Raw genomic sequence first — 57038 nt, 5'->3', positions numbered from 1 at the left:
GTACCGCAGCCAGCTGCGGCTGTTCGAGGAGGAGTACGAGGTGGCGCCGGGAGTGGTCGTCACTCGCACCGGCGGCCACACCCCCGGGCACAGCGTGGTCCGCGTGGCGTCCGGCGGCGACCGGCTGACGTTCGCCGGAGACCTCGTGTTCGCGGTCGGGTTCGAGCACCCCGAATGGTACAACGGCTTCGAACACGACCCCGAGGAGTCGGCCCGCGTTCGTATCCGTCTTTTGCGGGAACTGGCTGAGACCGGTGGGATGCTGGTGGCCACCCACCTGCCTTTCCCGTCCGTCGGCCATGTGGCAGTCGACGGCGACGTCTTTCGTTGGGTGCCGGTCTTCTGGGACTACTGACCGCTTGTTGAGTTAGGCGCCGAACCAGGGCGCGTAGCGTTAATGCGTGCGCGCCCTGGATAACGGCGGGAGACTGCCAGCTGACGAGTCTCAACTCTTGGTTCATTGGAAAATTCGCCAGGGCTAGCCGGACCGCAATCTCCGTCGATGGCGGCTGGACCGCGCAATAGGCAACGCAAATGAGTATGTTCTCGAAGAGGAAAAAGAAGGTCGGCCTGCTGCTGTGTCTCAGCTCGGTGGCGGTCTTGGCTGCCGGATGGACCTGGGCCCGTTCGCACGGCGAAGCGTCGACGGACAATGCTTACGTCCGCGGAGACGTCACCTCGCTCGCGCCAAAGGTCGCGGGCTACGTCACGGCCGTGGAGATTGAAGACAACCAGACCATCCGGGTGGGTGACGTCTTGTTCCGGATCGACGATCGGGACTACCGCGCACGGTTCGCGCAAGCCGTGGCCAATGTCCAGGCTGCCCAGGCTCGCCTCACCAATGTCGATGCGGATACCCAGCTTCAGCATGCTCTAATTCGGCAGGCCGAAGCCCAGAAACGTTCGAGCGAAGCCGAGATGGTACTGGCGACCAAGGCCTCCGATCGCCGCCGTGAGCTGATCCGCACCAGCGCCGTCAGCCAGGCCCAGGTCGATGAAAGCGACGCGGCGCGATCGAGAGCGGAGGCAAACGTGTCGGCGGCATCGGCAACCGTAGAGGCTCAGCAGCAACGCATCGCCGTTCTTGCTACGCAGCGCGAAGCTGCCGTCGCTGCGCTGGCGCAGGCCACGGCTGCGCGCGACCTTGCTCAAATCGATCTCGACAACACCGTGGTCCATGCACCGGTCGGCGGCGTTATCGGCAACCGCCAGGTTCGTATCGGTCGGCTTGTGGCGCCGGGCGCCTCCCTGCTCGACCTTGTTCCGGTGAACGATGTGTGGGTGGTCGCGAATTTCAAGGAAACCCAGATCGAACATATCCGGCCCGGTCAGCGCGCTCGCATCACGATCGACGGCTTCCCGAGCGACACGCTTGAAGGCGTGGTGGACAGCTTTGCGCCCGGCAGCGGGTCCGCCTTCAGTCTGCTGCCGGTGGACAATGCGACCGGAAATTTCATTCGCGTGGTTCAGCGTGTACCGGTGAAGATCCGGTTTGTCGGCAATCCACTGCCCGGCCGCCTCGTGCCCGGCTTGTCCGCCCGTGTCGAGATCGATCTGGGAAGTGGCTCATGAACACGGCCATTGCCATCTCGCCAGATCGCGACAGAGCTGCGACGGGGCCGCTTCTGGTCGCAGGCATCGTGCTTGCCACGCTGACGGAGGCAATCGCCAGCACCGTCCTGTCGCTCGGACGCAACGATATCATCGGCGATACCTATGCAACTCCCGATGAGTTCGCCTGGCTGGATATCGGCTACACCGCTTTAAAGCTTATCGGCTTCATGCTCGCACCCTGGCTGATGACCCGTGTCGATCCGCGCCGCCTCGTCATCGACGCGACGCTGGTCATGGGCGCGGCATGCGGCATTGCCGCCGTCACAGCTCGGCTGGACCTGCTGGTCGCGCTGCGTGTCATACAAGGCATCTCCGGGGGCACCTTGCTTGTCGCCGGCCAAGCGATCATTTTCCGCGCCTATCCGCTTTCTCGCCAGCCGATCCTTCAAGCTCTGTTTGCGATGGGGTCGGTTGTCGCTCCCGCCACCATCGCCCCGGCTCTCCAGGGGTGGCTGGTCGACAGCCAGTCCTGGACATGGATTTTCTTCAGCGTTGTTCCACTGGCCCTGGCGGCTGCCGGGCTCCTGTTGATCGCCGACGGCCCGAGGCCCGCCGCGACCATGCGCCGTCCGTTTGACTGGATCGGCTTCTCCCTGATCGCCGTCACATTTTTCTGCTTCACATATGTCTTCAGCCAAGGCAGCCGCTGGCGCTGGTTCGAGGAATCTCGCATCCTGTGGCTGACGGTGATTGGTGCAGCCACCCTGCTCGCTTTTCTGGGCCAGCAAATGATGGCCAAGGACAAGGGCCTGCTCGATTACACTTTGTTCCGGTCAGACGATTTTTGCTTCGCCTTCATCGTCAGCTTTGTCGCCGGCGCCGCATTGTTCGGGAGCGCTTTCCTGATCCCGTCCTTTGCCGTGTCGGTTCTCGCGTTCACGCCCACCGACGCCGGAACGCTCCTGTTGCCAAGCGGGGCGCTTTTCGTCGGCGCGCTCTTCATCGCCGCCTACCTCATGCAGGTCCGCGGCATCCCTCCGGTCGCCACCGTGCCCTTTGGCATCCTGACGATCATGGTCGCGATGTGGATGCTGTCCGGCTCGACCAGCGAAAGCGGTGCGGACGACATGATGGCGGCCATCCTGCTGCGCGGCCTGGGCCTCGGATTCCTGTTTCTGTCGATCACGCTGATCGCTTTCAGTAACCTCGACGATCGCAACCGCGCGTCCGGCATAGGTCTGTTCAATGCGGGTCGCCAGCTTGGCGGTCTGATGGGAGTGGCCGGGCTTCAGACGCTGATCGACCATAACGTTACCGCCAATGTTGCGGTGCTCGGCGCCCACGTCACCGCAGGCGTTCCAGCGGTCAGCGAGCGGTTGGCGACAACGGCTGCCATGCTCGCTGCAAGAGGAATGGACGGTGTGGCTGCAGGCCGGACTGCGGTTGGCCTGCTGGGCCGAACCATTACCGGTCAGTCCACGGTGATCGCATTCGACACCGCGTTCGCTGCAATCGCACTGCTGTTCGTCGTCGCCGCGCCCGTGCTGGTCACCATCAAGATCGCCTTCGCCCTGCACGCAAAGATGCGTGCGGCGCAGTTAATCCGGACCGAGGAGCTGCATATGATTCACCCTGCGCCGAAACCCGCTCGACAAGACACGGCTGCATCGAGCCCAGAGGCTCGCGCCGACATTGTTCTGGCAGTCAGCGAGGCTCTCGCCCGTTCGATCGGCGCGCCAGCTGATCTCGACAGTATCCTGGATCGAAGCGGATACTCAAAGAAGGACATTCTATCTGCATTCGAGAGCATCGACGATCTCATCGTCACGATCGCCGAACACAAGGCGTCCCTCATATCGCAACCATTGGTGAGGAGCGCGCGCCCAGGCACCGTGGACGACGCATGCGAAACCCTCGTCGCCTTCGGACGCGTCGCCTGGAAGGAATATTCGACCACACTGGTCGGGTTCATTCGGATGATCATGACCGAAGGTGCACGCAATCCTGCCCTCAAGAAGCGGGTACATGAGGCGGGTCAGGTAATGGTCACCCTCAAGCTGCAGGAGTTTCTGTCAGCAGCGAACGAACGTGGGATCCTGTCGGTATCGGACGCTCAGCTGTACGCAGAGCAATTGCTGGGACTGCTGCGAGAACCGCTCTACCAAGCACTCATGCTGAGTCCTGCATTGCGCCGGGAAGAAGCAGCAGCCGACCGCGTGAGAGCCAGCGTCGAAAGCTTCATTCATGGATGCGGGAGCACGAGGAGTAACACCCGATGAGCGCAGCTAACGATATTGTCGAGTCGAGACGATCCTGGCTCAGGCGCGACAGCGCGAATCCTTCAGGGCTGAACGTCGTCGGCGATGTCCCGCCCGACCTCGCGAATAACCTCGACGAGGATGGATCACTGGTGACGGTCGATCCCGCCGATTGGATCGTCTGTTTCGTACCTGGCCTTCGATGGCAGTGGTGGCATCGATTCGTTCATCATAGGCATAAGCACGTCTTTGCCATGCGACCTACAGGCACGGGCAGCTGGTTACTCGTGGAGCCGTGGTGGTCGCGTATGATGGTGACGATCTTGCCGCCGGCCGATGCTGTCAGATTTCTCCGGTGGGGTGCGACGGGCGATATCCTCCGAGTCCGCGAAGCGGTCCCGGGGAAGGCGAGCCAGATTCGTGGCTGGTCCAACTGCGCGGTTCTCTCGGCGTTCTTGCTGGGAAGACCGAGCTGGGCTTGGACGCCGCACGGTCTCTACCGGCAATTGCGTCGAGAAAAGTCAACAAGGTGCGAGAATGTTCAGCGACTTCTCGTCGACCAATTCACCAAAGTCGTCAGCCAGTACTCGTCCAACGCACTGAGTGTCGGTGCCGACCAGCTTTCCCTCCCGCTAAGGGAATTGCTCATCATCATTGGACGCAATCTTCTCGAAACGATGATGACACCGTCGCTGCTGGAGGTCTGTTACACAGCTATTCTCGAAGCGGACCGCTATCCCGATGCGACACGGGCCTACGCGCAACATGGCCCTTCGCCGGCCATCGCGGTTCTTACGAAGATTCTTGCAAGAGCTAAGCAGGCCGGTGAAGTCAACTTCGCGGATTGCGAAGCCGGCGCTCGCCGGTTTCTTGGAATGCTCCACGGAAACGTTCATCTGGAAGCAGTGCTTCAGCTCAGCGAAATACGAACGCTTTCCGAGATCGATCTGCGCGCCCGCACTGCGGTGAAAGTCTTTCTCGACGGCGCCGGGTCTAACGAGACGCCATGCCGGCGCGAGGGGCCCTGACGGCATGAGGATCATCGATCGAGGTTCAATGAGCATTTTCACGGGTCCGGTCGGTCGCGATCGCACTGGTTATGCCTGCGACTGCCTTCGCCATGGCGCTCCGACGGATGACTGGCGAACCTCGAGCGGTTGACCGCCGCGGGCCGTTGGCAGCAATCGCGCTTCACGTACAGCAAACGCTCTGGCGCAGCGGCGGACCCGGTTCGGTAGATTTAGGCAGGGGTCAACGGCAAACGGACGCTGATGATAAATGGACGACCCTCTTGTCGGCTTCGACACTTCTCAACTGAGGGATTAGACATGCGCGAGGATGAACGCTGCAGACCGCAACGACGGTCATTCCTAACAGCCCTGGCCGGCATCACGGCGCCGACGGCATTCACAGCAACAAGTGCGGGTGCCACCCACGCCGCGCCGGCGGATGCATATGCCGATCCGACTAGGCCGGCGCTTCAGAACGGGAGCAAGAAGTTAGATCCCTCCCGAGCTGCCTTGGTTGTCATCGATCTACAGACGCCCGCCGGCATTCGGCCTAATGAACCGTCGGAAGTTATGCGCGAACTTGCCGCGGAATTCTTTAAGTTTCGATAGTCGGCATATCCGCACCAAGCACTTCTGTTCCGCAGCCTTGCGCACACGCGTAGCGACCCTCAGCAAGACTTTACGTCCATCCAGGGTGACGGCCCGAAGACCGTGCTCATTCGGCGCGTTCAAGGGGCCGCCGCCGCCCTAGTCCGTTGTCAAAAAGCCGGATGTCACGACGGAGCCGAATGAGGACGCAACTGTTCCGGAACTCGCCCGCATCCTGTTTCGGATTCACCATCTCGCAGCCAGATCGCCTCACCAATTGGTCATTCCATATCCATCATTCCGCGAAGACCGCTTTGCGCCACAAGCGGCCTTCACGACTGATAAGGTTTGTCTGCTTTCCTTATCAGTGATCGAACTGCCTCCATTGTGCCAAAACCTTATAAGTCAGCGGATTGATTTCATCCGAAAGACGACGCTCCCCGGAGACCATAACAATCGGGCTCGAAAGGTTGACCTTCACTCGTCCAACAGCTCAAGGAAGTCGTTTATTCGCTCGAAGGGCTTCGCACTGCGATTGCCGATATAGACCACACGATCGCCATCGCGCTCCAGCGACTTCGCTCTCGACTTACGAAGCCGACCAGGGAGGAGCGTCGCCGCAACAGCCTCGGGGCCGACGTCGAGCCTCATAATGCCGCGCCGCTTGCAATCGAGCCTGAGTCTTGCGGCCGCGAAAAACTCGCGCGCTTCCGGCGGCAGCCTGCCGAAACGACGTGCGGTTTCGCCCTCCAAATCCTCGAGATCATCCTCGGTGCGACATCTGGCAATACGGCCATAGATTTCCAGGCGAACAGAGTCCGACTGTACGTAGCCCGCGGGCAGCATATCGGCGATCGGCAGGTTCAGATCAGGCACCCACAGATCGGCGCCACCGTCGACGCCCTTCTCCGACGCCCGCTTGAGAAGATGGCTATAGAGCATCGGCCCGAATACCTGCAGATGGCCAGACTGCTGTTGGGAGAACAGGTCTCCGGCACCCCGGAGATCCAGATCACGCTCGCTGATGACAAAGCCGGCGCCGGGCTTGCTGAACTCTTCCAGCACGGCCAAACGCTTCTCGGATTGTTCGGAGTTCGACTCGTTTAACAAATACGCGAAAGCACGCGTGCCGCCCCGTCCGACGCGGCCCCTTAGCTGATGAAGCTGCGACAGACCAAACTTCTCCGGCCAGCAGATGACGATGGTGTTCGCCCGGGGTATGTCGAGGCCGCTCTCCACGATATTGGTCGCGAGGAGCACGTCCGCTTCACCTTCGACGAAGCTCATCATTCGATCGTCGATATCTGCGGCTGGCAACCGACCATGGAGACAAACGATGCGAAGGTCCGGAGCAATCAATTTTATCCTTGCCAGCATCGGCTCCAAATCCTGGATACGGGGGCAAATCAGGAAGCTCTGCCCGTGGCGCCTCTGCTCACGCAGCAAAGCCGCGGCGATCGCGGCGTCCGATAGCGGAGCAACCTTGGTGACGATAGGCAGCCGATGGCCTGGTGGCGTAGCAATAACGCTCAGATCCCTGAACCCCGCAAGACCCGCCGCCAGCGTGCGCGGTATCGGCGTGGCGCTCATCCAAAGAGTATGAACGCCCTTCGCAAGGCTCGAAAGTTTCGCCTTCTCCGCCGCACCAAAGTGCTGCTCCTCATCGATGATGACAAGGCCGAGGTCGGCAACTCTCGAAGAAAAAGTGAGCGATTCCATTCGAAGGTCTGTCGCTGACGAATGTGCCTCTCATTTCCTTCGCGAGCCGGGCCGCAAGGTCCGGCGAGCGCCAGCGCGGGCACGCGTCGCCGCCGCCGATCCGCTTGCCGGATCGGCGGCGGCGCACCTGGCCCCTGTATGGAAACAGAAAGTAGCCGCGCAATTTTCTCAAACTGCGCGGCTCACGTCCTAGATGGCACGTTCCATCAAGCGCTTGGCCTTACCTTCCAGCTCCAGCCGCGCATCCTGATGGGACTTGGTCCGGGCCAGCGCGGTGATCCCTTGGACGAAGTCGAAGACGCTTTCGGGTTTCCGATTTTCTTCACCAAGCACGGTTTCGATAATCTTCGCGGTCTCCGCTTTGGAAAACCCGCCTTTGCGCAAGAAACTCTCGCGATCCTCATCGGTCCGGGCAACAATCCGACCGCGCGCGGCCTTGATACCAGCAACGAATGGCGCCGGCGAAGAATTGGCAAAGCTGGTCAAGGCTGGCGCCGCCTCATGCGCGAAACGCTGGGCGGCGAATTTGGAGTGCCGGATCGTGATTTCCTGGAAGTTTTCGACGCCCCAGAGATTGCGGTTCATGCAGACGGCGCGAAGATAGAAACTGGCAATTCCGAGCGTCTTGCTGCCGACTTCGCTATTCCAGCAGTAAAATCCCCGAAAATACAAATCCGGCGTGCCATCCGCCAACCGCCCTACTTCGATCGGATTTGTGTCGTCGACCAGAAACAGAAACACGTCGCGGTCGCTGGCGTAAAGGGTTGTCGTATCCTTGGTTACGTCCACAAACGGATTGTGGGTCATCGTGCTCCAATCCATCACGCCCGGCACCTTCCAACGCGTATCGCCAGTGCCATTGCCTGCGATTCTCATGACGGCGGCGACCATTTCATGGTCCCAAATGCGCCCATAGTCCGGCCCGGTGACAGCGCGGAGTTCGACGCGGCCGTTGTCCGCTTCCAGAGTTTTGATGAGTTCGGCGCGATGGGAAAGCAAGCCGTGTTGCAGGTTGATGGCGGACAAGGCCGCGGGAAGCTGCCGCAAATAAGAGGTTGGAGCGCCGACCAGCGTGCACAACTGGCCAAAACTCCAATGCGTCGGCATGACCTGTTCGTCACGTCCCGGCACCATCAAGGCTAGCCGTTCTGAACTATCCCTATTGGCTTCTAGCCGAATGGCCCGGCTTTCCACCGTCCGCGCCTGCGCGCGTTCCGCCCTGCCCCGCACTGCTTCATAGAGATCAGCGAGGTTCAAGAAGCGTTCGTCATCGGGGCGCGTAAACCACTCCGAGGAAACACGGCCATTCCGCTGGCCACGCGATATATCCACGCGGAAGCCGCTGGAAACCGTCTGCTCGCTTTGGGCTGGTGTCATCATGTTCATGGTCTTTCTCCTTTGGGCTGAGGTTGAAGCGCAGCGCTGCGCTGCAACCCTGCCCGTCGGCGAGACCTGGGGTAGCAAGGGCAAGGGCGGCTGGACGTGGAGGGGGATCACCCGCCTGACAAGGGCGCGCGATTACGCGCGCGTCTGCACGCGCCTGATGACCGCATCGTCCGTGAAGATCCTTCTTTAGGCGCGGAAGACCGGGGAAACCCGTCCGGCCGGCACGCATGGCGTGCTTCACCCTTGCCCGCGCGAGGGCGGAGCCCTTAGCACCCTTCAAACAAGAAATGCACTTCTTCTTCCACGCAAGGGCGGTGCCAGAAACGCAAAAAAGCCCCGCCTCCAAGGAGGCGGGGCGTGATCGCCGAATGGATCAGTCGCCGCTGCGGCGCGACCAGATCAGGGTGTAGCCCTCGTCGCCGTCGACCTTCACCAGCGAAGCGTAGATCGGTGCCGGGAAGCTCGGATCGTCGAGCTTGACCGAGAGATATTCGCGATCGCTGTCGCGGGCGGTCTTCTTCCAGGCAGCGCCGAATTCAGTGGCGCCCGCGAAGATGCGATAGTCGGGGGCCTTGTCGTTGTCCTTATCGCTCGGGGAGAATTTTGCCTTGATGTTGAGCGTCAGCGTCTTGATCGAACCGATGTAACCGTTGTCCGACGCGGTGAAGGTGCCGATGGTAGCCATGGTAATCTCCGTTGGTTTTCTCGGGCCGCGCCCATCGCGGCCTCGATGGCGATCTTCGGCCCGGGGGGAGCGATCGGCCCGCAGCCCTTGGGCCCGCAGCGTCAGCGGAGGACGGCGTGAGCCTGCTTTTTTGACTTCCCGCGAGGAATGCCGCGTCTTTCGCGGCAGGGGAAAAAAGCAGGCGGAGCCGTTGCGGGAAGGCGATCGAGGCCTTTTGGCCGCCCCTCGGGCCTGATCAGCCATTCGAGGTTGCGGTGGACGCGAACCATGAACGAACTGACGGAGACAACCATGGCTGCCGGTATCGCCACAGCACAAGGTCACGGCCTGATCGGTCGAGCACATGCTGACAGACGCGCATTAACGGCCACGACGACGCGCTGGGGCAAACGCAAGCAAACACCTTCGCATTCTATCGCACGGCGCCGACGACGCTGCCCCCGGGGGAGGTTCCGTCGAAAGACAATCGAATCTTGCGACAACGGAACGCCTGGCAAAACCTCGCCTCGCGGATGAGAGGCCTGCGACAGGGCCATCCCCACTTCCGCGGCAAACGGCGTCGAAGAGGAATCGCGCACACTTGCTCGGATGGTCCTAGCCGGTGATAGCTTTGCAATCAGTTGTTTCGGCCGCGCGCCGACAAGGCGCGCGGCCGAATCTTCTGGCAATCAGCCGGGGCCGCTAATGCGGCCCCGGCCGGAATTCACTCGGCGGCCTCCGAGTAGGCTTCGCCGCTTCCAATATCGGTCCGCGTTTCGACCTGCTCTGCGGCGGGTTTGGCCGTCCTCAGCAACGCAGGCAGCCAATCCGTTGGGACCAGCAATTGCTCGGCCGCTTCCGCCATGTCGAACTTCTTCATGTCGGCCATCCGCTCGGCCGCCTCTTCACTCACGCCTTCCCGCACGGCTTCCAGAATGCGTGCCTTGGTGACGCGTCCGAGATAGCTCCGCACGGTCGGCCGCCAATAGCCAGTCATGTCGAGCGATACGGCTTCCGCCAGAAGGTCCGCGGGCGCAATCGCCCGGGGCCTGCGGTCCCACGGCAATCTGACGGCATTGACGGTCAGCGCGACGCAATGCGCGAACAGTGCCATTCGGCTGTCGTGATCAAGTTCGGCCACAAACGTCCAGAGGCCGGTCACATCGCGCGGCATCTGCCTGGCCCAATTGGCGTGACGATCTGCCCATGCCTTGCCGGTGAGGGTATCCTCGATGCCGTCGGCATGCGCCGCCAAATCCGACTTGACCGGCTGGATACCGACGACATGCGCGTCCGCGCCGAGATAGAAGATTTGAGCGGACAACGCATGGGTCGCCGCGACAATGGCGACTTCCGGCTGCTTACTCAGATTGAGCCGAAGCCCTAAGGTGCGATGTGCGGTGAGATCGCGGACCAGCGTGTCCGACAAGGGACGGTCTGCGCCCCTTAGACTCTAAGTGAAGGACTCGCACGCACAGTGCGAGCGAATTCGCCTGAGGGCGAAAAAACTAAAAGAGGCAGCCGCAGGAGCGTCAGCATAGCGCCGACGCGGGAACCGCGGCGGGACGCGGGACCGACTGCAGTCGCGAGACCGGTTAAGAAGGCACCCGCAGAGGGGCAGTGATAGCGACGCCGGAATGAAATGACGGCGGGACCCGAAGGCGAGTGCCTCCGGCGAGCGACTCATGATCGCGCGAGGGATCGAAGCCGGATGGCCGAGACGCTGCGCGGCTCGGTTCACGAGAGCCCGGTGCGGCACTTGCCGCGCGCGCTAAGGCACGTGCCCCGTTGCCAATATCGTAATTGTGGAACGCTGTTCGTGTGTGAGGACTGGCTGGAGTCGCCCGTAGGCAAGTGAATGCTTTCTGAACGGACCATCGGGGGAACTGGTTTGCCGATCCGTGCTTTAGCTCCCTACAAGGAGGATCAAATGGCACAACCAGCATGGAAGCGGCCCGGCTCGCCAATGGGCAAGAAGGGTCCGCGAAAGACAAATCCGAAGTACAAGCGCCGCTCGCGCCAGCCGTGGAGTGACAAGGAAGTCAAGCAGCTTCGCTCGCTTGAAGGCGAACACGCCGACCGGCGTCATCAGCCTTAAGATGGAACGGCCGCCAGCGTCGATTGTCAGCAAGGCACAACGTGAGGGCATCTCGCTAAGGCCAACCAATCGCTCACCCTACAATCGTCGCAAGTCAGCAAAGAAGGCACGGCGCTAAATTCCGGGCTGGCGGCCTCTCTTCAAGGACTCGACTTGCGTCGGATTCTTCTAGGCTGTCAGCAGCTAATTGATCGGCAGCTGGCATACTCGCAATTTCGGAAAATCAGAAATTCACTTGACTGATCGGGCAAATCAGTGCTCTATGGGGCACCTGGGGTGTTTCCAGGAGAATGTAATGTCCGACCAGGGTTCCGAGCTCATCGAGATTTCGAAGCTCAATGTCGATTTCAGGAGAAACTACGGCAAGGTTTTGGGCGCAATTCTCTATCTGCGCTCCGTCAGTGCCGCGCGCGGACGTTCTTGGTTTTGGGCCGGCTTGGTTTCCTTCGCTTGTTCTTTCGTCCTGGCCTGGTTAGCGCGGCACGGCTGGCCGATATAAATCTCATTTTGATGTCCCGAATAAGTTCGCTGACCGTGTCCACGCGAACGGCCTTGTGGCGGGCCAAAGCGCCATCTGAAAGCGTTAGATAAGGCTTCGCAGTGTCTGCTGCGGGCAATAGCACATAGTCTTGAACCACCTTGTTGCAATCCTTCAGCCGCAAGAAAACACACAGTTCGGTTCGTTCCTTCCTCAGGTGGGCTCTCCACAGAGCAACATGGTTTGGGGTCCTCTGCGCCATTCGCCGGACCACCTGAAACGAGATGATCTTGCTGCTTCCGTGCCGTGCCAGCCCTGCACCATCGTCGGTAAGATTCAAAGGAATCCCGAGATCGGTCCTCAGCGGCTCCGCAACCTGCGCTGCCAGCTTTGACAAAACCTCGGACCAATGATCTCGCTCATCAAACCAGTTGCAGTCACGGGATCCTTGATAGCCGATGAGCGCGTAGGCTTGTCGGAGCGAGCCAAAATGCTTGATGTAGCATGCGACAGAAGGGAGTCCGGGCGCGTTTTTGATGATGCGGGTCGTGAGTTTTCCTTTGCGACCGAGCGTCAGGCGGAGTCTGCGCAACATCTGGTCTTCCGGAATCGAGATGTACCGCTCGGCCATGATCTTCTGAGCGCGTGCAAAGAGGTCCTGGTCGATCGCCGGCGGAACCACTCCTGGGCTCCGAATCCACAGATGATCAGGATTGTTTACTTGCGTCTGTCCAAGACGGCGGGACGTTCGGTTGTAGACAAGATTGCCGATATAGTTCTCATTTCTGAGAACAGAGTGGATCATGATGTAGGTCCAAGGACGCCCATGGTGATTGGCTATGTTTGCGCGATTGAGCTGCCGTGCGATTTCAACGTCGGTCTTTCGCTCCACAACGAACTGCTGGAATATCCATTTGACGACCGCTATCTCTTCGTCAGACCCGAGCCGAAGCCGTACTCGGTCCGTTTTCAGGGCCTTGCATTCACCCTTCGCCAAGTGGCCTTTCGACCGTTGCTTCTCATCGATCATCTCCCTGCCGAGCCCAAACGTCAGCGATCCACCAACGCGATAGCCAAGGCTCGCTATTCGGCAGTGGCCGGCGTGCACCTTGACGCCAAGCTCCCGGCTGAACTCAGCCGCCATTACACGCTTGATGTTCTTTAAAATGCTCGACAGAAGGCTTCCGTCGTTTTCGAATTGTTCAGCGCAATAGGCGACCTTGACGCCGCTTCGTTTGCAGACAAACTCATAATGCGCGCTTTCATCGACATCCTGGAAGCGTCCCCATCGGCTGACGTCGTAAACCAGAACGTGCTCAAAGTCCGTGTTTCCTGATTGAACATCCTTGATGAGTTCGGCGAGGGCCGGCCGCCGGTTGATCCTCACTCCGCTGCGCCCTTCGTCGACATAAGTCCGAACGATAGTAAGGTTTCGTTGCTGCGCGTATGCCGCGATGGCGGCCGCCTGGTTCTGGGTTGAATAGCGCTGAAGGTCGGTGGACATTCGAACATATTGCGCCGCGCGAAGCGCCTTCTGGGCTTTTGCCAGTTGGGTATTGCGGCGAATGACGAGCGCATTGACCATGGATCAACGCTCCGGGAGGAAAACGCAATGAGGAACGACCGGTTCCTCTAGGGGCCAGGGACAGCATTGCTCCGCCCGAAAGCGCTGGATGCGCTAATAGCTCCGTTGGAGAGAAAATAGGCTGCGGCGCTCACCCTGCTTCACCAGAGTATCAATCGTATCGAGCAAGTGACGGGCCGCGGTGTCATGGTTATCCACTCACCGGTCGCTTCCAGGTAGTGGCTGCTTACCCTCGCGCCCGTCGCAACGCAGCTTCCAGTCGCGTCCTCTCTTTCTCCCAACGCGCCTCTTCGGCCCGCGACTCGTCCTCGAGAGCCTCTAGCTCGGCTCGAATGCCTGCTGTTTTCTCTTCGTGCTTCCGACGGGCTGCATCCAAGGTGCCTTGTGCCTTGTCGATGGCATGCTGCCGTCGCTCGCGCTCCTTCTCCCGGGCAGCTTCTTCCTTCGCGCGTTCTCGCTCGCGACGATTGTGCTCCTTCTCGAAAGCGAGTGCGGCCTTCCGATCGGCCGCCTGGTCGTTGCCTCGCTTCGGGGGCTTCTGTGCGCTGCGGCCCTGCGACTTGCGAATCTTCGAGCCGCGGTCGCCGGCGAGATCGGTAGGCAGTTCGGCGTGCTCCTTGAAGGGCCCGCCGGACCCGACAGCGCGTTTCAGAACGACGCCCGGCGCCGCCATGGTCGCTGCGATAACGTCAGGATCCTCACTTTGCTTCGCCACACCCTGATGAAAAAGATTGCTGTCCGCGCCCCAGGCTTCCAAAGCCGCCTTCATCGAAGGCGCCGCTATTGCCAGGTCGAAAAAGCCCAATGATGTCTCGTAGGTCTTCAGCTTCTTCGCCATGCCTGTACTCCGCAGCGGCCGGCTAGATCACAATATGATCGAAATCGATGGCAATCCGGCTGTTTGGAAACGTCTTCTTCGCCTCCGCCAGTAGATCCTCATCGGTATAGCGGCCGGAAATGTGAGTCAGGACGAGCTGCTTCACGTCGCACATAGCCGCAAGCGCCGCCGCCTCACGGGCGGTGAGATGTCCGTAGTCGCGCGCAATCGCTGCGTCGCGATCCAGAAACGTGGCCTCGATCACGAGCACGTCCGCGCCGCGAACCGGTTCGGCCAATCCATCGGTGGTTTCGGTATCGCCGACGATGACGAGCTTCCTGCGCCGCTCTGGCGGACCGAGGACGCCTTCGGGATCAATTGTCCTACCGTCCGCAAGTGTCGCCGGTCGTCCTTCCGCCAGCTCCTTGCGCACCGGACCGTCGGGCACACCGAGGGCGGCGAGGCGGTCCGGCCGAAGGTGACGGCGAGCCCGACTTTCAAAGGAGAAGCCGAAGCTGTCGGTATCGCGGTGACGGACCGGGAAGCAGGCAATTGTGAACTCGCCTCGGTCGATGACCTGACCTGCCGTCAGCGGAACAAGCTCGAGTGGAATGGGTGCTGTTCCCTCGCCCCAGAGGCCGGCGAGCATCCCGACGACGACTTCAAGCGTGGCCGGGCTTGCGTGAATCGTCATGACGTCAGCGCTCTGTCGCAGCCGCAGGCTCGAAAAGAGACCGGGAATCCCGAGTACGTGGTCGAGATGGCCGTGGGTCAACAAGAGCCGATCGAGCCTTCGAAAGCCCGCGCCGCTGCGTAGCAGCTGGCGCTGCGTCCCCTCTCCGCAATCCACCAGAATGCGGTAACTTTCGGCCTCGACGAGGAGACCGGGATGATTCCGTTCGGCCGACGGAACGCTTGCCGAGGTCCCTAGGAATGTGAGCGCGAACATCGTAGGCCGGCTTTCCCCTCTTTCCGGATTTGACAGCCGAGAACGCTCACGCACTGATTTTCGCCGATCACACGGTCTCCCAATCAGGCAGACTTGCGCTGCGGCCTGGCTGCCGGCTTCTTCGCCGCCGTCTCCTTCGGCTTTTTGCCGGCGATCGGCATTAACATTTCTTTCTGCCCAACTGCCGCCTTGCGCGGCTTTTTCACCGGCTTCTTCGTGGCCTTCGCTTCGCCCGCAGCCCCGCCTACGCTTCGTCGCAATGCCTCCATCAGATCGACCACGTTCTCGCCGCGCGGCCGCTCCTTTGGCGTGATCGGCTTACCGGCACGCTTCTGGTTGATGAGGTCGATCAGAGCCGTTTCGTACTGATCCTCGAACTTGTCAGGTTCGAACCGACCTGATTTCTGGTCCACAATATGCCTGGCCAGGTCCAGCATGTCCTTCGTGACTTTGACGTCCTGGATCTCGTCGAAATACTCCTGTTCGGAGCGCACTTCGTAGGGATACCGCAGGAGCGTCCCGACCAACCCTTTTTCCAGCGGCTCAAGTGCGATGATGTGCTCGCGATTGGTGAGCACGACCCGGCCGATCGCGACCTTGTTCATCTCGCGGATGGTCTCGCGGATGACCGCGAAGGCGTCGTGGCCGACCTTCCCATCCGGACGCAGATAGTAGGGACGGATCAGGTAACGTGGATCGATCTCGGACTTCTCGACGAACTCGTCAATCTCGATGGTACGTGTGGACTCCAGCGCGATCTCTTCGAGCTCTTCCTTCGTCACCTCGATGAACTGGTCTTTCTCGAGTTGGTAACCCTTGACGATGTCCTCGTTCGGCACCTCGTCACCAGTATCCGCGTCGACCTTGAGGTATTTGATGCGGTGACCGGTCTGCCGATTGAGTTGGTTGAACGAGATTTTCTCGGACTCGGAGGTGGCTGGATACAGCGCGACCGGGCAAGTGACGAGGGACAGACGCAGAAAGCCTTTCCAATTGGCGCGGGGGGCCATGTACGCAGAACTCCGTTTTCGGGGCAGCTCGGATTCAAGACGATCGAAAGGGGCTGGTTCCGACACGCCGTCCTGTTTTGAGGTCAATTTGGACGTGGCCAATCGCGACTAGAAAAAATCCGTCCCTGCACTCCGTTCGTCGGACTCGACATTTGTTCTTGATATGTTCTAATTATGCCATGAGCGATCGACCCGCGAGTTGGCGGATGCCTACACCGAAACAAATGGAAAAGCTGGCCGCTTCGATCGGCAGAAAGACGGCGGTGACACCGCCTCTCGGTCCGCAGGACGAGATGCCGGACGAGTATTGGCATGCCGTCCTGAACGATGCCAAAGTCGAAACCAGATCTTCGGAACGATCGAGCGCAGGGCAGCGCCTCTCCGAAATCCCGCAGCATGTCCTGCGGGTATCCTGTCGCAGGTGCGAGCGCATTGTCGAGATCCAGAAGGCCGACGCCATCCGCCTGTACGGGCAGCAAGCCAGCTGGAGCGAGGTCGGGCAGCGGTTGCTAGACAACACCTGCCAGAACCGGACTGGCCGCCACGAGGAAGACGGCTGCTGGCCGGCCTTCGAGTCCCGTTGATCACAGCCCGGCGTCGTTCCGGATGGCCCCCAAACATCACCCGACGCCTCTGTCTGGCGGAGACCGTAAGGCCTTGAAGAGGGAGCTCGGCGAGGCGCGGGCGATGACAGGCATTTTGGCCGCGCAGTCGGACGAGCTGCGCGCCAAGGGGGACGTCCTGATACGCCAAGCCGATCAGCTCCTGGCTGAAAGCTGGAACGAGCGGATGTGGGCGGACGGAGAACCGATCGATCCGTCTCCGACCGTCGACCAGGCGATAAACGGCGGCTATCCTTGGCTTCTGATCGAGTGCTCGCGCTGCAAAGCACCGAGCCAGGTCGATCTCGCTGCCCTGCCCCATCCACCGACAACTTTCGTTCATGATCTCGCCGGCAGGCTGCGCTGTCGGAAATGCGCCAAGGCAGGCCGGCGCCCCTCGGCGACGCTGCTGCAACTAACTCAGCGGCCGCGCAACGTGCCTCTGGAGGACTGAACGTGTGCAATCTCTTGTCTGATTGCGGTTGCTGGCACAAGGGTTCAGCTCGTTACCGACAGCCTGCGAGGCTCGCTCTTGTCTACGAGGTCGACGTTCATAGCCGCCTCACGATGGTAGTCCGAAGATCGGGAGCTGCTATCTATTAGGCGCGTGCTGCAGGCACAGAGGTTGCAGCGCAGTCACCCCGACCTCGTCCTCGCAGGACGTCGTTCCGCCTTTTCGGCGGATCCGCTGAATTGCTAATCGATCATGCGGTCGCCTCCTCGCGGGTCCATCGGAACTCGCTTCCATCTGCCCAGATCCGATGCAATCACGATCGCTAATTTTCGCGCGACCGCCACGACTGCTCGGCGAAGACCGCGTCGCTTGGCCACCCTTACACCCCAGGCTTTCAATGCAGACCAACGCTGGGTGCGGGTTAGAAGTGCAAGCGCTGCCTGATAAAGTATGGTCCTGAGCATCACATCGCCGCACCTCGAAATAGCGCCATTCCGATCGGTTTCGCCAGATGCGTATTTGCGTGGCGTAAGGCCAAGATGCGCGCCAACATCGCGGGAGCGTTGAAAGCGATCCGGGTCATCAATAGTTGTTAGAAAAGTGATTGCCGTCAGTGCGCCTACGCCTGGTATCGTCATGAGCCGCTGGCATGTCGGTTCGCGGCGTACTATTTCAAGTACCATCTTGTGTAGGACGCCGTACTGTTCACGCAGCGCGGCTCGAGCCACAAGCATTGGGCGCAGCATCGCCGCGAGTCGTGGATGGCCATCTGTGAGTTCATTCGTTTGCTGCTCAAACGTTACTTGAGATATACGACCAGACAGCTTTAAGCCGAAGACGCGTAAGACGCCCCGAATTTCATTCTCGATATCGATCTGCTTAATCAAAAGCGTCTTGCGATTATTGAGAAGCATTCGTAGCTCCTGGCTCACGTCACCCTTGATATGAACAACGGTGTACCAGCCGACCCGCATTACCTGCGCAATAGCGCGAGCGTCGTTTCGATCGGTCTTAATCGGCATTGTCCTAGTCACGCCGCGCAGTCTTCGGGGATCGATGCAGACTGCGTGTAAGCCGGCAGCACGCAGTTCGCCGTACAGCCAACGAGCGAGACCACCAATCTCAATCCCGACCTTGGCAAGGGGCAATCCGCTTTCGTTGAGCCAGGCAACAATAGCCTCCGGTTCCGAAAATGTTTTGCCCTCGCGAATGACGACGCCATTCTCGTCCACAACACAGATAGCCGTCTCCTTTAGCGAAACATCCAGACCGACATAGTGCTTCATGTTCCCGCTCCTGCTGCCGCCGGCTCGCCGGCTTCCCTTCCAGGCTGAGCCTTTCGAGCAGCAACTGCAATCACCCCATCTATTCGATGACCAAGAACGTTGACGCGATCCGTCGCCTGTTCAGCGCACTCAACAGTCGCGTTGGCAACCTGCCTTCAATGCCCGGCATCTTTCCGGACTACCCAGCGCCGATAGTTCGCAACGCGCCCGACGGTCGCGAGATCGCCATGGCTCGGTGGGGCATGCCGTCCTCGCAGCAGGCGCTCCTGGACGCCACCAAGAAGCGAGCCCAGAAGCTCGAGGCTAAGGGAAAGCCGGTCGATTTCAAGGAATTGCTTCGGATGGAGCCGGACAGTGGCACCACCAACATCCGAAACGTGGGCAGCGCGCATTGGAAGCGGTGGCTCGGGACCGAGCACCGTTGCCTGGTCCCCTTCACGTCGTTCAGCGAGTACGACACGATCGATGGCAACAAGGTGCCGGTATGGTTCGCGCCGGACGAAAGCCGCCCGCTGCTGTCGTTCGCCGGCCTCTGGACGAACTGGACCAGCGTCCGGAAGGCCAAGGAAGGAGAAGTCACGATCGATGTGTACGCCTTCCTGACCTGCAAGCCGAACGTCGAGGTGGAACGTGTCCATCCGAAGGCGATGCCGGTGATCCTGACGACAACCGAAGAGTACGATGTCTGGCTGCGCGCCCCCTGGGACGAGGCCAAGGCGCTCCAACGGCCGTTGCCGGACGGGGCGCTGAAGATCGTCGCGACCGGCGAAAAGGAAGATCCCGCGCTGGCCGCCTGACCTTTTGCACAGGCGGACGGAACACGTGGAAAAGCAATAGGCCATGCAATTCGGAATCCCTGACCTGTGTTAGCAGCCCGGAACGGACGGCGAGGCGTGAGGATTCGCCCGGTAGGAGCGATTTCGAATGCTGATGACGAAGGAGAGGCAACCAGCGATCCGGACGCTTCGCGGCTGGGCGATTTCGGTGCTCAGCGAGGCCGGCGCCATTCGCGAATGCGAGGAGCACGGGTGGATGCAGGACCGCGCCGATCCGCATGCCCGCGACCGCGCATTCCAGATCGCTCGGACGGATCCGCCGGCCGGCGTTTCATCCCAAGTAACTGCCGTCGCGATCGCCGAGGTACTGGACTCGATCGGCGACACCTGCCCTGAATGCCCCTCTGCGGATTGACGCTGACTCGGCCGCGACTTGGCCTACGGTGCCCTGTACAATCCGCCTATGGTCCCTCCCGATCCGGAACATAGCGCTTCGACAGCGCCTCACCGCAAGATCATCCATATCGACATGGATGCCTTCTACGCATCGGTGGAGCAGCGCGATAATCCGGACTTGCGTGGCAAGCCGGTGGCTGTGGGCGGTTCGGCCGAGCGCGGCGTCGTCGCCGCCGCGAGCTACGAAGCCCGCCAGTACGGCGTTCGCTCGGCCATGCCGTCGGTCACCGCGAAGCGGCAGTGTCCGGACCTGATCTTCGTCAAGCCACGGTTCGAAGTTTACAAGGCGATCAGCCGACAGATTCGCGAGATCTTCGCCGAGCACACGCCGATTATCGAGCCACTTTCGCTCGACGAGGCCTATCTCGATGTCACTGAAAACCTGCAAGGTATCCTGCTGGCCAGAGACATCGCGATGAGGATCCGCGAGAAGATCAAAGCCGAGATCGGCTTAAACGCGTCGGCGGGCATCTCTTACAACAAATTCCTGGCGAAGCTCGCCTCCGATCATCGCAAACCCAATGGGCAGTATGTCATCTCGCCGGAGATGGGACCGGCCTTCGTCGAGACGCTGCCGGTCGGGAAGTTTCACGGCATCGGGCCGGCAACCGCCACGAAATTCAACGCGTTCGGGATTTGGACCGGCCTCGACATCCGCAACCAGTCCCTCGCGTTCCTGCAGGAGAACTTTGGCAAGTCCGGCACCTACTACTACTGGATTTCGCGCGGCATCGACGAGAGGCCTGTACGGGCCAATCGTATCCGCAAATCGGTCGGCGCCGAGAACACGTTCTTCACCGATTTCACGGAATTCGACGCGATGCTCGCGGAGCTCCGGCCGTTGATCGACAAGGTCTGGCGGCACTGCGAGTCGACGGGCACCCGGGGGCGAACGGTGACACTTAAAGTGAAGCTCGCCGACTTCGAAATCATCACGCGCAGCCGATCCGTGTCTGCGGCTGTCGCGAACCGCGACGATCTCGCGCGTCTGGCGATCGGCCTGCTGGAGGACGCCATGCCCCTTCCAAAGGCGGTGCGCCTCCTGGGAGTGTCGCTGTCTTCTCTGCAAGGTGAGAACGACACGGAGCCGCAACTGGATTTCGGGATTTGAACTGGAATAGGGCAACGCGGTAAGCATCCAGCCAGTCTACGCGATGGGCATCGGTCAAACGGTGTGATCAGTCTCAGGGTACAGGCCACTCCTTTCGTTGAATCTTGGTTCCAAACTATTGGAACTGCACGCCAGAGGCGCGGGTTGTGTCGGAAGCGCCTACGTGCGCAAGCATGGTCGTTCCGACGGCGGACACGTCTGTCTCAAAAGTTGCGTCGATAAGCTCAAGGAGACAAAGGGACAGCCGACGCGTTAGCATCGCTGGACCTTCTCGGCGTTTGAGAGCTGGCAAGCGGAGAGACCATGCGGGTTGTGATTTGCGGCGGCGGCGTCGTGGGCGCCTGCACAGCCTACTTCCTCAGCCGACGCGGCGCCCAAGTGATCGTGGTTGAGAGCACCGAGGTTGCCGCCGCAGCATCTGGAAAGGCCGGCGGATTTCTGGCACTCGACTGGTGTGCCGGCACGCCGGTAGACGCGCTGGCCCGACGCAGTTTCCAGCTGCACGCGGCTTTGCCGCAGGAGCTCGCCGACGATTGGGGCTATCGTCCCATGACCGCTTACAGCGGCTTCGTCGCTTCCGAGCGCGATCCGCGCCGCCAGAAACCTTCGGAGCTCGATTGGCTCTCCAACGGCGTTGTTATTGCGTCGCGGTTGAGCACCACTGAGACGACGGCAATTGTTCATCCCCGCATGTTCACCTCCGCTATGATGCGCGCCGCCCAAGCGCGAGGCGCCGAACTGCGCCGCGGGCGCGCGACCGGCGTGGTGAGGCATACCCACGCCACGACTGTGCGGGGCGTCAAAGTTGACGGCGACATCATTGAGGCAGACGCCGTCGTTGTCGCCATGGGACCGTGGTCATTGCTGGCGGCGGAATGGATGAGCTTGCCGGCCGTTTTCGGGCAGCGTAGTCCGAGTCTTGTCTACGACACCGGCGCAGACGTTCCCCCACACGCACTATTTCTAGACTATCACGATGAGACCGACGAGATGGTAAGCGTCGAGGTGTTTCCGCGCGCAGATGGCAGCACCCATATTGCGGCTCTATCCGACGTGGTCCCGCTGCCGATCGACCCCGCCGCGGTAAAGCCGGATTCAGAGGCCATCGGTCGCCTGCACGCCATCGCCGAACGATTGTCGCCGATCTTCCGCCAAGAAAGGATCCTTGCGCGGCAAGCCTGTTTCCGACCGGTCACACATGACGGCTTGCCGCTGATAGGCAAAGTCCCACGCAGCGAGGGGCTCTATGTTGCTACCGGGCACAATGTCTGGGGTATCCTCAACTCACCAGCGACAGGCGAAGCCATTGCCGAATTGATCGTTGACGGCGCAGCACAAAGCGTCGACCTGGCGCCGTTCGACCCGATAAGGCTGCCTGCGCTCGACCCGTCGCTCCTGCGTACGAGATGAATGTCGGCCGGCATGATGATCCGAATCCGGCGTCATGGTACATGTAGTGGACTGGATCGAGATTGGCATCGCGAGTAGCAGGACAGTTGCAAACTCGGCGGCATTTGGTGAAAGTCACAGGGCTAGGAGATGCCGTGGAGGGCGTCACGTTTCGTACGCGAACTGCCGTCGTTGGGGGAGCTCTCGGCTACCAGATGCGTCGCGCGGCGGCAGCCCGGGCTAACGAGTGCGGCCTTCAGATCCTAAACCTACCGCAGCTTGCGGCGAGACTCGCGGGTGGCTTCGTTACGCCGGTTACCGTCGAGCAGCTCGATCTCGCCGTCCAACGCGCCCTCGATGAAGGAGGATTCGTCGAACTGGAGGGCGTACGACACCTTCCGGGCATGACCCGGGCAGTCTCACGAACCTTGCGCAAGCTCTGGGACGCGGATTTTCGTATCGAGACGGGTGCAGCCGGAGGCGTCCGCATCCGCGAGTTAGCACTTATCGAAGAGCGAGTGCGGCGTCATCTGCCCACCAGCATGATGCCGCCGCGTGATTTACGGGATGCGGCCTTGGCGAGAACTCGCCACGCAGCACGGCTCGTCGGCCGTGTCACTATCGAGCGTCTCTCGTTCATCGCTCCCAATTGGCGCCCCCTGATCGAAGGTCTCGTCGAAAGAGTGCCGGTAGAGTGGCACGCTCCGATCCAAGCCGAGACCGATTGGTTTTCGGGTTCGGTTGTCCGGCTCGAGGCATCGGGTCATGAACCAGTCACCACCGCGGTCTCTTGCGCTGATCCGCGGCACGAGGTGGTCGAGAGCCTTCGTTGGGCTCGCCAACTGATCGCATCGGGCAAGGCACACCCTCAGGAGATCGCCATCGCATCCGCCGGTACCACGGCTTGGGACGATCATTTCTATGCATCGACGGCGGATGCCGGATTGCGATTGCATTTCGTGCATGGCATTCCCGCCCTCGCTACCCGAGACGGTCAACGAGCGGCGGCGCTGGCGGATGTCCTTCTGCACGGCCTAAGCCAGTTGCGTGTGCGACGCCTCGTCTCCTTGTGCCGGGGCGAGGGCGGCGCCCTTGACGAACTTCCTCAGGGATGGCTGTCGTCGATCCCGCGCGGAGCAGGGTTGGCCCAGCTCGAGGACTGGCGCCGCGCGATCTCGAACACCATTCTAGGCAATGCGTCCTTGGCAGCGCTGCAAGGCGCCATCCCCATATTGGAAACGTTGGCAAGAGGGATTGCGGCCGCCCAAGAGGCATCCGACCTCCTTCTGCGTGGCCGTTCGGCCCAGCTTTGGCAAGCTGCCCTGCGTGCGGGGCCGCCCGACGCTGTCGAATTCGCCCTGCAAAACGCGCGTTTCCCGTCGGAGAACGACGCGGCTGATTCGATCGCTTGGTGCGCTGCGCGGGATCTCGCAAGCGCGCCCCGCCCTTACACGCGGCTGCTTGGGCTCACGAACCGGGGCTGGCCGCGGCGCTCAGCGGAAGATTCCATCTTTCCCAACCATGTGCTGTCCGCGAGTGAATTTGACGTCGATCCGACGGCCAAGGCGGACCGGCGGCATTTCGAAGCCATCATCGCTGGTGCTACCTGCGAGGTGGTGTTGTCGCGTAGCCGTCGGAGCGCGCAAGGTAGCCGTGTCGGACGAAGCCCGTTGCTGCAGGACCGGCCGGAGGTTCCGCTGTCGCGAGCGCGCGTCCCCGAGCACGCCTGGAACGAAGCCGACCGCTTGATGGCTCGCCCGGCGGACGCAGCGACGGTTGGTCGGATCAGATCGGCGAACACATGCTGGACGAGCTGGCACGAAGAAGGCCTTACGACGTACGACGCGCAGTTTTCCGCAGACCATCCCGCGATACGACGAGCGATCGACCGCGTGCAGTCGGCTACTTCGCTTCGGCGCATGCTGCAGGATCCCATGGGGTTCGTTTGGCGTTATGCGCTTGGTTGGCGAACCCCGCAGGAACGCGAACAGCCCCTCTCGATTGCGCCCGACGCCTTTGGCAAGTTGGTCCACGAGTTGCTGCGGCGTGCGGTCGACTCGCTCGAACCTCGGCCTGGTTATGCGCGAGCATCGGATCATGAGATCGAAGACGCGCTCAAGGACGCTGCTCGAGTGGTGCGAGAAGCATGGCCACTCGAAGGTCCGGTGCCACCAAGTTTGCTTTGGAAGAATACGGTTGACTATGCCGCGTCCTTGGCGCTCGTCGGATTGCTGCGCAAGGAGATCACGGAAACTACCACGCGAAGCTGGACCGAAGTTCCGTTCGGTCAGCCCGAAAGCTTCGTCGCCGAACGGGAGCTCCCTTGGGACGCCACCGTGCCAGTTTCAGTGCCGAACACGCCCATTCGTCTCCGAGGCACCATCGACCGCCTGGACTTGCGGACCGCACCCGCCGCCGTCCGCGTGACGGACTACAAGACGAGCGAGCCCCCGAGGAACGCCGCGCGCATCACCATCGGTAGAGGCTCCGAGCTGCAGCGTGCGCTCTATGGTCTGGCGTGCCGTCAGCTCCTGCCGGGAGACCCGCAGATCGTCGCCAGACTCCTCTACCTGCGGGGGGAGCAATCGGCGCACAGCCTCCAAGATCTCGACGGCGCCATCGAACAGATTGGAGCCTTCGTCAACGTTGTGGTTGCCATGCTGATGCGGGGCACCGCCGTACCTGGCCCGAACTCCTTCGAACGGACCAACGATCTGCGATTGGCGCTGCCCGCTTCTCCCGGCTATCAGCGGCGCAAGCGACTGGCATTCGGCAAGGCGAGCGAAAGCATTGCACGACTCTGGAGTTCGGAATGACGTCTGTGGTCGATGATGCCGAGCGCAGGCGGGCTCTGACGGATCTGGATTCCACGCTGCTGGTGGAAGCCGGCGCCGGAACGGGGAAGACTTCTCTTCTCGCCGGCCGCGTCGTGATGCTGCTGGCGTCCGCCATATCCCCGGGCTCGATCGTCGCCATCACGTTCACCGAGCTTGCGGCCGGCGAACTGCGCCATCGGATTTCGGCCTATCTGGACGCCCTACTCGGCGGCAGCGTTCCGCGCGAACTTCGGCTTTGCCTGCCCAACGGCCCGACGCCTGAGCAAAGACGATCGTTGATGGCAGCGTCCGAGCGGCTCGACGAGCTGACTTGCGGAACGATCCATTCCTTTTGTCACGACCTCCTACTTTCCTATTCGGTGGAAGCTGGAATCGATCCGGGCGCGGAGGTGCTAGACGCGGACCAGGCCGATTTCGCGTTCGATTCGAATTTCGACCGATGGTGGCGAGACCGGCTCGATCGACCTCTTCCGGCGACGGACGACCCGATCGCATCGGTGGCCCGCAGAAATCCTACGGGCGCCGAAGAGCTCTTGCGGGGCTTTGCGAAGTTTCGTCGGCGCTATCGTTCGGCCAGGCCCCTGCCCTCGGACCTGGACGCCGCGGCGGATCTGGAATTCGTGGAGAGCGTTCGTGAATTCCGTCGCTGGTGCGATCACGTCGACGTTCCGCCCGAAGCCGATCCGGATATCGTCGCTCTCGAAACGCTGGCTTCTCACTTCGAGGGAGCTTTCGATCCCTTTCCCGGCTTCGAGCGGCTCTGGGAATTGGCCCATCCACCGAGCTTGGCCATTATGCGCAAAGACGCGTTCGCCTTGCGCGATTACAGGCGTCGCTCCTTGTGGCGGAGGGCGGCCGGGAGAGAAGACGGCGATCGCCTGGCCGATCGGGCGGAGGAATACTACGCCCGATGTCGGACGGCATACGGGACGCTGATGGGTCGGATCGCCACCGCGGTTATCGGCAACTTATCGATCGAGCTCGACGGTGTGCTGCAAGACTACGAGGCCTTCAAACGACGTGCCGCCGTTTTGGACTTCGATGATCTTCTGTACACCTGCCGCCAGGTGCTGCGCGACTTTCCGGTCGTGCGGAATACGGCGGGCGAACGGTTCTCGCGAGTTCTCGTCGACGAATTTCAGGATACCGACCCCGTCCAGGCGGAGATTATCTTTCTGCTGTGCTCCGGCGCCGAGGATGGGACGGCGTGGCACAGGAGACCTCTAAGACCGGGACAGCTTTTCGTTGTCGGCGATCCCAAGCAGGCGATCTACCGATTCCGGGGCGCCGATCTCGCAACCTATCTGACGGTGCGGCAGGCCATCGAGGATCAATTTCCAGGCAACGTAATCAGGGTATCGGCGAACTTCCGCTCGCGCGATCCGATCCTTCATCACATCAACGACTGTTTCTCGCTGCATCTGTCGCGGCAGGAAGCCGGTTACGTCGCGTTGCAAGGCACTCGCAGCGTGTCCGACCAAGTTTTGCCTGGCGTCGCGAAGGTATCCGTCAAGCTCCCTCCCGAAACGCGGGTCGCCAGCGCGCGCGATGAAGAAGCGCGCGTCGTCGCCGAACTCTGCGCTCGGCTGATCGGGAACGTCGAATTGAGGCTCAACGACGGCAAGGTCCGAAGACTGACCGCCGGCGACATAGCGCTATTGGCTCCTGTCTCGACGGATCTGTGGCGATACGAACGCGCCCTGGAGGAGGCTGGCCTGCCCTTCGCCTCGCAGGCCGGCAAAAACCTTTTCAAGAGACAGGAAGCCCAGGACTTGGTGGCGCTGGTCAGGGCCCTGGCCGACGCCCGAGATACCCTCGCCCTCGGGGCCCTGTTGCGCGGACCATTGGTTGGCCTGACCGAGCGCGAACTTCTGGACATCACGGCCGGCCTGCCGCCGTCGGAGGACACTGATCAAATCACAGGACTGACGCTCCTGACCGAACCGGCGACTGTTCAACATGACACCGCACGCGAAGTCCTTGGCGTTCTCCGCGATCTTCGCAGACGCGTGAACGGCACTAGTCCGGCGCTGATCCTCGCGGAAGCGATCGAGCGACTGCACGTCCGCACGATCGTCGCGGCACGGAGCGCGGACCAGGCCGTCAGATCCCTTGCAAACATCGACGGACTGCTCGAGCGCGCCCGTAGCTACAGCGTACGCGGATTCGCGCAGTTCGCAAGGGACATCGACGAAGAGTGGTCCGGCGGATCGAGCTCCGCTGAGGGCATGGTCGAGGCCGACGGACAATCGATCGAGATCGTCACAGTTCATTCTTCGAAGGGCCTCGAGTGGCCGGTGGTCATTCCGATCAACCGCGCATCCATGCCGCGGCGCGCCGAAACCTTCGTGTATCGACGAAGCGACGAGAGTCTTCATTGGGCGCTCGGTCAAATAATCCCACCAAGCTTGGGTGACGCTCTTCTGACGGAGGAGGCCGAAAAGCGGGCCGAAAACTTACGGCTTCTCTATGTCGCGTGCACTCGGGCGATGGAGTCCTTGATCATACCGGACTTCACCTGGAGCAACGACGAGTCGTGGGCAAAGCTGTTGAGCTTCCGACTGGACACAATACCGGAGCTGGATGTCTCGCGCTTTCCCCGAGCCAGCATTTCTCCGCCGAGCGCGGCCGAAAACCTGCAGAGCGCGGAAGTATTCGCTGAGGAGCGGTCGCGGCTCGAGGCTTCGCCAAAGGTTCGATGGATCACACCGAGCGACGGCGATCCGGACGTGATCACGGAACAGCTCGCATCGGAAGCGAGCGACGAAGAACCGCTCCGTCCCCTGTCGGCTCTGGAGGGCGGGCGCATCCGCGGCATCCTTCTGCACAAACTGATGGAAGAGCTGGTGACCGGCGAACTGGAGGAGCGCCTGGAGACGGCGACTTCGAGAGCCGAGCAGCTGCGCGATCAACTGTTTTCCGTGTCGTCGGCCACCGCGCCCGTGGACGCGGCCGAGCTTGCGAGTACGGCCCTCGACACCTTTCGGCTACCCGACATTAAGCCCTTTCGCAATCGACTCAAGGCGGAGGTGCCGATCTACGCGATCGCCCCCGCGGGCCCCGATCATTTGATCGCCGGCCGGGCGGACGCGATCGCAGAAGCCGCCGACGGCAGTACGGTCGTGTTCGACTGGAAGAGCGACATCGCTCCCAAGGAAGCCGACCGTGCGGCTTACAGGCAGCAGCTTGCCCAGTATCTCCATGCAACCGGGGCACAACGCGGAGCGATTGTCTACATGACGTCCGGTCGCGTCGATTGGGTAGTCAATTCCCGATCACAAGTGTAGGCGAAAGTCGGCAAGGCCACCGGCGCGCGCGCCGGCAAGCGCGAGGTACCGGTACTCGCCAAGGATGGCGCTGTTTCCGCGCTTCAAGGTGCCCCCGCGCTCTCCAGACGTTGATTAAAGAATGATCGACACGCAGTAGCGGTTCATAGCGCCTCAGAGCCGAATGGAATGGCAAGTGCCCAGTAGGACACCTGGGCGCGGAGAGGTCGCATCGAATGACTCGCTTCCATGGCGAGGTTATGGACGCTGCAGGACGAGAGGGATTGTTACCCGAAAGGCCGAGACCCAAGGCTTGGTGACAGCTGCGACAGCGGATGGAATAAAGCTCGGTCCGCATGGCAGATGCGCTATTTTGATGAAACTATCGGATTGCTTAGTTCCGCAATCTGAACATCGAGACAGTCAAGAACCTTAGATGCTGCCGTAACAAATTCGTCGAGGTCGTTCGCACGGACTATCCTGTCCCCATCGTTCAACACAGGCAGCGGCGCCGGGAATCTCCCGAGCATGGCCTCTTCAAGACCCATACCAATGATCGACACCGCGCCACCAAGCCTCAGAGCAAGGTTGCCGTTAACACCAGCCCTCAACTTGCTTTCAGAATAATTTGCCGAATGCCGCGTAGTCTCCCAAAGAGAGAAAACATAGGCCTTCATCTGGGCGGCACGCCTATGGACCTCCGCCAGGCCGAGAGAAAGCAGATCAGCACGAGCGGCGGACCTCAAACCCTCCAAAGAAGTGAGCGTGATATTGGTCATTCGCCCAGCATCAATGGCGCCGGACTGATGCCCGGATTCTGACACCAGAATGCCGCGATCCGCGCCGGTATCCTCAACGATGGATTTGAGCGCGAGAATCTTCTCCTTGGGCACCGCGCTCTTCCAGAACTTGCACTCGACGATCCAGTGCAGGTGAAGCCCAAATCGAGAAAACCGGACAGAGACGTCCACAAGATGCTTCCCGCGCACCCCCTGAACTTCCAGATCGGTCGCGGCTTGGCACCCCAGTTCCCGAAAGAGTGCTGCGGTGTCTTCCTGGTACTGCTTCCATGCGGTCATTGACCCCTCCCAAGAAGTGTTGAAGGCCTCCGAGCTTCACATGAGCGCTCGATGACCGAGCGACCCGACGAACGGCAGCGTTACCGCGCAAGCGGTTCACTCACCCCCTAAAGCGCGACAGAAAACCGTCGACGGAGTACCCCGCGCGCGAAGAGCAGCTCAGCTCGCGTCACGTCGAGATAACGAGCGAGATCATCTTCTTCCTCTTTCGAAAGGCCGATGGGAGCTGTTGACCGTCCAACTGTGCCCTCCAATTCCGCCTCTTTGAGCAAAAGTATAGATCGCAGTGGGGCGACACTTACGATGTGAGGAGAATGAGTGGTGAGTTCAGTCTCGTTGGCGTCGCCCGCTTTCTCAAAAAGGTGGCGGTAGACCGATCGTTGAAGGTGTGGATGGAGATGGGCTTCCGGTTCTTCGATGGCCAAGAAGCTGTGATCGCGTTTATTCGCTTCTATGAGGGCCCTCAATTCGAGGGTCTTTAGCGTAAGGAAAATGAGATTAGCCGAACCAAGGCTAGCCTCGGATATCCCGCGGCGGCCATCGTCGGTTAGCAGCCGGATGCTCCGATAAAGTCGGGCGGGTTCTGTGGGCGTGAACCCCAATTTTGGTTGAATATCGTGTTTGGGGCCGCTCATAGCCTTGAAAAGCTCGGCGATCTCCGTCTCTAAGTCTTCGACTTTCGTCGAAATCAGCAATTTTTTCCGTTGCAGCAGAGACCGCCTCGCCAACCCTTGTTCGCTGATCGACGTGTGGGAGCGGTGCTTCAGCGGCAGGAACATTGGGACAGTATCGTTGGCTTAGCTGCACCCTCACGACATTTTGTAGCAATCATTGAACCTTTCTAAACGCCTTAGGACCCATATGACGAACGTTTGGGAGCACGACATGGCCATCTCCAGGCACTCTCGCACGCTGCTTGCTTCCACTGGAGCCGCAGCTCTCGCAGGCACCTCGTTGGCGGCGCTGCTGGCATACAATATTGCAACTCTCGCCGACGCAGGCGCCAGCGCCAGGGACATTTCCCTCGCTGATCCGGATGTTGCGCTCTGCAAGACAGCGGGCGAGAGCGGTCGACCGGGCATGATGCTTCGTCTTGCGCAAACCGAAGTGCCGCGCGCGGAGATGAGTGCTGCCTCTTCTGCACCGGCATTCGCGGACACCGAGCCGCCGCTATGGGACGGCCTCGGATCCATCACCTACAAGATCACGACCAAGAACGAAAAGGCGCAAGCCTATTTCAATCAGGGTCTGCGCCTGGCCTACGCCTTCAATCACGGTGAGGCGCAACGCGCGTTCCGCAAGGCGCAAAAGCTCGATCCCGATTGCGCCATGTGTTTCTGGGGCGAAGCATTGGTGCTTGGCCCCAATATCAATCTGCCCATGCAGGAGGATGCCATCGCGCCCGCTTATACCGCCGCACAGAAGGCGATAGCTCTTGCCGGCAAGACAACGCCTCGGGAGCAGGCCCTGATCAGCGCTCTCGCTGTGCGCTACAGCAACGATGCCAAGGCGGAACGTGCGCCGCTCGACAAGGCCTATGCCGCCGAAATGGCGAAAGCCGCGGCGCAATTTCCCAACGACAACGAAATCGCCACGCTTTATGCCGAGGCGGTGATGGATCTCAGCCCGTGGGATTACTGGAAAAAGCCAGTTGGCCGCGAACCCAACCCGCAGAGCGTACCGATCGTGCCGACATTGGAGCGAGTGCTGGCGCGCAATCCAAATCATGCCGGCGCGATCCATTTGTACATCCATGCGGTCGAGGCCTCTGACCGACCCAAGCGCGCGGAGCCCTATGCGGACCGCCTGCGTAATTCGGTGCCCGGCGCCGGCCATCTCGTGCACATGCCGAGCCACATCTATTATCGTGTTGGGCGTTATCTGGACGCTCTGCAGGACAATAAGGCCGCTGTCAAAGTCGACGAAAAATATCTGGCTGACACCAACGCGCCTCCCGGCGTCTACAGGATGGGCTATTATCCGCACAACGTGCACTTCGTGATGGCGTCCGCGCAAATGGCGGGCGACGGGAAAACCGTAATTACAGCCGCGGAGAAGTTGGGAACGCTCATTCCGGATGAGGCCGCCCGTGGCATCGCGCTGGTGCAGCCCGTCAAAGCAGCGCCGTATTTCGCGCACGCGCAGTTCAGTTCACCGGAGGCCATCCTGGCGCTACCCGACCCGGGTGATGCTGTCCCCTACGTCAAAGCGATCTGGCTCTATGCCCGCGGCGTGGCGCTGGCAGCGCAGGGCAACTTCGAGGCCGCAACGGCGGCGGCCGATGCGATCGAGAAATTGGAGCGCGAGTCCGACTTCAAGCTCCTGAAGGAATCCAACATACCGGTACAGGAAGTGCTTCGTATCGCGCGCACCGTGGTCATGGGGCGCGTGGCACAGGGTAAAGGCGACAAGAGCGGCGCCGTTGTCCAGTTCGAGCAGGCGGCTAACTTGCAGGATGCCTTGCCTTATACGGAACCGCCTTATTGGTATTATCCAATCCGGCAGTCGCTCGCAGCAGCCTTGCTGCAGGCCGGTCGCTACACTGAGGCGAAGCAGCAATTCGAGCTTGCGCTGCGGCGGGCACCCGCCAACGGCTGGTCGTATTACGGTCTGGCCGAGCTGCATAAGGCACGCGGCGATGCCGCTGGCATGCGCAAGGCCCGGGCTAATCTTGCGAAAACCTGGATTGGCGACCGCAAGCTGTTGCAGATTTCAAATCTTTGAAGCGTGACGCTCACCTTTATAACATCCAGCACCGACCGGCGCTCAGCCGGCCACGCGCTGCCATGTACGCGGAAACGTTTGCTAGTATGAACAGGCAGTTGCGCTCTCATAGGATCGGCCCCTCGTGATCGCTGCGGAACAATCCGCCCGGACACCTTCTCCTACTAGCCGTTCTCGACCTATGGCTAATACCCGGCCCAACTAGGGTCTCCCCTGTCGTGAGCTGAAAATGGAGCGAGCCAAAGCCTTGCCGAATTGAAAGGGCGGTCGAGTAATGAGCGATTTGTTCATGGAAGCATGGGGGTCGGGCGTGCCCGTCGTGTTAGTGCACGGTTCACTGGCAACAGGATCCGACGAGTGGCAGGCTCAGCGACCGCTGGCCGACAGCGGCTTTCGTCTGATAGTTCCGGACAGGCGTGGTTATGGGCGAAGTCCCGCGGCTCAAGGTGAGGATTTTCTAGTCGATGCCGACGACATTGCCGGTCTCATGGGCAATGGCGCGCACCTTGTAGGGCATTCCTACGGTGGTCTCGGCGTGCTGTTCGCCGCCGCCCGCCGTCCCGAAGCGGCTCTATCTATTACATTACTGGAACCCGCTACCTTCGCGTTGGGCCAGCACAATGAAGCAGCGAGGACACTCGTGGGAGAGGTTCGCTCTCTCTCTCTCTGGGATCAGAAGGCTCCGGACGAGGAATGGGTCATTCGTTTCCTGGAAACTGTGGGAAGTGATCCGAGCGCTCTTTCCCCCGAACTGATCGCCGCTGCAGTGCCGCTTGTACCCGTCTTCCGCCGCGGTCGGCCGATCTGGGAGGCTGAACCGCCGCTTGCTAAGCTGGCGTCTGCCCCCTTCCCCAAACTCGTGATATCGGGTGGGCACAGTGCAGGCTTCGACGCGATCTGTGACGACCTAGCGCAACGAATCGGCGCTTCCCGCATGGTGATCGAAGGTGCCGGCCACGAGATCCAGTTCACCGGAGAGCCGCTCAATCACGCGCTAATGACTTTATGGAGCCACTCGTCTCCTTGAATGCGAGAGTTAGTAGCTCTACGGCAGATCATTACCGTTCGAAGGTACAGGACCGCTAAGGTTCATGTGGACCGCGGAGTGTTCAATGCCCGATCTGAGAGTAACCCCGGTTTGGTTAAGGTTTGCTTATTCCATTGAAGGGCTGTCCAAACGCGGTCATGCGAGGGCATTGCTTCTGGCTCGCGAGTTCTGCGACTCAAATGTTTCATGGTTGACGTTTGCAATCTCGAACGCCGCGGCAATGTCAGCAGTTACGCCGATAACGCATTCGAATTTGGGCCGTGAAACCGGCCGACGTCCGGTTTGGGGTCGTCCCTTTCGGAACTCGGGCCTCGTGACAGAGATGTTCGCTCTACCCTCGGAAGCGGACATCGTCAGGTGACAACGGCAGGTCCGAAAAGTGCCAACAGAAGACATTCAAACGCGGGAACCGCGCGGCGGAGGCGGCTAACGGTCGGGCCATAAATCCCATAGACTGCTTCGAACGTCGGTCCGTCAGACGTGCTCACTTCGATACCCACGCGGGGAACCTCCTGACCGTATCGCGCGCAAGATCGGCGAGGGACAGGTGTATCAAAAAGAAGAAGCCCGCGCCGATTTCGGCGCGGGCTCTTCCGTTATCACCAAAAGTTCGGTCGTTCAGTCGACCTCGTGCACAACGGTTCGGGTGCCGGGATCCACCAGCATCACGCGGTCATTGGAGTAGACGTAGCGATACCTGCTGACAGAGGGCCCCCAATCTGCCGGGACTGCTTCAAGTTCAACGCTGGTTGGGACCTTGGCGCCGACAACGATTTTTTCTTGTGTCGTCATGGACCGAACCTTCTTCTCAGTGACGTAGCTCTTGATCTTGGTGCGATACTGCGGCTCGATTTGAATAGCCGCATTTCCGGTGCCGGTGGTGGTGGTAACGGTGGTCTGCGCAATAGCAGCCGTCGCCAGGATCGACGCAGCAGCAGCAATCGTGAAAAGTTTCTTCATCGTTATCTCCTAAGCCGCTTGAGTGCGGCGCTGCCTAACGCCGAAGAAAACTAAAATGTTCCGCCTCTCTTACGCCGCGTTTCCTCTGGCCCGTCGGCTGTCCAACGCTTTGTCGATGGTAAATTCGGCATCCAATACCGCGTCGGCCCGAGTAAGTGCGATGCCAGTCCGCATTCTGGTTGCGTCAAGAAAGACAATCCATTTCCAGCAAAAGGGAATTGTCGCTTGAATGATTTCAAATTGAATAGCTTTGTATTCCATGGCCGCGATCTCAAATCGCGACCACGGCCGCTGTTGCAGTGACGGCAAGAGTCACGATTGCAAAAGCAAGTCCGATGAGTTTCAAGCCGTTTGTGTCCGCCATTTTGATCCCCGTCAATTAAGATAATAATTCGCCTTGCTTAGTGAAGTTTCAGGTCAGGCCCTTATCCAAAAGCATATCGCAGCGAGACGGTGATACCGGCTGCCATGAGACTTGCCATCGCGCCCAGCGTCCAATCGGGTCTAGCACTTCGAAGAGCTAGGCGGATCAGAGCCTTTGCGAAGTTTGCCATCCTCCTTCACCAACTCTCAGATCCTAAGCGAGCTAGATAAGAAAGGCCGCAGCACGTCAGTTCTTCTGGATCGCTTTCACCAGCTTGCCATTTTCCGCTTAAGTACCTCTCAAGCGAGCAACGACGCGGATCGGCGGCGTCGACGTCGTCGTGCGTCGCCAAGTGCAAGTTCCACGTTCGCTGCACAGCAGTCTTCAGAGGAGAATCGTCGTCCATCTTTGACTCCAAGATGCCGTTCTTAGATTAAATTCGTTTGCCTTGAAAAAGTTGCCGCTTTTTCCCGACACCATGATGCTTGGCGAGGAATTTGGAGTGGATGCCGACGACGATGGGCTGGTGGGTTGCGGGTGAGAAATGTTCTCGGAAATTAGGAACGAGGCCGTAGCGGCCGAGTTAAGGCGGCAAACTCACTATTGATGGAGGAAGGCCATGGCCCGTGCGACAGCCCATCCGGATCATCAATGCATCTCGAGCGAAGACATTCATGGAACCGAGGTTTATGGAGCAGATGGAAAGAATATCGGTGAGATTGATCACCTCATCATCGATAAGGTGTCAGGTCGCGTGGCCTATGCCGTCATGAGCTTTGGCGGATTTGTTGGGTTAGGCCACAGCCATTATCCCATCCCTTGGGGCGCTCTAACATTTGATACGTCGCTTGGTGGTTTCCGAACAAATATCACCGAGCAGCAGTTGAGGGACGCGCCTGAGTTCAGTGATGACTCGTGGCAGGATCGAGACTGGGAAACGCGCACCCACCAGTACTACGGGACACCCACGTACTGGGAGTCGCGAGGCGGCCTAATACGCTAGGCTGCGCATCTGAACAGGCGGCTGGAGCCAGCCAGCCAGCCCATCAAAAGGCCCGCAGTGCTGCAAACACTGCGGGCCTTTTTGAGCCGGATGTCTGCTAAGGGCATCGTGTTGCAATCCTGGCGAATTGGCCCGATTGACCTTAACGGGCCCAATTTGGGTTGTCGGATCGGAAGCTAAAACATCCTCAGAACTGCGACCTTCGAGAACAGCCGGACATAGATGAATCGGCATGGGAATCCCTCTTCCGCATACCCGTCTCAGCCTATGGATGCGCCGGCGGTTGCCCGGCTTATTCCGAGCGCCAGAATGCGATGCAAGAGACCCAGGTAATCAAGTCCGTCATGCCCTGCCGCTGTAGCGAACTCTTGGCTCTTCGCGATTTCGGGATTGGGGTTCGCTTCAATAAAATACAGGGTACCGTCGGCAGAGAGGCGAAAATCGATGCGCGCGTATCCGTCGAGCCCCAGTGTTCGGTAGATGCGTTTCGCTGTTCGCTGAATGCGGGCGCGTACCCCCGGCGCAAGGTCCTTGGCCGGCCCATCTACAATTCCCACGCGCTCCTGATAACTGGGATCGTGTTTGACCTTCTCGGTGGCTATGGCCTGGCCGCCCATGGTGCCGAATTTCAGTTCCCAAACCGGCAACACTCGCAACCGATTGTTGCCGAGCACGCCGACATAAAGCTCACGCCCGTCGATATATTGCTCGGCGATCGCGGCGGTTCCGATCCGCTCGTGGACGAAGGCGACGCGCTCCGCGAGCTTCTCGTCCGTATCGACGACGGATGCCTGCGAGATCCCCCGGGATCCATCCTCGTTCAGGCTCTTGACGATCAACGGCAGCGCAAGACGCGCTGGGCGTTTGACCTTTCGGCGCATCGGGAATACGGCGAAGGCCGGCACCGCGATCCGGCGATGGTGCACCAATGTCTTGGACAGATCCTTACCGCGCGCCAAGATCAGACCACGCGGGTTACACCCAGTATACGGGATCTGCATCAGTTCGAGATAGCTTGCGACGTGCTGGTCATACGTGGGCTCGTTGTGAAACTGCTCCAGCAACGTGAACACCACGTGCGGCTTGAAACTTTCGATCTCCTCGCGCACCGGCTTGATTTCCTCCTGCGCACCGAGCGGGCGAACATCATGGCCGGCCGCACGCAAGGTGCTCACGACGTCGTATTCTGTTTTCCATTCGTTGATTTGCCGTGCCGTGTATCCGTCGGTGGAGTCCGGGGGCACGAAGTCCGGATGCATGAGCACCAGAACGCGCAGGCGTCTCATAGCGCGATCCACTTTCGCCGCGAAGGACCGAACAGCGCGTGCATGGTCTTGGCGGTCAACAGGACGGTGAAGTCAGTAACAAGCTTTCGATCGGAGCCGACAGCGCGCAGATTGAGCTCTCGGCAGCGGGAGATCATGTCGTCAAGTACAGCATCAAGCGTGAGTTGGTTCTCGCCCGTCCACCGCGCGACCAGTTGCCTGAAGTGGGCGCGGTGCCGCCTGATGAATGCAGAAGCCGGCTGCCCCCGGCGATGCCGTGGATCGGCGGAAAAGAGCCGAGAGAGGTCGCGGTCGTAAGTCTTCGGTGGCCTAAAGGCGTAGAACGCCTGCTTCTTTTTATAGTGGTCGCCGAGTGTTTGGCTGAGTTCATGCAGCGGATCGACACGCTCCCGCGTCGTGACTAGCGGCCGCTTCCCGGCGATTTCCTCCATCAGTTCGTCGACATATTCGAGCTTCTTCAGCGCTGGCCAGCCGGCATAGCGCGTCCGCCAGTTTGAACGCGGCCGCAGCCACACCGCGAAGGTTTCAGCGAAATCCTCGTCCGGATGGCTCTGTGCGTACCAGAGCCGAAGATGCTGGACATATTGCCGGCTGGCCGGATTGGGCCGGTAGTAGCGTGGGTAGTGTTTTGAGGACCGGCCGAACAGCTGCTGCCAACGCCGGCGGCGCTGCAGCTGATAGCCGTGCTGGATGGCATGGCCTGCCTCATGGCGGAGGATGGCCATGCATTCGGACCACGTGCCACCCTCGACGTCGAGCATCATTTTCTTCTCGAGCTTCATCAGGCGGGGATGGGTGAGATAGAATGGGATGGCAATGCCGGGCACATCTGCCGGACTAAACCATTCGCTCGATATCCATGTATGTGGCCGCAGCCGGATGTCCCGCTCTTCCAGCTCTTCATAAAGAGTGCTGATACAATCCTCGAGCCAATTGCCTTCGACCGCAACCCTCAGACTACTGAGGCGCTGCTGGAGCAACTGCTCATCCGATAGGCTTTCCCAAGCATATTTCCGGCGGGGCATAGGCACTAGAATTCATAACAACTGGGTACTCAGATGGTGTCATAGGATGCTGCTGACAACAACCGCCGAGTCTCCGCGGCGCGCCGTTGTTCAGCGACCCTCGTCGGCTTTGGGTTCAAATAACGGACCTCGACGTAGCGCGATCGGCACGTCGGCTTTCCGCCGAGCAACGGAAATCAGTCGGATATGGGATGTTATGGAAGCAGTCGGCCAGTGGTCGAGGCCTACTAGCTGCCTTCAGCCCGACTGAGTGTTTCCAACAGACGATCCAGGAACGCTGCTTGGCCTTTCAGGATCTTAAGTCGCGCCTCGGCAATGCCAAACCAGGACGCGCGATCAATCTCAGGAAATGATTGCCGTCGCCCAGACCGCGGCGGCCATTCCATCTCGAACGTGTTGCTCTGAAGATCGGCTGGGTCCCAGTCCTCTTCAATTGCCCACATGTGGACGACCTTGCCGCTTGGTTGCTTGGCACTGCCAAGCGGAATTGCTTCGCCGCCCGGACGGTAGCCGGTCTCTTCGGCGAACTCACGCACTGCGGCCGAAAGCGGGGATTCGCTAGGCCCAATCAAGCCTTTCGGAATGGTCCAGGCACCCTGATCCTTACGGCTCCAGAACGGACCGCCCGGGTGCCCGAGCAAGACTTGAACGTCCTTGTCCTTTTGGTGGAACAGCAAGAGGCCTGCGCTCTGTATCTTGGAGAGGCACGGACATGCATCGACGCAAACCTAGGAAACTGGCACATCGTCGTATTGAGCAGGGTCAACTACCGACTAGGCGGGGAGTTTCCCGTCTTTAAGAACCCTACTCGTGGACCGGCCAATCTAAGGTTGACGCCTGCGTGCACCCTCCAAGCAGGATCATAACTCACCCGTTAGGTGGGTCTGTGAAAGCTGTGCGAACCCCCTCCTGCTCCACGACACGGGTTACTGGGGCTTAATCGCGCCTATCCCATCGCACGGAGAAAAAGGTCCTGGAATATTGTGGCGGAGGGAAAGGGATTCGAACTGGCGGTACGCGCATCCAGCGCGAGGTGTCGGTGGCGGTTCTGAATAGGCAAGAAGCCGGTCATCGAGCCGCGTTGTCGCCCTGCCCCTGCCGATCACGTTGTCGGGAGAAGATGGTCAGCCGGCTGCCAAAAAACACCGTTTGAAAAACCGTTTTAGTTCGGCCGCCTCAAACGGTTTTCTTCGCTAAGTCTCTGAGAAGCTTGGTGGGCGCACCAGGGCTCGAACCTGGGACCCGCTGATTAAGAGTCACAGACCTTCCGATTTGTACTCTGAAGTCGCCGATTGCCGCACCGCCAAGGCAGCAAGCTTCTCGAAGAGCGAATTTCGCGTACACGTTGAACAGAACGGCCGAGGCAAAGGTCTCGCGAATTCACGAGTACCGGGTCCCAACATGCGCAAGCGTAACACCGACAAGCTCGCCCGCGCTAAAGCACGGCCCAATCCCGCCCAATGGGGCGAGGACGAAATAATGACTCTGATCGAGGCTGCTGCTGTGTTTTTTCCGGAAGGCCCATTGACATTATCATCATTGCGCAGGGAAGCGGCCGCTGGGACTCTTGAAATCGCCAAAGTGGCGGGCAAGGATCTGACCACGCCTCGTTCTATCCGCAAATTGGTCAAGCCATCATGCCGGGCCGCAAAGCCAAGCCACCACGACTCTGGTTCAGAGAGGACGACAACACCTGGATCATCCTCGACCGTGGCCGGCAAATCCGCACAGGCTGCAGCCGCGACGACGTTGACGGCGCTGCGAAAGCGCTCGAAACCTACATCGGCGGACGGCACACAACCACGATCGGCGCAACCGATCCTGACGTCCTCGCCATAGCCGACGTCCTCACAGCCTACGAAATATCCAAACGCCCCAAGGACAAAAATGACAAGCGCGCGTGGGCGCAACACGATCTGCTGCTCATCCGGCTCCTCGATCTCAATGGCTTCTTCGGTGACAAGACGGTCGGGAAGCTCAGGGGCCAGCTCTGCCGCGACTTCGTAGACTGGTCCACCGGCACGCCGAATGAAAACAACAGGCAGGCCGGGATTAGGCCACGTCAAGGCAACGTTTCCGATCAAACCGCGAGGCGGCGGCTCGAGGATTTGCGGGCTGCTGTCAACGCGTACCACGCGGAGCACACGCTGAGCGTCGTTCCGAAGATTACCCTGCCTCCCAAGGCCGAAGGCCGTCACCGCTGGCTGACGCGCACTGAAGCCGCGCGGCTGCTTGGTGCCGCGATCGGCTACGTTTGGGACAACGGACGAGGGTCCTGGAAGCGCAAGGAAGATGGCATGTTATTGCGTCGCGAGCGTTGGATCATCCGGCGACGCTATCCAGCTACCCGCTTTTGCCTGATTGGCGTTTACAGCGCACGGCGCGAGGAAACGATCCGGCGAACACAATGGCTCCCCACTACCACGCATCCCTGGATGAACCTGGACGCCATGGTCTATCAGGGCAAAGGCGCTCTGGAGCGGTCGACCAAGAAGAGGCGCCCTCCGGCAAAGATCGCCAGCCGCCTGCGCCCTCACCTGCTCCGCTGGCGCAAGATCGACCAAACGCGGTCGGCCGAGCTGCGCGCGGCTGGCATTCTGGAGAACGGCGAGCAAATCCGGTTCGTCGTCAACCGCATGAACGACGGCCAGCCGCTTGCCGGCAAGATCAGGTCAGCTTGGGAGGGGATTTTGGAGGATGCGGGGCTCGGTGATGATGTCGTCCGGCACTCACTACGCCACACAGCGGCGACCTGGCTGATGCAGGCCGGCGTAGACATGTGGGAAGCTGCCGGCTGGCTCGGGATGACGGTGGAACAGCTAGAGGCAAACTACGGCCATCATCACCCGGATTTTCAGGAAGAGGCAGCAGAGGCGTTTAGGGGAAGACGGTAGTTGCCATAAGGCGGCTCATTCGAGCTATGCTTCGTACCTCTGTAGTGCGACGCCTCCCCACCGTCTTATCTAGACATATCAAGGAGCTGAAATTGGATTACGAAGAAGAGATCAACGCCCTGCACGCGGAGACTTTGGCGATGAGCATCATCATCGGCCAGATTCTGTCCAAATTGGCGACGAACCCATTGCTCCGCCCCTCGATCGTGGAAGGCTTCAACCAAGCTGCTGAGGTCGCCGACAGCGTGGCTATTCGGTTCGGCAAATCAGCCTCTCCCGAACATACGGTCAAGACAATCCGCATTATCGAGGAAATACGGACCGCAGTGCTCGGAAACGAGGGCAAGCAGCCGCGGCACCAAGTCTAGTCGGCTAGTCTTTCTTGATGACGCGCGGGCCAATCATATTGGGGAAAAAAACGGCCATAAAACCTTCGCCATAGGGCAAACGATAGCTGCGCTTGTCATCGTCGACGTTGAATGAAAATTCCCGCCATCTCTCAAGAAACATCTTGGGATCGAGTCCAAGAATCTTCCCGGGGTTGTCGGGATCCGGTGGCCCAAACTTTGCGACCAACTCGACACGTGCGCCGGGAGGGATGTTCCCAACACTCCCGAGAGGAACGATTTCGTTGCCGGCGACAATTTCGAGCGGAAGGCTTGTTCCGTCCACCGCCGAGACGATCGCTGCGGATTTGATTCGCAATTCAGTTTTCGATTTATTCATTCCGGGAAATCGCAAGGCAAAAACGTTACGCGCTGAAAGCGGGCCGCCTTCCATCGAGACGTTGGTGAACCAGATCAGCGGGCCTTCGTCTTCGGCAATGGGCGGCTGGGCCGCCGACTTTGATCGCGCCTTAAGATCCGTGTTCTCGCCCCGCAGTCCGTCGCGCTCGGTCTTCAGCGTAGAAATTTCACGCTCGTATACCGTCTTCGCAAACCAGAAGGTCGATCCGGCCACAACTGCCATTACGGGCAGCAATGCCTTCCAAGCGGAAAGAAGCTTCTCAAGGTGATCCCCGAACTCGGCCACCAGTTCTCCTTCAATTCATTGCGCATTTCATTGCGCGCAAAAATCGTCGAAAGTATAAGTACTTGAAAGGATGGTCGGAGTGGCAGGATTCGAACCTGCGACCCCTGCGTCCCGAACGCAGTGCTCTACCGGGCTGAGCCACACTCCGACTTGGAACGCGGCTTATAGCCTTGGGTTTCGGCGACCGCAAGCAGCCGAATTAAGGAAATTAATCACAGTGAATGTTGGCCTGAAAACCCAGATTTTGCCCGCCGGCGAGGCCGCCGTGGCGGCTGCCGCGCGTGCACTTTCAGCGGGCGGACTGGTGGCGTTCCCGACCGAGACGGTCTACGGCCTCGGCGCCGACGCCACCAATCCGGCCGTGATCGCCCGCCTCTACCAGGCCAAGGGCCGGCCCGCCTTCAACCCGCTGATCGCCCATGTCGGCGATCTCGCCGCCGCGCGGCAAATCGCCCGGTTTGACGCGGCTGCGACGGCGCTCGCCGAAGCGTTCTGGCCCGGCCCGCTGACGCTGGTGCTGCCGAAGACGGAAGGTTGCGCAGTCGCCGATCTCGCCACGGCGGGCCTCGATACGGTTGCGGTCCGCATTCCGGCCCACCCGGTGGCGCGCGACATCCTGCGCGAGTTCGGCGGGCCGGTTGTGGCGCCGTCCGCGAACATCTCGGGCCACGTCTCGCCGACTACCGCGGCCCATGTGCAGAGCGACCTCGCGGGGCGGATCGACCTGATCGTCGATGGCGGTGCGGTCGAGGTCGGCGTCGAATCGACCATCGTCGGCTGCTTTGACGCGCCGATGCTGCTGCGCCCCGGCGGCCTGCCGCGCGCCGAGATCGAGCGCGTGCTTGGCCGCGCGCTGGTGCAGCCGGCGGATGCCCAAAGCGAAAGCGGGCAGCCGCTGGCGCCGGGCATGCTGGCCTCGCATTACGCGCCGCGCGCGCGTGTGCGGCTCAATGCCGTCGCGCTCGAGCCGGGCGAAGCATTGCTCGCGTTTGGCCTCGGAGCAATTTCGGGAATTGACGCCGCCTCGAGCGTGATGAATCTGTCGGAGCGCGGCGATCTCGACGAGGCCGCCGCCAACCTGTTCGGACATCTTCGCGCGCTCGACAGCAAAGGCGTGCGCACCATCGCGGTGATGGCAATTCCCGACGAAGGATTGGGCGAAGCCATCAACGACCGGCTGCGCCGCGCAGCGGTGGGGCGGGAATGAAAGAGAAAAAAATGAATATCGTCCAAGGATCTGTCCAAGGATCTGTGCAAGGTTCCCTGCCGCCGCTTCCCGCCGAGTTGATCGCAAAATTTCGCGCTATTGTCGGCGACAAATACGCGGTGACCGATGCCGCCGATATTGCACCCTACGTCACCGAGGAACGCGACCTGTTCCACGGCCGCTCGCCACTGGTGCTGCGGCCGGGTTCGACGGCAGAAGTGTCCGCGATCTGCAAGCTCGCCAGCGAACACAGGATCGCGCTGGTCCCGCAGGGCGGCAATACCGGCCTGGTCGGCGGGCAGACGCCGCATCATGGCGAGGTCGTCGTGTCGATGCGGCGGCTCGACAAAATCCGCGAGATCGATCCCGCCTCCAACACCATGACGTGCGAGGCCGGCGTGGTGCTGCAGATCGCGCAAGCTCGCGCGGCCGAAGTCGATCGCCTGTTCCCATTGTCGCTCGGCGCCGAGGGCAGTTGCACCATCGGCGGCAATCTCTCCACCAATGCCGGCGGCACGGCGGCACTCGCGTATGGCGTAGCGCGCGAGATGGCGCTCGGGCTCGAGGTCGTGCTGGCGGATGGCCGGATCCTGAACGGATTGTCCAAACTGAAAAAGGACAATACCGGCTACGATCTGCGCAACCTCTTCATCGGCGCCGAGGGCACGCTTGGCATCATCACCGCGGCGACGCTAAAGCTGTTTCCGAAGCCGCGTGCAGTGGAGACCGCCTATGTCGGTCTCCAATCGCCGGCGCAGGCGCTGAAACTGTTGTCGATTGCGCAGAATGAGGCCGCCGGCAGCCTGACCAGCTTCGAATTGCTGGCCGACATCGCCGTCGATTTCAGCCTGCGTCACGGCATCGACATCCGCGATCCGCTCTCGACCAAGCACCCCTGGTACGTGCTGATGGAATTGTCGTCCTCGCGCGACGACGCGCGTGACGCGCTGGAAGCGATCCTCGCCAAAGGAATGGAAGAAGGCATCGTCGATGATGCCGTGATCGCGGCAAATCTCTCCCAGCGCGCCGCGTTCTGGAAACTGCGCGACGAGATGTCGGCGGCGCAGAAGCCGGAAGGCGGCTCGATCAAGCACGACATCTCGGTGCCGGTTGCGGCCGTTCCTGCGTTCATCGAGGAAGCCAATGCGGCGGTTGTAAAACTCATTCCGGGCTCGCGGCCGGTGCCGTTCGGCCATCTCGGCGACGGCAACATCCACTACAATGTCAGCCAGCCGATCGGCGGCAATACCGCCGACTTCATGTCGCGCTGGCATGAGGTGAACGAGGTGGTGTTCGCGATCGTGCTGCGGATGGGCGGATCGATTTCCGCCGAGCACGGCATCGGCGTGCTCAAGCGCGACGAACTGCCCGACGTCAAGGACAAGGTTGCGATCGAACTGATGCGCGGCATCAAGGCGATGCTCGATCCGCTCGGCATCATGAATCCGGGCAAGGTGCTGTGACAGCACCCGCGACGAAGCCCGTGTCTGCGCTCTCCATCACCGACATCGTGGATGCCGACGTCGCGGCCGGGATCGCGCTGTGGCAGGCCTGCGGCCTGACGCGGCCGTGGAACGATCCCGCCAGCGACATTGCCCTCGCCCGCCGCGGGCCGAACTCGACCGTGCTGATCGGCCGCGAGGGTGGCGCGATCGTCGCGACCGCCATGGTCGGCCATGACGGCCATCGCGGCTGGGTCTATTACGTCGCCACCGATCCCGATCGCCGCGCGCAAGGCTATGGCCGCGCCATCATGAACGCGGCCGAGGACTGGCTGCGCGCGGCGGGCATACCGAAACTGCAATTGCTGGTGCGGCCGGAAAACTCTGATGTCGCCGCGTTCTATCAGTCGATCGGATTCGGCGAGCAGCAGATCCTGTTCTTCGCGAAATGGCTCGACGGCCGCGAGCCGCCGCGGTGAGCTGAGGGATTGCCATGAGCCTCGCAGATCGTGTCCGCGTCAAGAACGTCAGCGTGCTCTCCGACCGGCACTATCGGTTGGAGGAAGTCGAGTTCGACTATCGCCGCGGCAGCGGCGAATGGCAGACGATGAAGCGGGAGGTTTTCGACCGCGGTCATGCCGCAGCGCTGCTGGCGTACAATGTCGCAAGCCGCACCGTCGTGCTGACGCGCCAGTTCCGCCTGCCGCCCTATCGTGCCGGTCACGACGATCTCATGATCGAGGCCGCCGCCGGCATGCTCGATGACGAGACTCCCGAGAATCGGATTCGCACGGAGGCGGAGGAGGAAATCGGCTATCGATTGCACGATGTGCGCAAGGTGTTCGAGGCCTTCATGAGTCCCGGTTCGATTACGGAGAAGCTGCACTTCTTCGTCGCCGAATACGAAGCTGCGATGCGGGTCGGTGACGGCGGTGGACTGGCCGACGAAGGCGAGGACATCGAGGTGCTGGAATTGCCGATCGACCAGGCGCTCGCGATGATATCGGACGGCCGCATCGTCGACGCCAAGACGATCATGCTGCTGCAATACGCAGCGCTGAATATTTTTAAGTGAGGACCGTAGACCGTAGGGTGGGCAAAGCGCAGCGTGCCCACCGCACGACCGTATAACCCTCATGGTGAGGAGCGCGTAGCGCGTCTCGAACCATGCGGCCCCGCTGGTGCCACTCATCCTTCGAGACGCGCGAAGACGCGCTCCTCAGGATGAGGTCTGACAGGGAATTGCGAGGAAACGACTCAGGTTGAGTCCCACTTCAAAACAGCGAGCCCTGCCCGTCATCCTCCGGCACCGCCGCCACCTTACGCGGCGCAGCTCGCTTCGCAGGCTTCGGCTCCTCCGCCGCACGCTCCTCCTCCGTAATCGGCAGCAGCAATTGCGCATCGTCATTGACCACGCGGTTGACGCGGCTGGAAATCTCGTGCCAGGCGAATTCGCCTTCAACAGGCCCGCGCAGCAGCGGCATGACGTCCTCGGCGTCGTGGATGCGGCCGTCGAGCCAGCGCTCGAATTCGTCAGGCGCGATCGTCACGGGCACGCGGTGATGCAGCGTGGCGAGATCGCGGCTCGCGGGCGCGGTGACGATGGCGACGCCGTCAGTCTCCTCGCCGTTCGGCCCCATCCAGGTCTCCGCGAGTGCGGCAAAGCCGACGGGACGGCCGTCGCGGCGATGGATGAAGAACGGCCGCTTGCGGCCGCCAGCGTCCTGCCATTCGTAATAGCCGTCTGCCGGGATCAGGCAGCGCCGCCGCTTGATGGCGTTTTTGAATGCGGGCTTGTCGAGAACCGTCTCGGAGCGCGCGTTGATCAGGAGCGTAAATTTACGGGGATCTTTCACCCAAGCCGGCACCAGGCCCCAGCGCATCAGCCGAAAGTGGCGGCCGCCGTTTTCCAGAATCACCACCGGAATCGGTTGAGTCGGCGCGATATTATACCGCGGCGGGAAATTGGGCTGCTCGATATAGCCGAAGATTTGCCGAAGCGCCTCCGGCGGCGAGGTGATGACGAAGCGTCCGCACATTATCTAACCAACATAAGCTTCTGTTTAATAGGTGTTAACCCCAGATGTTAACAGTGGGATGGATGACCTCCACGGCCGCCACAGAAGTGCGATCCGATCCCATGATGCCGCCACCGACGGGCCGTATAGACGAGGCCCGCGCGGAGCAGTTGCGCGCCGCCAACATCAATCCCCGCACCGGGCTCGCCACCGACTATCTGAATCATTTCAACGAAGCCATCATGCTGCTCGAAATGGTTCCGGACATGCCGGAATGCGCCGAGGATTTTCTCACCTGGACCCCATTGTCCTACGCCGAGCACTTCTGGGCCTCAAACTTCAAGGCGCGCGACCTCGCGATCGAGGCTTATGAAGGCGCCGATCCCAAGGTCCGTGCCGATTTCGACAAGCTCACGGCGACCATGACCTCGATCCTGACCGCGGTAGGCAAGGCGATGCGCGAAGCCCAGCAGGACAAAACCCGCGCCACGCTGGCCGAACAGGCCACCGCCTGGGTCAAGCCGCTGGTTGCGATGGCTGGTGGCGTCATCAACGGCCATGCCGAGGCGGACTTCGAGGCCGTGATGTCGAACTAGCCGCCTCACGCTTCGCTTGAGCGGGGCTGCATTAGACCTGCGCGGACCGATCGGGCATGATGGTCCCGGCGAGTTCCCCGCTTACCGGATTCACCCTTGGCCCCTATCCAGCCGATCCGCCCCCAGCTCGCCGTCAGCGGCGCGATCTTCCGCGACGGTAAGGTGCTGCTGGTCCGCCGCGCCCGCTCGCCGGGAAAGGGCTTCTACTCGCTCCCCGGCGGCCGGGTCGAATTCGGCGAATCCCTGCATGCCGCGCTCCACCGCGAGGTGGACGAGGAAACCGGTTTGCGAATCGATATTTTGGGCCTGGCCGGCTGGCGCGAGGTGCTGCCCGGGGCCGGCGGCGGCGGGCACTACGTGATTATGTCGTTCGCGGCGCGCTGGGCGGCCCGGGAGCCGGTCCTGAACGACGAGCACGACGATTTCAAATGGCTGGCGCCGGATGGGCTCGGCAACCTAAAGGTCACCGGCGGCCTGCTGGAGGTCATCGAGGCCGCCCGGAAGCTGGTCTAGGGGGTCCCTACCGGCACCTCACGTCTTGCCTCCGGCGTATTGAGGGGGCATATCGGCCCTCAAATGCTCAAACACGCCCTCGCCGCCCTCATTCTCATTTCGGCATGCCACCTGGCCCCCGCACGCGCCCAGGACGCGGCTGCGCCGTTTGACGGCGACCTGCAGCGGCTGGCTGAGATTCTAGGCACGCTGCACTACCTCCGGGGCATTTGCGGCGCCAATGAGGGGGCGAAGTGGCGCAACGAAATGCAGGCGCTGATCGATGCCGAAACCCCTTCCGGCGACCGCCGCGCCCGCATGATCGCCGGCTTCAACCGTGGCTACAACGGCTTTCAGCAGACCTACCGGACCTGCACACCCGCGGCTTCGGTCGCGATCCGCAGATATATCGAGGAAGGCTCAAAAATCTCGCGCGACCTCACCGCGCGCTACGCGAACTGAAGCCCATGGACGCGATCTATTTCGACCTCGACGGAACGCTGACCGATCCCAAACCCGGCATCACCCGGTCAATCCAATACGCGCTGCAACGGCTCGATCATCATACGATTCCGACCGAGGACGAACTGACCTGGTGCATCGGCCCGCCGCTGCGCTCAAGCTTTGTGAAGTTGCTCGGCGATCACTCCGCGGACCGCGCGGTGACGCTCTACCGAGAGCGATTTTCCGACATCGGCCTCTACGAAAACGGCGTATACGACGGCATCGACGAGGTGCTGACGGCGCTCCGCGCCTCCGGCCACCGGCTGTTCGTCGCTACCAGCAAGGCGCACGTGTTCGCCGAACGCATCATTGACCATTTCGGCTTGCGGAAGCACTTCGAGCGCGTGTTCGGCGCCGAGCTCGACGGCACCCGTGTGGACAAGTCGCATCTGCTGGAATACGCCCTGAAGGAAGTATCGGTCGATCCGACCAAGGCGCTGATGATCGGTGATCGCAGCCACGACATGGTCGGCGCAAAGAGCAACCGCATGAAGGGCGTCGGCGTGTTGTACGGCTACGGTAGCCGGGCCGAGCTGATCGAGGCCGGCGCGCACCGTGTTTGCGCCACGCCCGGAGCGATCCTCAGCTGCATTTCTTGAAGCCTGGCCTGCCGCAAGCCACTCGAAATTGTTTTCATTTGTTCTAAAGGTACACTGCCCTCCCTGGCACCTTGTGGGTGAGAGGGCATGGCGATGGATCACGAGCAACTGGTTCGAAAGGCACGCGAAGGCGACGTCAGCGCCTTCGTCGACCTGACGCGACGCTTCCAGCATTTCGCCTTCGGCTCGGCGCTGGCCCAGGTGCGCGATTTCCAGCAGGCTGAAGATATCGTTCAGGAGGCCTTCGTAGCCGCTTGGTCGGCGCTTCCCACGCTTGACGAACCCAGGGCATTTCCCGGCTGGCTCCGCGGCATCGTCCGCCATCATGCGTTCCGGGTGTTGCGCCGCAAGCAGTTGCATGCCGTGCCTATGGCCGAAGCGGAAGAAATTCCAAGCGACGATCCGACGGCGGAACACATCGTCGAGCAGCGCCGCCAGGCTGCGGCTGCTCTCGCCGCGATCTCAGAACTCCCCGGTGCGCTGCGCGAACCAGCAACACTGTTCTTCGTCCACGAATGTTCGCATCAGGACGTCGCGACTTTCCTCGGCCTCTCGGTCGCGACCGTCAATAATCGCCTGCACGCCGCCCGCACCCATCTGAAGCAAAGGATGCTGACCATGGTCACTGATACGCTGCACGCCCAGGGACTGCCGGACGATTTCGCCAGCCGCATCGGCCGCTTGATCGAAACCCATGGCGACATCGTGGAAGCCCTGTTCGATCCGGCGTCGCCGCCAGATCTCATGAGCGAACTCACCGTCAGCGACGAAGCGCGCAAACAGGGCGTCACCATTCAGGTCATGCAGCGACCAGGCGGCGGCCTTGTCCGCGGCATCGCGACGGCGCCGGTGACCGCGCTGCCGCGCGGCGCCACCGTACTCAACGCGCGCCGACGGGCGACGGCGCCGATCAATCACATGCAGCTCGAACGACTGCTGCCTCTGCTTGCGGCAGCGACCACCGACGGCCGGCAATCCAATGAAGTCGTCGAGACCGGCATCAAGGTCATCGACGTGATGTGCCCGATCCGCGGCGGCGGCAGCGTCGCTATCGCGGGTGAATACGGCACCGGGATCACCGTCAATATGGAGGAAATCGTGCGCCGCATCAGCAAGGGCGTTCATCCCGTTACCCTGTTCGTGCTCTATCCGCCGCCATCCGATATCTGGCCGCCTTCGCTTGACGAGAAACGTTCAATCGCTGATGCGTTGAAGGCGGAAGGGTACAGCGAAGGCACCGTGGGCTCCGTGCAGACGTTCTTTCTCGGCGGCGAACATCAGCCATGGACGACAGAGAAGCTGGCCAAGCTCGCATCGATTGATACCGTCATCCATCTCACGCGCAACATGATCCTCCAGAAGAACTACCCGGGGGTCGACCTGTTGACGACAAGATCAAGGCTGGTGGACGACAACCTGATCGGTGCTGAGGAGCTGGATATAGCCCGGCGAGCGCGCGAAGCGATCGCCCTGTTGGGCGCCGCGGAAGATACTCCGCAAGCGGGAGCGGAAACCGTCGCGCTGCAACGGGCGCGAAAACTACAGGCGTTCTTCTCACAGCCGTTTTTCGTGGCGGAGCCGTTCACGAAACGGCCGGGCTCCTATGTCAGCCGCACCGAGGCCCTTCGTAGCTCCCGGGAGATCCTCGATGGCCGTCACGACGATCTCCCCGCCGACGCGTTTTATTTCACCGGTGGTATCGAGGAGATTCGCGGCCGAATGGGCGGCACCTGATCGGTGCCGGGAACCGCCGCTCGAAATATCGGCACCGCGTTAACCTTTCCTAAAGATGTGGCCTAGGCGGCCCCGTACCGCGTGCTACAGCTTGTCGGGTTAGGATGCGATCCGCCCTGGTTCGCGCGCAGATTTCGTTGAGCTTCATGAGCCGCCCAGCCGCCTTTTCGATCGCCCACGACCCACTTCCCGACCTCGAACAGAAGCAGACTGCCCTTAGCTATCTGAGCGAGGCCTGGGCGGAAGCGCGGCACGATGGCGTCGACGGCGACTGCCTGGCGCAGGCGAGCCTGTTCACGGCGCTCGCCGAACTGGTCTCGACTTATGGCGAGGACGCGGTGGCGAAATTCGCCGAAGGTCTTTCGGCGCGCGTGCGCAACGGCGAGTTTTCGCTGACGCTGGCGAAGCAGTAGCAGCAAAGTTCGGATGTCGTCACCCGCCTTGTGCGCAATTGGCGCACAGGGGCGGGTGACCCAGTACGCTGCGCCTTCTCGATAGAATACAAACTTCTCTGGAATGCTGGGTCGCCCGGTCAAGCCGGGCGACGACAGTTGTATTCGGAACGACCTCCGAGCTACACCCTCAACGTCTCCAAGAACCGCACCGGTTCGCCGGTGGAGGGCGTCGTTACCTCGCCCTCCCACATCACGCGCCTGCCGCGCACGAAGGTGCCGACCGGCCATCCGGTGACGCGCATGCCGTCATACGGCGTCCATCCCGCTCGCGAGGCCACCCATTTGTTGGTGATGGTCTCAGAGCGTTTCAGATCGACGATGGTGAAATCGGCGTCATAGCCCGCCGCGATGCGGCCCTTGCAGGCGATGTTGTACAGCCGCGCAGGACCTGCGCTGGTGAGATCGACGAAACGCTGTAGAGAAAGCCGGCCCGCGTTAACGTGGTCGAGCATCAAGGGCACCAGCGTCTGCACGCCGGTCATGCCGGAGGGCGAAGCGGGATAGGTCTTCGCCTTTTCCTCCAGCGTATGCGGCGCGTGGTCGGAGCCGAGCACGTCGATGATACCCTGCTCGATGCCATACCAAATTCCCTCACGGTGATCGGCCGAGCGCACCGGCGGGTTCATCTGTGCAAGCGTGCCCAGCCGCTCGTAGCATTCCGGCGCGGCCATGGTGAGATGATGCGGCGTCGCCTCACAGGAGGCGACGTCCTTGTGGTCGCGCAGATAGTCGATCTCCTGCTTGGTCGAGATGTGCAACACGTGGATGCGCTTGCCGGTCTCGCGCGCAAGATTGACCAGCCGCTGGGTTGCCATCAGCGCCGCAGTCTCGTCGCGCCATACCGGATGCGAGCGCGGGTCGTCCTCGATGCGGAGCGACTTGCGGTCGTTGAGGCGATACTCGTCCTCGGCGTGGAACGCAGCACGGCGGCGGATTACCTGAAAGATGCGCCGCAGGCTTTCGTCGTCCTCGACCAACAACGCGCCGGTGGAAGAGCCGATGAACACCTTTACGCCGGCACAACCCGGTGCGCGTTCCAGTTCGGGCAGATCAGCCACGTTCTCGCGGGTGCCGCCGATGAAGAAGGCAAAGTCGCAATGCATGCGATGGCGGCCGGCGTTGACCTTGGCAGTGAACGTCTCCTCGGTGACCGTGAGCGGATTGGTGTTTGGCATCTCGAACACCGCGGTAACGCCGCCCATTACGGCGCTGCGCGAGCCGGTCTCGAGGTCTTCCTTATGCGTCAGTCCCGGCTCGCGGAAATGCACCTGCGTGTCCATCACGCCGGGCAGGATGTGCAGGCCCCTGCAGTCGATGGTCTCGCCGGCCGAGGCCTGGCCGAGCCCCCCGATCGCAGCGATCCGGCCATTGGAAATGCCGATGTCGCGGATGCCCTCACCGTCCTCATTGACCACGGTGCCGGATTTTAGAATGGTATCAAATCGCTGATTCATCGCTGCTTCATGGTCCTCTGGCGCTCGCTTTAAGGCCTTGTTGACAGCACCTTAGCGCCTTACGTTCTCATGTGATATCCGGCTCCTGCGTTTTCCCAGGAACTTGAAAGCTCACTGCGAACCGCACTGCAAAAGAGGCCGTTTTACCTAATGAAAGCAGCGTTTCTTCCGGATCGGGGCGTGGTCAAGGTCAGCGGCGAGGATGCACGCAACTTCCTCAACGGCCTCGTCACCACAGACGTCACGCCGCTGCAGCCCGGCCTTGGCCGGTTCGGCGCGCTGCTGACGCCGCAGGGAAAAATCACGACGGACTTCCTGATCACCGAAGCCCCTGCAGGCCACGGCGGTGGCTTCCTGCTCGATGCGCCCCGCGTGCTGGCGCAGAACCTCGCTGACAAGCTCGGCTTCTACAAGCTGCGCGCCAAGGTCGCGGTGGAAAACATCTCCGACAGCATGGGCGTGCTGGCCGCCTGGGGCGGCGAGCCTTCGACGAAGCCCGATCTGGCCTTTGCCGATCCGCGGCACCAAGCGCTGGGCTGGCGCATTCTCGTCCCCGAAGACCTCACGCAAAAGGTGGCCGAGTTGATCGGCGCCGAGCTCGTCGACAGCGAGGCCTACGAGGCGCATCGCATCGCCGTGGGCGTGCCACGCGGCGGCCTAGACTTCATGTACAGCGATGCATTCCCGCACGAGACCAACATGGACCGCCTGCACGGCGTCGATTTCGACAAGGGCTGCTATGTCGGCCAGGAGGTGGTGTCGCGCATGCAGCATCGCGGCACGGCGCGCACGCGGATCGTGCGCGTCACGCTCGAAGATTTTTCGCCCGAAACCGGCGTTGCCGTGCTCGGCGGCGACAAGCAGGTCGGTACCATGGGATCGACTGCCGGCGGCCACGGCCTCGCACTGGTCCGGATCGATCGTGTTGCGGATGCGCTTGATGCAGGACTTTCGTTGACCGCCGGCGGCCTTGCGATCCGGCTGACCGATCCGAACGACCTTCGCGTTCCACCGAAGCAGACCGTCGCATGAGCAAAGTTCTATGAGTAGATCTGCCGCCCGCCTGCACGCCGACGGCAAGACACGGTGCCCGTGGCCCGGCGAAGACCCCTTCTACATGGCCTATCACGACACCGAATGGGGCGTGCCTGAGTATGACGACCGCGCCCTCTACGAAAAACTGATCCTCGACGGCTTTCAGGCCGGGTTGTCGTGGATCACGATTTTGCGCAAGCGCGAAAACTTCCGCAAAGCGTTCGACGATTTCCAGCCGGAAAAGATCGCGCGCTACAACGCCAGGAAAATCGAAGCGCTGATGAACGATGTCGGCATCGTGCGCAACCGCGCCAAGATCGAAGGCGCCGTCAACAGCGCCAAGGCCTATCTGAAGATCATGGAGGAAGGTCCGGGCTTCTCCAAATTCCTCTGGGACTTCGTCGACGGCAAGCCGATCGTCAACCAGTTCAAGACCACGGCCAGTGTACCGGCCTCGACGCCTATCTCGGTCAAGATCTCAAAGGAACTCGGCGCGCGCGGCTTCAAATTCGTCGGCCCGACCATCGTCTACGCCTTCATGCAGGCTACCGGCATGGTCAACGACCATCTGGTCACGTGCTTTTGCCACGAGACCTGCAGCGGCAAACTGCGCAAGCCCCGCCTTAAGGCCAAATGACGGCACGAAGATCGTCCAGCGTCGCCACGCGCGCCTGGCAGCGGATGCTGTCGGGGCGGCGGCTCGATCTGCTCGATCCTTCCCCGCTCGATATAGAGATCGCCGATATCGCGCATGGCCTGGCGCGCGTGGCGCGCTGGAACGGGCAGACCAGCGGCGCTCACATCTTCTCGGTGGCACAGCACACGCTGTTGGTCGAAGCCGTGATGCGTGAGCAGATGCCGCGCGTCGACGCCCGCTTCCGCCTCGCGGCGATGCTGCACGACGCGCCGGAATATGTCATCGGCGACATGATCTCGCCGTTCAAGGCAGTGCTCGGCGGCGACTACAAGGTGGTCGAGAAGCGCCTGCTGGCCGCGATCCATATTCGCTTCGGCCTGCCGCCAATTCTCGCCGATGAAATCACGAGGGCGATCAAAGCGGCCGACCGCGGTGCGGCCTATCTCGAAGCCACCCATCTGGCAGGATTTTCGGTAAGTGAAGCGAAGCGCCTGTTCGGCAGGGACCCCGGCCTCCCCGAGGCCACGGTGCGAGACTATCTGACGCCGTGGACCGCGGCCCGGGCCGAAAAGCAGTTTTTGGCGCGATTCGAGCTACTATCGTCAACGTAGGGTGGGCAAAGGCGCGCTTGCGCCGTGCCCACCATATGGCAAAAATGGTGGGCACGCTTCGCTTTGCCCACCCTACAGATTATAATCGCGGCAACCAAGACTGCCCAGGGAACGCTATGCTTCACGTCTGTTCGCTTGCCGCACTTCCCGACACCGTCAGGACAACCGGCGCCAGCCACATTCTCACGGTGATGGCCAATGTCGATCAGGTGCAGCGCCCGGCCTCGGTGCTCGAGGCCAACCATCTGAAAATCTCGATGGACGATATCATCGAGGAGATGGACGGCTTTGTCGCGCCGGCGCATCACCATATCGAACGAGTGCTGGAATTCGTCCGAAGCTGGAACCGCAGCGCACCGATGGTCGTGCATTGCTATGCCGGCATCAGCCGCTCGACGGCGAGTGCGTTTGCCGCCGCCTGCGCCCTTAATCCGCATCGCGCCGAGATCGAGATCGCCCGGCAAATTCGCGCCCGCTCCCCGATCGCGTCGCCGAACCGGTTGATCGTCAGCCTCGCAGATAAGGCGCTGGGCCGTAAGGGGCGAATGCTGCGCGCGCTGGACGAAATGGGCCCGGGCAGCATGATGGTCGAAGGCCGGCCGTTCCGACTAGATCTGGAATGACGCGGCGTTTGCCGGATGCTGCGCAGCGCCATCAGCGCGTTCACGCACGTCTTTGACGCGCTATGCTTGCGGCGTGATGCGCTGCTGATCCGGGGTCCATTGGCATCGTCCCGGCTCTGCGGAGCAGCGTTGACGGACGATGCTTCGCATCGCCTAGGCTGCACCGCGTCCGGGACACGGATGCGCCCATGACGCCCGGATCGGCGTGAACTTTTAGCAGACAAAGGCACACAAAGGATTGCAACCGGGCTGCCGACGTGGCCGGTTAACGCTCTGACGCGCCTGCCTGGAGGCCCGATGTTCGACGACCCCTTCGCTTTCTTTTCGCTTGTGATCGCGATCGTCGCCCTGATCTTCGCGCGGAAGGCCATGAATGAGGTGGCGGAGTTACGTCAGCGCCTGGAGGCGATGCAGGCCACGCCGGCGGGCGCCGCTGCAGCCGTGCCTCCGCCCCTCACACCATTCGAAGCCTTCGAGCAAAGCCTGCCACCAGCTCCGAGCGGGGCCACACCGACGCCTCCGCCGATCGTTCCCGAGGCGGAATCCACCGCGTCTACTGCCACCCCTGAGGCGGCTGGGCAAGCCGCCGACGGGGCGCCGCCGCCTCCATTACCGCCGACCGATCGCGGCTTCGAGGAAACCGTCGGCACGCGCTGGGTGGTGTGGATCGGCGGCCTGACGCTGGCGCTCGGCGGATTCTTCATGGTGCGCTATTCGATCGAAGCCGGTTTGCTCGGCCCCGGCGTGCGCACCATCCTCGGCGGCCTGTTCGCGCTCGCCTTGCTGCTTGCGGGCGAATGGACGCGGCGCAAGGAAAGCATTTCCACGATCGACGCGCTGCCGATCGCCAATATCCCGGCCATTCTCACCGCCGCCGGAACGGCGGTCGCATTTGCCACGGTTTATGCAGCCTATGCGCTGTACGGCTTCCTGGTGCCGGCGACCGCGTTCATCCTGCTCGGGCTGGTAGCGCTGGGCACGCTGGCCGCGGCGCTGCTGCATGGCCCGGCGCTGGCCGGCCTCGGTGTGGTCGGCGCCTTTGTGACGCCGGTCCTGGTCTCGTCCGACAAGCCGGACTTTTGGGCGCTCTATATCTATCTCGCAATCGTCACTGCGGCGGCCTTCGGTCTGGCGCGCGTCAGGCTGTGGCGTTGGCTCGCGGTCACCACGATCGTTTTCGCATTGCTGTGGACGTTCCCTTGCCTGCAATGCGGCCCCTCGATGGTGGGACCGCATGCGTTCCACGTGCTCGCCGGCTTCATTCTCGCCGCGCTACTCGTGGTGTGCGGCTTCATGTTCGGCCCGCCTGCGGAGGAAGGCCAGATCGAGCCGATCTCGTCCGGCTCGCTTGCGGCCTATCTGCTCGGCGCGACCTTGATCGTGTTGAACAGTTCTCATGCCGACACCGCGATGATCGTGTTCGGCCTGCTGGTGGCGGGCAGCCTTGCGGTTGCTTGGCGCAGCGATGCCGCCGCGGGTGCCGTCGGCGCCGCTGCTGCGTTGGTCTTCGTCGTGTTCGCCGAATGGGCCATTCGCGCCAATCCCGACATGCTGGTGCTGCCCGGCGGCCCGTTGCAAGGCATCGGACCGACCGCCACGGACGGATCAGTGTCGCTCCATCTGATCTCGGCCGCGATCTTCGCCGCAGGCTTTGGCGTGGCGGGATTTTTCGCGCAGGGCCGTTCGACAGGGCCGATCATACCGGTGATCTGGTCGGCCGCGGCCGTGTTCACGCCGCTGGCACTGCTGGTCGCACTCTACGCCCGCATCGCGCATCTCGACCGCTCGATTCCGTTTGCAGTCCTCGCGGTGATGCTCGCCGCCGCTTATGCTGCCGCGACGGAGATACTCGCTAGGCGCGAGGATCGTCCGGGACTACAAGCCTCGATCGCGCTGTTTGCGACCGGCACCCTCGCAGCGCTG

General features: G+C 61.4%; 50 protein-coding genes, 1 tRNA gene and 4 pseudogenes (2 of these 55 cut by a window edge). 35 read left to right on the top strand and 20 right to left on the bottom strand.

Going from position 1 to position 57038, the window contains the following annotated elements:
• The 5 genes and pseudogenes from RX328_RS14800 to RX328_RS14780 form a co-directional block, all read left to right on the top strand.
• Positions 1-355 carry the final stretch of an MBL fold metallo-hydrolase gene (locus RX328_RS14800; protein ID WP_213252424.1) on the top strand. The gene continues 578 nt to the left of window position 1, outside the view, so only the last 355 of its 933 coding nucleotides appear in the window; the start codon falls outside the window, past its left edge; it ends in the stop codon at positions 353-355.
• A gap of 179 nt (positions 356-534) precedes the next feature.
• Positions 535-1572: an HlyD family secretion protein gene (locus RX328_RS14795; RefSeq protein ID WP_213252423.1), complete on the top strand. Its 1038-nt coding sequence runs from the start codon at positions 535-537 to the stop codon at positions 1570-1572.
• Positions 1569-3146, top strand: a pseudogene (locus RX328_RS14790) (DHA2 family efflux MFS transporter permease subunit); the annotation flags it as partial. The gene RX328_RS14795 and the pseudogene RX328_RS14790, both read left to right, overlap by 4 nt.
• Positions 3138-3833: a TetR/AcrR family transcriptional regulator C-terminal domain-containing protein gene (locus tag RX328_RS14785; protein WP_312018038.1), complete on the top strand. Its 696-nt coding sequence runs from the start codon at positions 3138-3140 to the stop codon at positions 3831-3833. The pseudogene RX328_RS14790 and the gene RX328_RS14785, both read left to right, overlap by 9 nt.
• Positions 3830-4840 (top strand): TetR/AcrR family transcriptional regulator C-terminal domain-containing protein, encoded by a 1011-nt coding sequence (locus RX328_RS14780; RefSeq protein ID WP_213252421.1) that lies wholly within the window; start codon positions 3830-3832, stop codon positions 4838-4840. The genes RX328_RS14785 and RX328_RS14780 overlap by 4 nt, the downstream gene beginning before the upstream one ends.
• A gap of 1047 nt (positions 4841-5887) precedes the next feature.
• On the opposite strand, the pseudogene RX328_RS14775 reads toward RX328_RS14780, so the two are convergent.
• Together RX328_RS14775 and RX328_RS14770 are read right to left on the bottom strand one after the other, a co-directional pair.
• Positions 5888-7105 (bottom strand): annotated as a pseudogene (locus tag RX328_RS14775) (helicase-related protein); the annotation flags it as partial.
• 213 nt (positions 7106-7318) lie between these two features.
• Entirely contained in the window at positions 7319-8515 is a 1197-nt protein-coding gene (locus RX328_RS14770) for a DUF932 domain-containing protein (protein WP_213252420.1), read from the bottom strand.
• Here RX328_RS14770 and RX328_RS14765 point away from each other — a divergent pair.
• Positions 8508-8705, top strand: a complete 198-nt coding sequence (locus tag RX328_RS14765) for a hypothetical protein (RefSeq protein WP_213252419.1) — start codon at positions 8508-8510, stop codon at positions 8703-8705. The genes RX328_RS14770 and RX328_RS14765 overlap by 8 nt on opposite strands.
• A 183-nt stretch (positions 8706-8888) precedes the next feature.
• On the opposite strand, the gene RX328_RS14760 is transcribed toward RX328_RS14765, so the two are convergent.
• Both RX328_RS14760 and RX328_RS14755 read right to left on the bottom strand, forming a co-directional pair.
• Positions 8889-9200: a DUF736 domain-containing protein gene (locus RX328_RS14760; RefSeq protein WP_213252418.1), complete on the bottom strand. Its 312-nt coding sequence runs from the start codon at positions 9198-9200 to the stop codon at positions 8889-8891.
• 703 nt (positions 9201-9903) lie between these two features.
• A pseudogene (locus RX328_RS14755) lies at positions 9904-10617 on the bottom strand (chromosome partitioning protein ParB); the annotation flags it as partial.
• 492 nt (positions 10618-11109) lie between these two features.
• Here RX328_RS14755 and RX328_RS14750 point away from each other — a divergent pair.
• A complete protein-coding gene (locus RX328_RS14750) occupies positions 11110-11277 on the top strand; it encodes a hypothetical protein (RefSeq protein ID WP_249726532.1) in 168 nt (55 codons plus the stop codon).
• A gap of 398 nt (positions 11278-11675) precedes the next feature.
• Here RX328_RS14750 and RX328_RS14745 read toward each other — a convergent pair whose 3' ends face one another.
• The 4 genes from RX328_RS14745 to RX328_RS14730 all read right to left on the bottom strand — a co-directional run bounded on the left by RX328_RS14745 (position 11676) and on the right by RX328_RS14730 (position 16116).
• Positions 11676-13340, bottom strand: coding sequence for a recombinase family protein (locus RX328_RS14745; protein WP_213252417.1), 1665 nt, complete (start codon positions 13338-13340; stop codon positions 11676-11678).
• Between the two features lie 226 nt (positions 13341-13566).
• Positions 13567-14178 carry a cell envelope biogenesis protein TolA gene (locus RX328_RS14740; RefSeq protein ID WP_213252416.1) on the bottom strand — a complete coding sequence of 204 codons (612 nt, stop codon included), beginning with the start codon at positions 14176-14178 and terminating at the stop codon, positions 13567-13569.
• A 22-nt stretch (positions 14179-14200) separates the two neighbouring features.
• Positions 14201-15106, bottom strand: a complete 906-nt coding sequence (locus RX328_RS14735; protein WP_213252415.1) for a ribonuclease Z — start codon at positions 15104-15106, stop codon at positions 14201-14203.
• A gap of 83 nt (positions 15107-15189) precedes the next feature.
• Positions 15190-16116 carry a Ku protein gene (locus RX328_RS14730; RefSeq protein ID WP_213252414.1) on the bottom strand — a complete coding sequence of 309 codons (927 nt, stop codon included), beginning with the start codon at positions 16114-16116 and terminating at the stop codon, positions 15190-15192.
• Positions 16117-16295: 179 nt separating this feature from the next.
• Between RX328_RS14730 and RX328_RS14725 the strand changes: the two genes are divergently transcribed.
• Together RX328_RS14725 and RX328_RS14720 are read left to right on the top strand one after the other, a co-directional pair.
• Positions 16296-16700, top strand: a complete 405-nt coding sequence (locus RX328_RS14725; protein ID WP_213252413.1) for a hypothetical protein — start codon at positions 16296-16298, stop codon at positions 16698-16700.
• Positions 16701-16722: 22 nt separating this feature from the next.
• Positions 16723-17172 (top strand): hypothetical protein, encoded by a 450-nt coding sequence (locus RX328_RS14720; protein ID WP_213252412.1) that lies wholly within the window; start codon positions 16723-16725, stop codon positions 17170-17172.
• Between the two features lie 250 nt (positions 17173-17422).
• Here the strand turns inward: RX328_RS14720 and RX328_RS14715 are convergent.
• Positions 17423-18458, bottom strand: a pseudogene (locus RX328_RS14715) (IS110 family transposase).
• Between the two features lie 86 nt (positions 18459-18544).
• Here RX328_RS14715 and RX328_RS14710 point away from each other — a divergent pair.
• From RX328_RS14710 to RX328_RS14685, 6 genes are all read left to right on the top strand, one after another.
• Positions 18545-19255, top strand: a complete 711-nt coding sequence (locus RX328_RS14710) for an SOS response-associated peptidase (RefSeq protein ID WP_213252291.1) — start codon at positions 18545-18547, stop codon at positions 19253-19255.
• A gap of 127 nt (positions 19256-19382) precedes the next feature.
• Positions 19383-19649: a hypothetical protein gene (locus RX328_RS14705; RefSeq protein WP_213252284.1), complete on the top strand. Its 267-nt coding sequence runs from the start codon at positions 19383-19385 to the stop codon at positions 19647-19649.
• A 48-nt stretch (positions 19650-19697) separates the two neighbouring features.
• Entirely contained in the window at positions 19698-20801 is a 1104-nt protein-coding gene (dinB, locus tag RX328_RS14700; RefSeq protein WP_213252283.1) for a DNA polymerase IV, read from the top strand.
• Positions 20802-21104: 303 nt separating this feature from the next.
• Positions 21105-22211: an NAD(P)/FAD-dependent oxidoreductase gene (locus tag RX328_RS14695; RefSeq protein WP_213252282.1), complete on the top strand. Its 1107-nt coding sequence runs from the start codon at positions 21105-21107 to the stop codon at positions 22209-22211.
• A gap of 134 nt (positions 22212-22345) precedes the next feature.
• Positions 22346-25006 (top strand): PD-(D/E)XK nuclease family protein, encoded by a 2661-nt coding sequence (locus tag RX328_RS14690; RefSeq protein WP_312018027.1) that lies wholly within the window; start codon positions 22346-22348, stop codon positions 25004-25006.
• Positions 25003-28314 carry a UvrD-helicase domain-containing protein gene (locus RX328_RS14685; RefSeq protein WP_213252281.1) on the top strand — a complete coding sequence of 1104 codons (3312 nt, stop codon included), beginning with the start codon at positions 25003-25005 and terminating at the stop codon, positions 28312-28314. Before RX328_RS14690 ends, RX328_RS14685 begins: the two co-directional genes overlap by 4 nt.
• 347 nt (positions 28315-28661) lie before the next feature.
• Here RX328_RS14685 and RX328_RS14680 read toward each other — a convergent pair whose 3' ends face one another.
• Positions 28662-29372, bottom strand: coding sequence for a restriction endonuclease (locus tag RX328_RS14680; protein WP_213252280.1), 711 nt, complete (start codon positions 29370-29372; stop codon positions 28662-28664).
• 107 nt (positions 29373-29479) lie between these two features.
• Positions 29480-30151 (bottom strand): ATP-dependent nuclease, encoded by a 672-nt coding sequence (locus tag RX328_RS14675; protein ID WP_213252279.1) that lies wholly within the window; start codon positions 30149-30151, stop codon positions 29480-29482.
• Between the two features lie 106 nt (positions 30152-30257).
• Here RX328_RS14675 and RX328_RS14670 point away from each other — a divergent pair, with 106 nt between their 5' ends.
• Positions 30258-32096: a tetratricopeptide repeat protein gene (locus RX328_RS14670; RefSeq protein WP_213252278.1), complete on the top strand. Its 1839-nt coding sequence runs from the start codon at positions 30258-30260 to the stop codon at positions 32094-32096.
• A 274-nt stretch (positions 32097-32370) separates the two neighbouring features.
• Positions 32371-33123, top strand: a complete 753-nt coding sequence (locus RX328_RS14665) for an alpha/beta fold hydrolase (protein WP_213252277.1) — start codon at positions 32371-32373, stop codon at positions 33121-33123.
• Between the two features lie 639 nt (positions 33124-33762).
• Here RX328_RS14665 and RX328_RS14660 read toward each other — a convergent pair.
• Together RX328_RS14660 and RX328_RS14655 are read right to left on the bottom strand one after the other, a co-directional pair.
• Positions 33763-34104: a DUF1236 domain-containing protein gene (locus RX328_RS14660; RefSeq protein WP_213252276.1), complete on the bottom strand. Its 342-nt coding sequence runs from the start codon at positions 34102-34104 to the stop codon at positions 33763-33765.
• A 69-nt stretch (positions 34105-34173) separates the two neighbouring features.
• A complete protein-coding gene (locus RX328_RS14655; protein WP_213252275.1) occupies positions 34174-34365 on the bottom strand; it encodes a hypothetical protein in 192 nt (63 codons plus the stop codon).
• A 722-nt stretch (positions 34366-35087) separates the two neighbouring features.
• On the opposite strand from RX328_RS14655, the gene RX328_RS14650 reads away from it, so the two are divergent.
• On the top strand, positions 35088-35471 hold the full coding sequence (locus RX328_RS14650) for a PRC-barrel domain-containing protein (protein ID WP_213252274.1): 384 nt from the start codon (positions 35088-35090) through the stop codon (positions 35469-35471).
• A gap of 260 nt (positions 35472-35731) precedes the next feature.
• Here the strand turns inward: RX328_RS14650 and RX328_RS14645 are convergent, their stop codons facing one another.
• The 3 genes from RX328_RS14645 to RX328_RS14635 form a co-directional block, all read right to left on the bottom strand.
• Entirely contained in the window at positions 35732-36757 is a 1026-nt protein-coding gene (locus RX328_RS14645) for an ATP-grasp domain-containing protein (protein WP_213252273.1), read from the bottom strand.
• The gene (locus RX328_RS14640; RefSeq protein ID WP_249726492.1) at positions 36754-37737 is read right to left on the bottom strand and encodes a putative zinc-binding metallopeptidase; all 984 of its coding nucleotides are present in this window, start codon (positions 37735-37737) and stop codon (positions 36754-36756) included. The genes RX328_RS14645 and RX328_RS14640 overlap by 4 nt, the downstream gene beginning before the upstream one ends.
• Positions 37738-38009: 272 nt before the next feature.
• On the bottom strand, positions 38010-38459 hold the full coding sequence (locus RX328_RS14635) for an NUDIX domain-containing protein (RefSeq protein ID WP_249726490.1): 450 nt from the start codon (positions 38457-38459) through the stop codon (positions 38010-38012).
• Between the two features lie 960 nt (positions 38460-39419).
• Here RX328_RS14635 and RX328_RS14630 point away from each other — a divergent pair.
• The gene (locus tag RX328_RS14630) at positions 39420-40676 is read left to right on the top strand and encodes a hypothetical protein (protein ID WP_213252271.1); all 1257 of its coding nucleotides are present in this window, start codon (positions 39420-39422) and stop codon (positions 40674-40676) included.
• Between the two features lie 92 nt (positions 40677-40768).
• Positions 40769-41044: a hypothetical protein gene (locus RX328_RS14625; protein WP_213252270.1), complete on the top strand. Its 276-nt coding sequence runs from the start codon at positions 40769-40771 to the stop codon at positions 41042-41044.
• 4 nt (positions 41045-41048) lie between these two features.
• Here RX328_RS14625 and RX328_RS14620 read toward each other — a convergent pair whose 3' ends face one another.
• Entirely contained in the window at positions 41049-41708 is a 660-nt protein-coding gene (locus RX328_RS14620; RefSeq protein WP_213252269.1) for a hypothetical protein, read from the bottom strand.
• 71 nt (positions 41709-41779) lie between these two features.
• Positions 41780-41856 (bottom strand) — tRNA-Pro (locus RX328_RS14615).
• Between the two features lie 69 nt (positions 41857-41925).
• Between RX328_RS14615 and RX328_RS14610 the strand changes: the two genes are divergently transcribed.
• Genes RX328_RS14610 through RX328_RS14595 form a run of 4 tightly spaced genes read left to right on the top strand, consistent with a single transcriptional unit; the run spans position 41926 to position 45432 of the window.
• Positions 41926-42915, top strand: a complete 990-nt coding sequence (locus RX328_RS14610; RefSeq protein WP_213252268.1) for an L-threonylcarbamoyladenylate synthase — start codon at positions 41926-41928, stop codon at positions 42913-42915.
• 11 nt (positions 42916-42926) lie between these two features.
• Positions 42927-44378: an FAD-binding oxidoreductase gene (locus tag RX328_RS14605; protein ID WP_213252267.1), complete on the top strand. Its 1452-nt coding sequence runs from the start codon at positions 42927-42929 to the stop codon at positions 44376-44378.
• Between the two features lie 20 nt (positions 44379-44398).
• Positions 44399-44836, top strand: a complete 438-nt coding sequence (locus RX328_RS14600; protein ID WP_213252266.1) for a GNAT family acetyltransferase — start codon at positions 44399-44401, stop codon at positions 44834-44836.
• 14 nt (positions 44837-44850) lie between these two features.
• On the top strand, positions 44851-45432 hold the full coding sequence (locus RX328_RS14595) for an NUDIX domain-containing protein (protein WP_213252265.1): 582 nt from the start codon (positions 44851-44853) through the stop codon (positions 45430-45432).
• A 199-nt stretch (positions 45433-45631) separates the two neighbouring features.
• Here the strand turns inward: RX328_RS14595 and RX328_RS14590 are convergent, their stop codons facing one another.
• Positions 45632-46396, bottom strand: coding sequence for an SOS response-associated peptidase (locus tag RX328_RS14590; protein ID WP_213252264.1), 765 nt, complete (start codon positions 46394-46396; stop codon positions 45632-45634).
• 62 nt (positions 46397-46458) lie between these two features.
• Here RX328_RS14590 and RX328_RS14585 point away from each other — a divergent pair, with 62 nt between their 5' ends.
• The 6 genes from RX328_RS14585 (at position 46459) to RX328_RS14560 (ending at position 50713) form a co-directional block, all read left to right on the top strand.
• Positions 46459-46971 (top strand): hypothetical protein, encoded by a 513-nt coding sequence (locus RX328_RS14585; protein ID WP_409410812.1) that lies wholly within the window; start codon positions 46459-46461, stop codon positions 46969-46971.
• Positions 46972-47067: 96 nt separating this feature from the next.
• Positions 47068-47484 (top strand): NUDIX hydrolase, encoded by a 417-nt coding sequence (locus RX328_RS14580; protein WP_213252263.1) that lies wholly within the window; start codon positions 47068-47070, stop codon positions 47482-47484.
• Between the two features lie 63 nt (positions 47485-47547).
• Complete coding sequence (locus RX328_RS14575; RefSeq protein WP_065727355.1) at positions 47548-47925, top strand: TIGR02301 family protein; 378 nt, start codon at positions 47548-47550, stop codon at positions 47923-47925.
• A gap of 5 nt (positions 47926-47930) precedes the next feature.
• Entirely contained in the window at positions 47931-48566 is a 636-nt protein-coding gene (locus tag RX328_RS14570) for an HAD family hydrolase (protein ID WP_213252262.1), read from the top strand.
• A gap of 87 nt (positions 48567-48653) precedes the next feature.
• Positions 48654-50300 (top strand): sigma-70 family RNA polymerase sigma factor, encoded by a 1647-nt coding sequence (locus RX328_RS14565; protein ID WP_213252261.1) that lies wholly within the window; start codon positions 48654-48656, stop codon positions 50298-50300.
• 146 nt (positions 50301-50446) lie between these two features.
• Positions 50447-50713: a hypothetical protein gene (locus tag RX328_RS14560; protein WP_171708332.1), complete on the top strand. Its 267-nt coding sequence runs from the start codon at positions 50447-50449 to the stop codon at positions 50711-50713.
• A gap of 161 nt (positions 50714-50874) precedes the next feature.
• Here the strand turns inward: RX328_RS14560 and RX328_RS14555 are convergent, their stop codons facing one another.
• The gene (locus RX328_RS14555) at positions 50875-52209 is read right to left on the bottom strand and encodes a dihydroorotase (protein WP_213252260.1); all 1335 of its coding nucleotides are present in this window, start codon (positions 52207-52209) and stop codon (positions 50875-50877) included.
• A gap of 150 nt (positions 52210-52359) precedes the next feature.
• On the opposite strand from RX328_RS14555, the gene RX328_RS14550 reads away from it, so the two are divergent.
• The 5 genes from RX328_RS14550 to RX328_RS14530 form a co-directional block, all read left to right on the top strand.
• Positions 52360-53241, top strand: a complete 882-nt coding sequence (locus RX328_RS14550; RefSeq protein WP_213252259.1) for a YgfZ/GcvT domain-containing protein — start codon at positions 52360-52362, stop codon at positions 53239-53241.
• Between the two features lie 10 nt (positions 53242-53251).
• The gene (locus RX328_RS14545) at positions 53252-53881 is read left to right on the top strand and encodes a DNA-3-methyladenine glycosylase I (protein ID WP_213252258.1); all 630 of its coding nucleotides are present in this window, start codon (positions 53252-53254) and stop codon (positions 53879-53881) included.
• Entirely contained in the window at positions 53878-54492 is a 615-nt protein-coding gene (locus tag RX328_RS14540; protein ID WP_213252257.1) for a YfbR-like 5'-deoxynucleotidase, read from the top strand. Before RX328_RS14545 ends, RX328_RS14540 begins: the two co-directional genes overlap by 4 nt.
• Positions 54493-54608: 116 nt before the next feature.
• Entirely contained in the window at positions 54609-55115 is a 507-nt protein-coding gene (locus RX328_RS14535) for a tyrosine phosphatase family protein (RefSeq protein ID WP_213252256.1), read from the top strand.
• Positions 55116-55412: 297 nt separating this feature from the next.
• Positions 55413-57038 carry the 5' portion of a DUF2339 domain-containing protein gene (locus tag RX328_RS14530; protein ID WP_213252255.1) on the top strand. Its footprint extends 1074 nt past the window's final position, so the window shows 1626 of its 2700 coding nt (coding positions 1-1626); the start codon lies at positions 55413-55415; its stop codon lies off the right edge, out of view.

The sequence above is a fragment of the Bradyrhizobium sp. sBnM-33 genome (assembly GCF_032917945.1).
Classification (GTDB): Bacteria; Pseudomonadota; Alphaproteobacteria; order Rhizobiales; family Xanthobacteraceae; genus Bradyrhizobium.
The sequence above is the reverse complement of the archived record's forward strand: the minus strand, read 5'-3'. Positions and strand labels throughout refer to the sequence as shown.

Excerpts from the sequence above, each read along its gene's own strand:
- RX328_RS14795 (WP_213252423.1), top strand. The coding sequence starts at position 535 with ATGAGTATGTTCTCGAAGAGGAAAAAGAAGGTCGGCCTGCTGCTGTGT.
- RX328_RS14785 (WP_312018038.1), top strand. The coding sequence starts at position 3,138 with ATGCGTGCGGCGCAGTTAATCCGGACCGAGGAGCTGCATATGATTCAC.
- RX328_RS14780 (WP_213252421.1), top strand. The coding sequence starts at position 3,830 with ATGAGCGCAGCTAACGATATTGTCGAGTCGAGACGATCCTGGCTCAGG.
- RX328_RS14765 (WP_213252419.1), top strand. The coding sequence starts at position 8,508 with ATGTTCATGGTCTTTCTCCTTTGGGCTGAGGTTGAAGCGCAGCGCTGC.
- RX328_RS14770 (WP_213252420.1), bottom strand. The coding sequence starts at position 8,515 with ATGAACATGATGACACCAGCCCAAAGCGAGCAGACGGTTTCCAGCGGC.
- RX328_RS14760 (WP_213252418.1), bottom strand. The coding sequence starts at position 9,200 with ATGGCTACCATCGGCACCTTCACCGCGTCGGACAACGGTTACATCGGT.
- RX328_RS14750 (WP_249726532.1), top strand. The coding sequence starts at position 11,110 with ATGGCACAACCAGCATGGAAGCGGCCCGGCTCGCCAATGGGCAAGAAG.
- RX328_RS14745 (WP_213252417.1), bottom strand. The coding sequence starts at position 13,340 with ATGGTCAATGCGCTCGTCATTCGCCGCAATACCCAACTGGCAAAAGCC.
- RX328_RS14740 (WP_213252416.1), bottom strand. The coding sequence starts at position 14,178 with ATGGCGAAGAAGCTGAAGACCTACGAGACATCATTGGGCTTTTTCGAC.
- RX328_RS14735 (WP_213252415.1), bottom strand. The coding sequence starts at position 15,106 with ATGTTCGCGCTCACATTCCTAGGGACCTCGGCAAGCGTTCCGTCGGCC.
- RX328_RS14730 (WP_213252414.1), bottom strand. The coding sequence starts at position 16,116 with ATGGCCCCCCGCGCCAATTGGAAAGGCTTTCTGCGTCTGTCCCTCGTC.
- RX328_RS14725 (WP_213252413.1), top strand. The coding sequence starts at position 16,296 with ATGAGCGATCGACCCGCGAGTTGGCGGATGCCTACACCGAAACAAATG.
- RX328_RS14720 (WP_213252412.1), top strand. The coding sequence starts at position 16,723 with ATGGCCCCCAAACATCACCCGACGCCTCTGTCTGGCGGAGACCGTAAG.
- RX328_RS14710 (WP_213252291.1), top strand. The coding sequence starts at position 18,545 with ATGACCAAGAACGTTGACGCGATCCGTCGCCTGTTCAGCGCACTCAAC.
- RX328_RS14705 (WP_213252284.1), top strand. The coding sequence starts at position 19,383 with ATGCTGATGACGAAGGAGAGGCAACCAGCGATCCGGACGCTTCGCGGC.
- dinB (WP_213252283.1), top strand. The coding sequence starts at position 19,698 with ATGGTCCCTCCCGATCCGGAACATAGCGCTTCGACAGCGCCTCACCGC.
- RX328_RS14695 (WP_213252282.1), top strand. The coding sequence starts at position 21,105 with ATGCGGGTTGTGATTTGCGGCGGCGGCGTCGTGGGCGCCTGCACAGCC.
- RX328_RS14685 (WP_213252281.1), top strand. The coding sequence starts at position 25,003 with ATGACGTCTGTGGTCGATGATGCCGAGCGCAGGCGGGCTCTGACGGAT.
- RX328_RS14680 (WP_213252280.1), bottom strand. The coding sequence starts at position 29,372 with ATGACCGCATGGAAGCAGTACCAGGAAGACACCGCAGCACTCTTTCGG.
- RX328_RS14675 (WP_213252279.1), bottom strand. The coding sequence starts at position 30,151 with ATGTTCCTGCCGCTGAAGCACCGCTCCCACACGTCGATCAGCGAACAA.
- RX328_RS14670 (WP_213252278.1), top strand. The coding sequence starts at position 30,258 with ATGGCCATCTCCAGGCACTCTCGCACGCTGCTTGCTTCCACTGGAGCC.
- RX328_RS14665 (WP_213252277.1), top strand. The coding sequence starts at position 32,371 with ATGAGCGATTTGTTCATGGAAGCATGGGGGTCGGGCGTGCCCGTCGTG.
- RX328_RS14660 (WP_213252276.1), bottom strand. The coding sequence starts at position 34,104 with ATGAAGAAACTTTTCACGATTGCTGCTGCTGCGTCGATCCTGGCGACG.
- RX328_RS14655 (WP_213252275.1), bottom strand. The coding sequence starts at position 34,365 with ATGGAATACAAAGCTATTCAATTTGAAATCATTCAAGCGACAATTCCC.
- RX328_RS14650 (WP_213252274.1), top strand. The coding sequence starts at position 35,088 with ATGGCCCGTGCGACAGCCCATCCGGATCATCAATGCATCTCGAGCGAA.
- RX328_RS14645 (WP_213252273.1), bottom strand. The coding sequence starts at position 36,757 with ATGAGACGCCTGCGCGTTCTGGTGCTCATGCATCCGGACTTCGTGCCC.
- RX328_RS14630 (WP_213252271.1), top strand. The coding sequence starts at position 39,420 with ATGCCGGGCCGCAAAGCCAAGCCACCACGACTCTGGTTCAGAGAGGAC.
- RX328_RS14605 (WP_213252267.1), top strand. The coding sequence starts at position 42,927 with ATGAATATCGTCCAAGGATCTGTCCAAGGATCTGTGCAAGGTTCCCTG.
- RX328_RS14595 (WP_213252265.1), top strand. The coding sequence starts at position 44,851 with ATGAGCCTCGCAGATCGTGTCCGCGTCAAGAACGTCAGCGTGCTCTCC.
- RX328_RS14590 (WP_213252264.1), bottom strand. The coding sequence starts at position 46,396 with ATGTGCGGACGCTTCGTCATCACCTCGCCGCCGGAGGCGCTTCGGCAA.
- RX328_RS14585 (WP_409410812.1), top strand. The coding sequence starts at position 46,459 with ATGACCTCCACGGCCGCCACAGAAGTGCGATCCGATCCCATGATGCCG.
- RX328_RS14575 (WP_065727355.1), top strand. The coding sequence starts at position 47,548 with ATGCTCAAACACGCCCTCGCCGCCCTCATTCTCATTTCGGCATGCCAC.
- RX328_RS14570 (WP_213252262.1), top strand. The coding sequence starts at position 47,931 with ATGGACGCGATCTATTTCGACCTCGACGGAACGCTGACCGATCCCAAA.
- RX328_RS14565 (WP_213252261.1), top strand. The coding sequence starts at position 48,654 with ATGGCGATGGATCACGAGCAACTGGTTCGAAAGGCACGCGAAGGCGAC.
- RX328_RS14560 (WP_171708332.1), top strand. The coding sequence starts at position 50,447 with ATGAGCCGCCCAGCCGCCTTTTCGATCGCCCACGACCCACTTCCCGAC.
- RX328_RS14555 (WP_213252260.1), bottom strand. The coding sequence starts at position 52,209 with ATGAATCAGCGATTTGATACCATTCTAAAATCCGGCACCGTGGTCAAT.
- RX328_RS14550 (WP_213252259.1), top strand. The coding sequence starts at position 52,360 with ATGAAAGCAGCGTTTCTTCCGGATCGGGGCGTGGTCAAGGTCAGCGGC.
- RX328_RS14545 (WP_213252258.1), top strand. The coding sequence starts at position 53,252 with ATGAGTAGATCTGCCGCCCGCCTGCACGCCGACGGCAAGACACGGTGC.
- RX328_RS14540 (WP_213252257.1), top strand. The coding sequence starts at position 53,878 with ATGACGGCACGAAGATCGTCCAGCGTCGCCACGCGCGCCTGGCAGCGG.
- RX328_RS14535 (WP_213252256.1), top strand. The coding sequence starts at position 54,609 with ATGCTTCACGTCTGTTCGCTTGCCGCACTTCCCGACACCGTCAGGACA.